The organism is Xanthomonas phaseoli pv. dieffenbachiae (assembly GCF_008639345.1).
GTDB lineage: Bacteria > Pseudomonadota > Gammaproteobacteria > Xanthomonadales > Xanthomonadaceae > Xanthomonas > Xanthomonas phaseoli.
Genome location: NZ_CP041380.1, coordinates 4,425,072 through 4,481,859 on the forward strand (window position 1 = coordinate 4,425,072; position 56,788 = coordinate 4,481,859).

Annotated in this window: 55 protein-coding genes, 1 tRNA gene and 1 pseudogene (2 of these 57 only partly in view); 19 read left to right on the forward strand and 38 right to left on the reverse strand. The window is 65.1% G+C overall.

Annotated features, from left to right (window positions below; all coding sequences use genetic code 11):
• A pseudogene (locus FLG15_RS19720) lies at positions 1–78 on the reverse strand (RNA polymerase sigma factor) (it extends 440 nt beyond the left edge of the window).
• Positions 79–237: 159 nt separating this feature from the next.
• Between FLG15_RS19720 and FLG15_RS19725 the strand changes: the two are divergent.
• Both FLG15_RS19725 and FLG15_RS19730 read left to right on the forward strand, forming a co-directional pair.
• Positions 238–1,329 (forward strand): catalase family peroxidase, encoded by a 1,092-nt coding sequence (locus FLG15_RS19725; protein ID WP_150147152.1) that lies wholly within the window; start codon positions 238–240, stop codon positions 1,327–1,329.
• Complete coding sequence (locus FLG15_RS19730) at positions 1,326–1,865, forward strand: cytochrome b (RefSeq protein WP_057679061.1); 540 nt, start codon at positions 1,326–1,328, stop codon at positions 1,863–1,865. The genes FLG15_RS19725 and FLG15_RS19730 overlap by 4 nt, the downstream gene beginning before the upstream one ends.
• A 457-nt stretch (positions 1,866–2,322) precedes the next feature.
• Here the strand turns inward: FLG15_RS19730 and FLG15_RS19735 are convergent, their stop codons facing one another.
• From FLG15_RS19735 to FLG15_RS19745, 3 genes are all read right to left on the reverse strand, one after another.
• Positions 2,323–3,111, reverse strand: a complete 789-nt coding sequence (locus FLG15_RS19735) for a ThuA domain-containing protein (protein ID WP_150147155.1) — start codon at positions 3,109–3,111, stop codon at positions 2,323–2,325.
• 354 nt (positions 3,112–3,465) lie between these two features.
• A complete protein-coding gene (locus FLG15_RS19740) occupies positions 3,466–4,068 on the reverse strand; it encodes a response regulator transcription factor (RefSeq protein WP_003486570.1) in 603 nt (200 codons plus the stop codon).
• Between the two features lie 85 nt (positions 4,069–4,153).
• Positions 4,154–5,332, reverse strand: a complete 1,179-nt coding sequence (locus tag FLG15_RS19745; RefSeq protein ID WP_150147157.1) for a sensor histidine kinase — start codon at positions 5,330–5,332, stop codon at positions 4,154–4,156.
• A gap of 448 nt (positions 5,333–5,780) precedes the next feature.
• Between FLG15_RS19745 and FLG15_RS19750 the strand changes: the two genes are divergently transcribed.
• The 5 genes from FLG15_RS19750 to FLG15_RS19770 all read left to right on the forward strand — a co-directional run bounded on the left by FLG15_RS19750 (position 5,781) and on the right by FLG15_RS19770 (position 11,887).
• Positions 5,781–7,025 carry an efflux RND transporter periplasmic adaptor subunit gene (locus FLG15_RS19750; RefSeq protein ID WP_209228147.1) on the forward strand — a complete coding sequence of 415 codons (1,245 nt, stop codon included), beginning with the start codon at positions 5,781–5,783 and terminating at the stop codon, positions 7,023–7,025.
• Between the two features lie 369 nt (positions 7,026–7,394).
• Positions 7,395–8,084, forward strand: a complete 690-nt coding sequence (locus tag FLG15_RS19755) for an ABC transporter ATP-binding protein (protein WP_005914341.1) — start codon at positions 7,395–7,397, stop codon at positions 8,082–8,084.
• Positions 8,085–8,096: 12 nt separating this feature from the next.
• Positions 8,097–9,257 (forward strand): ABC transporter permease, encoded by a 1,161-nt coding sequence (locus FLG15_RS19760; protein ID WP_150147160.1) that lies wholly within the window; start codon positions 8,097–8,099, stop codon positions 9,255–9,257.
• Between the two features lie 13 nt (positions 9,258–9,270).
• Entirely contained in the window at positions 9,271–10,590 is a 1,320-nt protein-coding gene (locus tag FLG15_RS19765) for an ABC transporter permease (protein WP_057679679.1), read from the forward strand.
• 181 nt (positions 10,591–10,771) lie between these two features.
• Positions 10,772–11,887, forward strand: a complete 1,116-nt coding sequence (locus FLG15_RS19770; RefSeq protein WP_057679680.1) for an alpha/beta hydrolase family protein — start codon at positions 10,772–10,774, stop codon at positions 11,885–11,887.
• 78 nt (positions 11,888–11,965) lie between these two features.
• On the opposite strand, the gene rarD is transcribed toward FLG15_RS19770, so the two are convergent.
• Both rarD and yedA read right to left on the reverse strand, forming a co-directional pair.
• Positions 11,966–12,874, reverse strand: a complete 909-nt coding sequence (rarD, locus tag FLG15_RS19775) for an EamA family transporter RarD (protein ID WP_057679681.1) — start codon at positions 12,872–12,874, stop codon at positions 11,966–11,968.
• Positions 12,871–13,818 (reverse strand): drug/metabolite exporter YedA, encoded by a 948-nt coding sequence (gene yedA / locus FLG15_RS19780; RefSeq protein WP_209228148.1) that lies wholly within the window; start codon positions 13,816–13,818, stop codon positions 12,871–12,873. The genes rarD and yedA overlap by 4 nt, the downstream gene beginning before the upstream one ends.
• Positions 13,819–13,849: 31 nt before the next feature.
• Here yedA and FLG15_RS19785 point away from each other — a divergent pair, with 31 nt between their 5' ends.
• Positions 13,850–14,323, forward strand: a complete 474-nt coding sequence (locus FLG15_RS19785) for a Rap1a/Tai family immunity protein (protein WP_057679690.1) — start codon at positions 13,850–13,852, stop codon at positions 14,321–14,323.
• Positions 14,324–14,660: 337 nt separating this feature from the next.
• Here the strand turns inward: FLG15_RS19785 and FLG15_RS19790 are convergent, their stop codons facing one another.
• The gene (locus tag FLG15_RS19790; protein WP_425521634.1) at positions 14,661–16,313 is read right to left on the reverse strand and encodes a M28 family metallopeptidase; all 1,653 of its coding nucleotides are present in this window, start codon (positions 16,311–16,313) and stop codon (positions 14,661–14,663) included.
• A 50-nt stretch (positions 16,314–16,363) separates the two neighbouring features.
• On the opposite strand from FLG15_RS19790, the gene FLG15_RS19795 reads away from it, so the two are divergent.
• Together FLG15_RS19795 and FLG15_RS19800 are read left to right on the forward strand one after the other, a co-directional pair.
• Positions 16,364–16,567 (forward strand): hypothetical protein, encoded by a 204-nt coding sequence (locus tag FLG15_RS19795; protein ID WP_057687008.1) that lies wholly within the window; start codon positions 16,364–16,366, stop codon positions 16,565–16,567.
• Positions 16,568–16,587: 20 nt separating this feature from the next.
• Complete coding sequence (locus FLG15_RS19800) at positions 16,588–16,878, forward strand: hypothetical protein (RefSeq protein ID WP_057687007.1); 291 nt, start codon at positions 16,588–16,590, stop codon at positions 16,876–16,878.
• 67 nt (positions 16,879–16,945) lie between these two features.
• Here FLG15_RS19800 and FLG15_RS19805 read toward each other — a convergent pair whose 3' ends face one another.
• The 6 genes from FLG15_RS19805 to rocF all read right to left on the reverse strand — a co-directional run bounded on the left by FLG15_RS19805 (position 16,946) and on the right by rocF (position 21,307).
• Positions 16,946–17,890 (reverse strand): MBL fold metallo-hydrolase, encoded by a 945-nt coding sequence (locus tag FLG15_RS19805; protein ID WP_081022854.1) that lies wholly within the window; start codon positions 17,888–17,890, stop codon positions 16,946–16,948.
• A gap of 128 nt (positions 17,891–18,018) precedes the next feature.
• Positions 18,019–19,308, reverse strand: coding sequence for a tryptophan--tRNA ligase (locus FLG15_RS19810; protein ID WP_057679685.1), 1,290 nt, complete (start codon positions 19,306–19,308; stop codon positions 18,019–18,021).
• 169 nt (positions 19,309–19,477) lie between these two features.
• The gene (locus FLG15_RS19815; protein WP_003486601.1) at positions 19,478–19,687 is read right to left on the reverse strand and encodes a CsbD family protein; all 210 of its coding nucleotides are present in this window, start codon (positions 19,685–19,687) and stop codon (positions 19,478–19,480) included.
• Positions 19,688–19,915: 228 nt separating this feature from the next.
• On the reverse strand, positions 19,916–20,050 hold the full coding sequence (locus FLG15_RS19820) for an entericidin A/B family lipoprotein (protein ID WP_005914328.1): 135 nt from the start codon (positions 20,048–20,050) through the stop codon (positions 19,916–19,918).
• A gap of 74 nt (positions 20,051–20,124) precedes the next feature.
• On the reverse strand, positions 20,125–20,277 hold the full coding sequence (locus FLG15_RS19825) for an entericidin A/B family lipoprotein (protein WP_003486606.1): 153 nt from the start codon (positions 20,275–20,277) through the stop codon (positions 20,125–20,127).
• Positions 20,278–20,383: 106 nt separating this feature from the next.
• Complete coding sequence (rocF, locus tag FLG15_RS19830) at positions 20,384–21,307, reverse strand: arginase (RefSeq protein WP_150147168.1); 924 nt, start codon at positions 21,305–21,307, stop codon at positions 20,384–20,386.
• Between the two features lie 320 nt (positions 21,308–21,627).
• On the opposite strand from rocF, the gene FLG15_RS19835 reads away from it, so the two are divergent.
• From FLG15_RS19835 to tmk, 5 genes are all read left to right on the forward strand, one after another.
• Positions 21,628–22,080, forward strand: coding sequence for a roadblock/LC7 domain-containing protein (locus tag FLG15_RS19835; RefSeq protein ID WP_057679687.1), 453 nt, complete (start codon positions 21,628–21,630; stop codon positions 22,078–22,080).
• Between the two features lie 63 nt (positions 22,081–22,143).
• A complete protein-coding gene (locus tag FLG15_RS19840; protein ID WP_003486613.1) occupies positions 22,144–22,503 on the forward strand; it encodes a roadblock/LC7 domain-containing protein in 360 nt (119 codons plus the stop codon).
• 96 nt (positions 22,504–22,599) lie between these two features.
• Positions 22,600–23,517, forward strand: a complete 918-nt coding sequence (locus FLG15_RS19845) for a hypothetical protein (protein ID WP_150147171.1) — start codon at positions 22,600–22,602, stop codon at positions 23,515–23,517.
• The gene (locus FLG15_RS19850; protein ID WP_017159094.1) at positions 23,514–24,056 is read left to right on the forward strand and encodes a GTP-binding protein; all 543 of its coding nucleotides are present in this window, start codon (positions 23,514–23,516) and stop codon (positions 24,054–24,056) included. Before FLG15_RS19845 ends, FLG15_RS19850 begins: the two co-directional genes overlap by 4 nt.
• A 467-nt stretch (positions 24,057–24,523) precedes the next feature.
• A complete protein-coding gene (tmk, locus tag FLG15_RS19860) occupies positions 24,524–25,207 on the forward strand; it encodes a dTMP kinase (RefSeq protein WP_057679689.1) in 684 nt (227 codons plus the stop codon).
• A gap of 307 nt (positions 25,208–25,514) precedes the next feature.
• Here the strand turns inward: tmk and FLG15_RS19865 are convergent.
• From FLG15_RS19865 to birA, 4 genes are all read right to left on the reverse strand, one after another.
• Positions 25,515–25,590, reverse strand: a tRNA-Thr gene (locus FLG15_RS19865).
• A gap of 32 nt (positions 25,591–25,622) precedes the next feature.
• A complete protein-coding gene (locus FLG15_RS19870; RefSeq protein ID WP_081022853.1) occupies positions 25,623–26,525 on the reverse strand; it encodes an SPOR domain-containing protein in 903 nt (300 codons plus the stop codon).
• A gap of 9 nt (positions 26,526–26,534) precedes the next feature.
• Positions 26,535–27,263, reverse strand: a complete 729-nt coding sequence (locus FLG15_RS19875; RefSeq protein ID WP_003486621.1) for a type III pantothenate kinase — start codon at positions 27,261–27,263, stop codon at positions 26,535–26,537.
• Positions 27,260–28,225, reverse strand: coding sequence for a bifunctional biotin--[acetyl-CoA-carboxylase] ligase/biotin operon repressor BirA (birA, locus tag FLG15_RS19880; protein ID WP_031327612.1), 966 nt, complete (start codon positions 28,223–28,225; stop codon positions 27,260–27,262). The genes FLG15_RS19875 and birA overlap by 4 nt, the downstream gene beginning before the upstream one ends.
• A 355-nt stretch (positions 28,226–28,580) precedes the next feature.
• Here birA and FLG15_RS19890 point away from each other — a divergent pair, with 355 nt between their 5' ends.
• Positions 28,581–28,895, forward strand: coding sequence for a hypothetical protein (locus tag FLG15_RS19890; RefSeq protein ID WP_008576447.1), 315 nt, complete (start codon positions 28,581–28,583; stop codon positions 28,893–28,895).
• Between the two features lie 8 nt (positions 28,896–28,903).
• Positions 28,904–29,659 carry a M90 family metallopeptidase gene (locus FLG15_RS19895; RefSeq protein WP_057679477.1) on the forward strand — a complete coding sequence of 252 codons (756 nt, stop codon included), beginning with the start codon at positions 28,904–28,906 and terminating at the stop codon, positions 29,657–29,659.
• 148 nt (positions 29,660–29,807) lie between these two features.
• Here FLG15_RS19895 and FLG15_RS19900 read toward each other — a convergent pair whose 3' ends face one another.
• The 18 genes from FLG15_RS19900 to aroE form a co-directional block, all read right to left on the reverse strand.
• Positions 29,808–30,992, reverse strand: a complete 1,185-nt coding sequence (locus FLG15_RS19900; protein WP_057679476.1) for a DUF1501 domain-containing protein — start codon at positions 30,990–30,992, stop codon at positions 29,808–29,810.
• Positions 30,993–31,106: 114 nt separating this feature from the next.
• Entirely contained in the window at positions 31,107–32,699 is a 1,593-nt protein-coding gene (locus FLG15_RS19905) for a DUF1800 domain-containing protein (protein ID WP_150147174.1), read from the reverse strand.
• 118 nt (positions 32,700–32,817) lie between these two features.
• Complete coding sequence (locus FLG15_RS19910) at positions 32,818–34,188, reverse strand: ATP-binding protein (protein WP_170922322.1); 1,371 nt, start codon at positions 34,186–34,188, stop codon at positions 32,818–32,820.
• 74 nt (positions 34,189–34,262) lie between these two features.
• The gene (locus FLG15_RS19915; RefSeq protein WP_002808458.1) at positions 34,263–34,946 is read right to left on the reverse strand and encodes a response regulator transcription factor; all 684 of its coding nucleotides are present in this window, start codon (positions 34,944–34,946) and stop codon (positions 34,263–34,265) included.
• A gap of 72 nt (positions 34,947–35,018) precedes the next feature.
• Entirely contained in the window at positions 35,019–35,381 is a 363-nt protein-coding gene (locus FLG15_RS19920; RefSeq protein WP_017154912.1) for a hypothetical protein, read from the reverse strand.
• A gap of 267 nt (positions 35,382–35,648) precedes the next feature.
• Positions 35,649–36,653, reverse strand: a complete 1,005-nt coding sequence (gene dusA / locus FLG15_RS19925) for a tRNA dihydrouridine(20/20a) synthase DusA (RefSeq protein WP_057687005.1) — start codon at positions 36,651–36,653, stop codon at positions 35,649–35,651.
• Positions 36,654–37,109: 456 nt separating this feature from the next.
• Positions 37,110–37,334 (reverse strand): hypothetical protein, encoded by a 225-nt coding sequence (locus FLG15_RS19930; RefSeq protein ID WP_057678903.1) that lies wholly within the window; start codon positions 37,332–37,334, stop codon positions 37,110–37,112.
• 576 nt (positions 37,335–37,910) lie between these two features.
• Positions 37,911–38,510 (reverse strand): ankyrin repeat domain-containing protein, encoded by a 600-nt coding sequence (locus FLG15_RS19940; RefSeq protein ID WP_150147177.1) that lies wholly within the window; start codon positions 38,508–38,510, stop codon positions 37,911–37,913.
• 59 nt (positions 38,511–38,569) lie between these two features.
• Positions 38,570–40,075, reverse strand: coding sequence for a catalase KatB (katB, locus tag FLG15_RS19945; RefSeq protein WP_170922321.1), 1,506 nt, complete (start codon positions 40,073–40,075; stop codon positions 38,570–38,572).
• A gap of 392 nt (positions 40,076–40,467) precedes the next feature.
• Positions 40,468–41,079, reverse strand: a complete 612-nt coding sequence (locus FLG15_RS19950; RefSeq protein ID WP_057678901.1) for a DUF6624 domain-containing protein — start codon at positions 41,077–41,079, stop codon at positions 40,468–40,470.
• Positions 41,076–42,209: an ATP-grasp domain-containing protein gene (locus FLG15_RS19955; RefSeq protein WP_057678900.1), complete on the reverse strand. Its 1,134-nt coding sequence runs from the start codon at positions 42,207–42,209 to the stop codon at positions 41,076–41,078. Before FLG15_RS19955 ends, FLG15_RS19950 begins: the two co-directional genes overlap by 4 nt.
• A gap of 20 nt (positions 42,210–42,229) precedes the next feature.
• Positions 42,230–42,397 (reverse strand): hypothetical protein, encoded by a 168-nt coding sequence (locus FLG15_RS23615; protein WP_017156254.1) that lies wholly within the window; start codon positions 42,395–42,397, stop codon positions 42,230–42,232.
• Positions 42,398–42,416: 19 nt separating this feature from the next.
• Positions 42,417–44,603 carry a peptidase domain-containing ABC transporter gene (locus tag FLG15_RS19960; protein ID WP_150147180.1) on the reverse strand — a complete coding sequence of 729 codons (2,187 nt, stop codon included), beginning with the start codon at positions 44,601–44,603 and terminating at the stop codon, positions 42,417–42,419.
• Positions 44,600–45,880 (reverse strand): beta-barrel domain-containing protein, encoded by a 1,281-nt coding sequence (locus FLG15_RS19965; RefSeq protein ID WP_268271669.1) that lies wholly within the window; start codon positions 45,878–45,880, stop codon positions 44,600–44,602. The genes FLG15_RS19960 and FLG15_RS19965 overlap by 4 nt, the downstream gene beginning before the upstream one ends.
• Positions 45,881–46,026: 146 nt before the next feature.
• Positions 46,027–48,159, reverse strand: coding sequence for an ATP-dependent DNA helicase DinG (dinG, locus tag FLG15_RS19970; RefSeq protein WP_057678898.1), 2,133 nt, complete (start codon positions 48,157–48,159; stop codon positions 46,027–46,029).
• Positions 48,160–48,453: 294 nt separating this feature from the next.
• Positions 48,454–48,690 carry a hypothetical protein gene (locus FLG15_RS19975; protein ID WP_017156258.1) on the reverse strand — a complete coding sequence of 79 codons (237 nt, stop codon included), beginning with the start codon at positions 48,688–48,690 and terminating at the stop codon, positions 48,454–48,456.
• Positions 48,687–49,061 carry a hypothetical protein gene (locus tag FLG15_RS19980; protein ID WP_057678897.1) on the reverse strand — a complete coding sequence of 125 codons (375 nt, stop codon included), beginning with the start codon at positions 49,059–49,061 and terminating at the stop codon, positions 48,687–48,689. Before FLG15_RS19980 ends, FLG15_RS19975 begins: the two co-directional genes overlap by 4 nt.
• The gene (gene aroE / locus FLG15_RS19985) at positions 49,051–49,902 is read right to left on the reverse strand and encodes a shikimate dehydrogenase (RefSeq protein ID WP_057678896.1); all 852 of its coding nucleotides are present in this window, start codon (positions 49,900–49,902) and stop codon (positions 49,051–49,053) included. Before aroE ends, FLG15_RS19980 begins: the two co-directional genes overlap by 11 nt.
• 64 nt (positions 49,903–49,966) lie before the next feature.
• Here aroE and FLG15_RS19990 point away from each other — a divergent pair, with 64 nt between their 5' ends.
• The gene (locus tag FLG15_RS19990; RefSeq protein WP_057678895.1) at positions 49,967–50,848 is read left to right on the forward strand and encodes a TolB family protein; all 882 of its coding nucleotides are present in this window, start codon (positions 49,967–49,969) and stop codon (positions 50,846–50,848) included.
• 648 nt (positions 50,849–51,496) lie between these two features.
• Here FLG15_RS19990 and FLG15_RS20000 read toward each other — a convergent pair.
• Positions 51,497–54,031, reverse strand: coding sequence for a PepSY domain-containing protein (locus FLG15_RS20000; RefSeq protein WP_057678894.1), 2,535 nt, complete (start codon positions 54,029–54,031; stop codon positions 51,497–51,499).
• A 231-nt stretch (positions 54,032–54,262) separates the two neighbouring features.
• On the opposite strand from FLG15_RS20000, the gene FLG15_RS20005 reads away from it, so the two are divergent.
• Positions 54,263–55,015, forward strand: a complete 753-nt coding sequence (locus FLG15_RS20005) for a DNA/RNA non-specific endonuclease (RefSeq protein ID WP_057678893.1) — start codon at positions 54,263–54,265, stop codon at positions 55,013–55,015.
• 373 nt (positions 55,016–55,388) lie between these two features.
• Here FLG15_RS20005 and hemB read toward each other — a convergent pair whose 3' ends face one another.
• Together hemB and FLG15_RS20015 are read right to left on the reverse strand one after the other, a co-directional pair.
• Positions 55,389–56,381, reverse strand: a complete 993-nt coding sequence (hemB, locus tag FLG15_RS20010) for a porphobilinogen synthase (protein ID WP_017156264.1) — start codon at positions 56,379–56,381, stop codon at positions 55,389–55,391.
• A 219-nt stretch (positions 56,382–56,600) separates the two neighbouring features.
• On the reverse strand, positions 56,601–56,788 hold the 3' portion of the coding sequence (locus FLG15_RS20015) for a hypothetical protein (protein ID WP_017156266.1). Its footprint extends 55 nt past the window's final position; only the last 188 of its 243 coding nucleotides appear in the window; the start codon falls outside the window, past its right edge; it ends in the stop codon at positions 56,601–56,603.

Consider the following 56,788-nt stretch of genomic DNA (forward strand, 5'->3'; position numbering starts at 1 on the left):
CTCGCCGCTCAGCGAGCGCGCAAAGCGGCGCAGTGCCGGCAGCACGGCGCGCAGTTGGTCATCGTCCAAAGCATCCATTGGCGGGCTTGGTGGTGGCATCACACGGTAGACGCACTGGAGCGTGGATTATTCCCGCGATCGGTGCGTGCCACCGTCGTCGGGGGGAAGGGAATAACGCGGCCCGCACGTCGTCTCACCCGTATCAACCACACACAGTATCGACCACCGGAGCCAGCCATGACGTTGCCACCTCCCTCGCCCCCGCGCGCGCGCAGCCCCGTGCTGCCGTTGTTGGGAATTGCCGCCATTGCCGGCGGCGTTGCGCTTGCGTTCGCCTGGACGGGCGGTTGGATCGGTGGCGACCGGCTCACTGCCGCGCGCATGACCGATACCATCGAATCCAGCGGGCCGCCGCATCCGGGCTTTCGCCGCGCGCATACCAAGGGTGTGTGCGTGAGCGGGCAGTTCCAGTCCAGCGGCAAGGCCACCTGGCTGTCGTCGGCACGCATCTTCAGCCAGCCCAGCACGCCGGTACTGGGGCGCATGTCGATCGGCGGCGGCGACCCCCACGGACCCGACGGGCAGGCGCGCGTACGCAGCATGGCGCTGCTGTTGCGCAGCGACGATGGGCAGGAATGGCGCACGGCGATGAACAGCTTCCCGTTCTTCGTGGTCGCCACCCCGGCCGGTTTCCAGGCCTTGAATGTGGCCTCCAAGCCCGACCCGGCCACCGGCAAGCCGGATCCGGAAAAACTGGCGGCGTTCGGCAAGCAGTACCCGGAAGCGGCCAAGTTCCAGCAGTGGGCCAAGACCGCGCCGTGGTCGGACAGCTGGGCCAACACGCAGTACAACGGCGTCAATGCGTTCCGCGCGATTGCCGCCGACGGACGCGAACGCTACATCCGCTGGTCGATGCGCCCGCATACGCCATTCAAGGAATTGAGCGCCGAGCAACGCAAGCAGGCAGATGGCGATTTTCTCGCCACCGACCTGGACGCGCGGCTGGCGCACGGGCCGTTGCGTTGGGACATGGTGCTGACCATCGCCGAGCCCGACGATGCGGTGGACGACCCGTCGCAGCCATGGCCGGAACGCCGCAAGCAGATCGTGGCCGGCACGCTTTCGATCGAGCATGCGCAGCCGCAGGCCACCGGCCCCTGTCGCGATCTCAATTACGACCCGCTGATCTTGCCCAAGGGCCTTGCTGCATCGAATGACCCGATTCTGGCAGCGCGCTCGTCGGTGTATTCGCAATCGTTCAATCGCCGCGAGCGCGAGATCGCCAATGGCCAGGGCAGCGCCGCCACCGGCCAGGGAGCACGCCAATGAGCCCTACCCACTTCAATCTGCCAGCGCGCGTACTGCATTGGCTGATGGCCGCGATGATCCTGACCATGCTGTTCGTCGGTGTCGGCATGGTGGCCTCGGTGACGCAGCGGCCATGGTTGATCGATCTGCATCGCCCGCTGGGCATCGCGATTCTGATCCTGGCCGTGCTGCGCCTGATCAACCGCCTGCGCCATCGGCCGCCGGCATTGCCTGCGGATTTGCCTGCGTGGCAGAAGGCTGCGGCGATTGCCTCGCATTGGCTGCTGTATGCATTGATGCTGGGCATGCCACTGATCGGCTGGGCGATGTTGTCGGCCGGCGGCTACCCGATCGTGCTGTGGCCAGGCGCGAACCTGCCGGCGATCGCACCACACGACCCTGCGCTGTATGCCTGGCTGCGCAGCGCGCATGGCTGGCTGGCGTATCTGTTGTTCGCCACCGTGTTGGGGCATCTAAGCGCGGCGTTGTATCACGCCTGGGTGCGCCGCGATGGGGTGTTTTCCAGCATGGCGCGTGGCGAGCGCTCTGCGCGGTGATGGATGGGTGTTGGCTCCCTTCTCCCGCCGGGAGAGAGGCTTTGATTTGCCTTCTCCCCTCGGGAGAATGTGCCCCGCAGGGGCGGATGAGGGTGCGGGCAAAGCAGCGGGTTAACTGCCGTCTGGAGTGGCGTTGCCCGTACCCTCACCCCAACCCCGCTCCCGCCGGATGCGGGGCTTTGATTTGCCTTCTCCCCTCGGGGAGAAGGTGCCCCGCAGGGGCGGATGAGGGTGCAGGCAAAGCAGCGGGTTAACTGCCGTCTGGAGTGGCGTTGCCTCATAACCTCACCCCAACCACTCGCCCGACGGGAGCGGGGCTGTGACTTGCCTTCTCCCCCCGGGAGAAGGTGCCCCGCAGGGGCGGATGAGGGTGCGGGCAAAGCAGCGGGTTAACTGCCGTCTGGAGTGGCGTTGCCGCATACCCTCACCCGAACCCCTCTCACGCGGGGAGAGGGGGCTAGTGCCGGCGTTGTGTTTTGGCCGCTGGCGCAGATGATTCGATGCCCTTGCCGGTAGCCGCCCAATAGATCCCACCGTACAAATGCTCCAGATAGCGTGGGTCGTTATAGGCTTCGGCCTGGTGGCCCAGCGCAGTGGCGAACACGCGGCCACCTTCGAAGTGGTGATACCACGCCACCGGGTGCTGTTGGCCCATGCCCTTGGCGACCTGTCCTGGCCAGATCAGCGTGGGGTCGTAACTGCGTTCGTCGACGGTGAGCAGCGTGACCAGATCGTCGCTGTAGGGCGGATCGTATTCGTACCATTCGTCGCTCCACACCCAACGCTTGGGCAGGCCGGCCGTGGCCGGGAAATTGGCCTCGGCCACATCCACCATCGCCGTTTGCAGGTACGGATGGGTGCGGAACGAGCGGCCGATCATGTGGTCGTACCACTCCCACTCACCGCGCTTGATCGCAAAGGCCTTGTGCACGGCGACCACGCCGCCGCCGTTGCGCACATATTTTTGGAAGTTGGCCCGCTGGGCGGGATCCAGATCGGTGGCTGGCGTATTGAGCAACACAATGGCCGCGTAGTGCGACAGATCGCCATCGAAGGCTTTGGCATTCCACGCCCACACCAGCTCGACATCATGCTTGCGCGCCATCGCTTCGAATTGCGGTTTGGCCACGGGGATATAGTCGTGGTGATACTGGTTGGGAATGGCAGCCACCAAGATCTTGAATTGCTCGGCCGACGCATTGAATGCGCAGATCAGCAGCAAGCCCAACAGCCATATCGATTTCATGCAGTTACTCGTGGTGGTGACGATCATCCGGAAGTGTACCTGTGCGATGAAGGCATGCCTTCGCATGCATTTGGAATAGCTGTTGATCGCCCTACAACCGATGGCCCAGGCAAGCAGACGCGTATCGAAACGATCGCAAAGCAAGCACGCATGCGTGCAACGTCGCAGCACGCTTGCTTACACGATGCCGCACACGTGTGCACGCGATGCATGGCTGCAGTGCGGCGACCAACCGCTCGCATGAGCTCTGCCGATTCAACGCTCTGGCAACGCCCGCTTTGCGATCAGCAGCACTGTGCCGATGGCGCACGCTAAACACGCCTGGCGATCACGCACCGCGGCGTCCGCCAGCAGTTACAACCAGCCTTTCTGCCGCGCCAACCGATACGCTTCGATCCGATTGGCCACACCCAACTTGCCGATGCATTCGGACAGGTAATTGCGCACCGTGCCGTGCGAGAGCTGCAACTGCTGCGCGATCTCGCTGGCGGAGCGGCCTTCGCCGGCCAGTCGCAGCACCGTCCGTTCGCGTTCGCTCAAAGGGTCTGCTTCCACCCACGCATCGATGGCCAGCTGCGGGTCGATCACCCGCCCGCCGCGGTGCACCTGGCGCAACGCATCGACCAGTTGTTCGGCGGGCGCATCCTTGAGCAGATACCCGGCCACGCCGGCATCCAGGGCACGGCGCAAAAATCCCGGTCGCGCGAACGTGGTGACGATCATGACGCGTACCGGCAACGCCTGGCGCTGGATCCGCTGCGCCAGTTCCAGCCCGGTCAGGCCAGGCATTTCGATATCGGTGACCAGCACGTCCGGCTGCAGGCGCTGCAGTTCGCGCCACGCGCTTTCGCCATCGCCGGCGCTGCCGACCACCGCAATATCGTCCTCCAGCCCGAGCAAGGCCACCAGCGCGCCACGCAGCAAGGCTTGGTCTTCCGCCAACAACACCCGGATCATCGGTCGCGCTCGCATGCATGCAACGGTTGCGCACGATAGCAGCGCTGCCACATGCCGTGCACTTGGCAGCGCAACCAAAGGCGCGTCAAAGCGGCTGCGGCATCACCGGCGGCGACGTTGCGGGGACAACTGCAGGTCGCGGCAGCGGCAGACTGGCGCGCAATCGCATGCCGCGCGGCATGGCCTGCACATCCAGCGCGCCACCCAGGGCGTGCAGGCGTGCGCGCATGCCGTCCAGGCCGTTGCCAGGCACGATCACGCCGCCGCGGCCGTCGTCGGTGATTTCCAGCATCGCCTGCTCGCCGTGCGTGCGCAGCTGCACATGCACACGTTTTGCCTGGGCGTGGCGCTGCACATTGGTGGCCGCCTCGCGCACGACCAGGGCCAGCGCGGTTTCATGCTCGGGCGGCAAGGCCAGCGGCTCCAGGTGTTGCTCCAGCGCAATGCCGTCCAGGTCCAGCAGCACGCGCGCAGATGCCAGTTCGGCCACCAGGCCGGCAGCACGGATACCGGTGACCGCACGTCGTACCTGCGCCAATGCCTCGCGCGAGACCTGCGCCACCGCGTCGATCTCGTTGCGTGCGGCCTGCGGGTCGCGCTCGATCAGGCGCGCAGCCAGATCGGATTTGAGCGCCACCAACGACAGGGTGTGGCCAAGCAGATCGTGCAGGTCGCGGCCGATGCGCTCGCGTTCGGCAGTGGCTGCCAAACGGCGAACTTCGTCCTGCGACAAGCGCAGCAACGCGTCCTTGCGTTCGTTGATGCTGTACACCGCGCCCACGGCGGCCATGCCGAGCACCGTCACCGGCATCCACACCAGCGCCTGCAGGCTCAAGCCAAGCCAGTGCGCCCAGCTCAGGTACAGCGCATTCATCAGCAGCAACATCGCAAAGTGCCGCCACAACGCGTGCCGCGTGGAGGGGCGCAAGGTCAGGCAGGCGAACACGAAATAGCTGAGCCCTGCCGCGTACACCGGCAGCAAGGCGGCGCTCAGCGCCGCCATCGCCCAGGCATAGCGGTACAAGGTGCCGCGCGGCGCCAGCAACATGCGTGCGTACAGCAGCACAAACACCGGATACGACGCCAGCGTGCACAACAGCCAGGTCCTGTCGTAGCCACGCGCAGAAAACGCCGGCACCACGAACACCCAGGCCGACCAGAACAGGTGCACGCTATCCATCCATGGCGATTGGCCCTGCGCCAGACGCGCGGCCACCTGCGAACTGGCGGCGGGACGAAGCCATGCGGGTAACCGGAGGCGCATCAGACAAGGTCCGTGTGGGTGAGCGGATTCTGCCACTGCCGGGCCCGCCTGCGTGCGGCTGCGTGCAGGACGAGATGGGTGAGCGGCCTCATGCATGTTCCTGGTGATGGCTGCGCTGCGATCGCCTACCGAGGTTGCGATTGGCCTGCGCAGACGTAAGCCAGAGACGTGCAGTGTGCAAATGCAGGGAAAGCATGCCGGTCGCGGATTGCCGAGGAGCTTCCAGTATTGCCGCCCGCAGCGCTGGCGCACGAGTTGCCGGTGTCATGGTGTGCGGATGACAGCTGTCACTGGTGAGCGCGCCGCGCTGACTGCATGCTGCGCACCATCTGGCGGTGGCATCGGCGCATCGACCGTTCGTCGCCGCACCGCAGTTGGTGACTTCCGGCAGCTTGCGGCATCGCCTGCAGACCGTCACATTTCGCGCAGCCTTCCGTCCTGGTCATCGATGAACACTTCCGCCGATCTGCTCAAGCAACTCCGCATCGACCGCCAGCGCCCTGCCACGCCGCCGCCCGCCCGCCGTACCGGCTGGATCCTCGCTGCAGTGATCGTCGTCATCGTGCTGGCCGCCGCCGCGTGGTGGTTCACGCGCCGGCCGGTGGTGAAGGTGCAGACCGCGCCGGTGGTGGCGATCAGCGCCGGTAGCAGCAGCGCATCGGTGCTGGACGCCTCCGGCTATGTGGTGGCACGACGCATGGCCACGGTGTCGGCGCAAGTCACCGGCAAGGTGCGCGAGGTGATGATCGAAGAAGGCATGCGCGTCGAACAAGGCCAGGTGATGGCCGCCCTCGACCCGCTCGATGCCGATGCGCAGCGCGCCCTGTCGGCCTCGCAGTTGTCGGCCGCACGCAGCCAGGTCGACAACACGCAGGCGCAACTGGCGGTGGCCAACGCCGATGCCACGCGCCTGCAATCGTTGGTGGGTGCGCAGCTGGTGTCGCGCTCGCAATACGACCAGGCCGTTGCGCAGCGCGATGCCTTACGTGCGCAGTTGCAGAACGCCCAGCGCAACGTGCAGGTCGCCTCCGACCAACTGGCCATCGCCGGCATCCGCTCGGACTTCAACGTGGTGCGCGCGCCGTTTGCCGGCGTGGTGACGGCCAAGGCCGCGCAGCCGGGCGAAATCGTCTCCCCGTTGTCGGCCGGCGGCGGGTTCACCCGCACCGGCATCGGCACCATCGTGGACATGGAATCGCTGGAAATCGAGGTGGAAGTGGGCGAGTCCTACATCGGCCGCGTGCAACCCAAGATGCCGGTGGAAGCGGTGCTCAATGCCTATCCGGAATGGAAGATTCCAGGCGAGGTCATCGCCATCATCCCCACCGCCGACCGCGGCAAGGCCACGGTGAAAGTGCGCGTGGCGCTCAAGGTCAAGGACCCGCGCATCGTACCGGAAATGGGTGTCCGGGTCAGCTTTCTGGAGCAGGCCAAACCGCAACAGGCAACCCAGCCGCAGGGCGTGCGCGTCCCGGCCGCCGCACTGGTGGAGCGCGATACGCGCACGGTTGCGTTCGTGGTCGGCGAACAGAACATCGTCAGCGCGCGTGCCGTCACGACCGGGATGGTGATGGGCGAGGACAGGCAGGTGCTCTCCGGCCTGGCCGCAGGCGACAGCGTGGTACTGAATCCGCCGCAAGCCTTGAAGGATGGCGACAAGGTGACCGACGCAGAACCGGACGCTGCCGAGTAACGCACTACGACAAACCGCGCAGGCAGCAACCACTCAGAAGCACGCAAAGCGCGTTGATGGAAACGGCAGCGGTGCAGGCGCCTGCGCCGCGCAGCGACAACGCTGCTGAATCCAGTAATGCGGTATCGGCCGCGTGCCCGCGCATCTGCGCTGGCGCAGGTCTTCACCATTTTCAGCCAGCGTTGTCGCACGCACGTTTCAGACACCGCAACGTGCGTGGCACATGTGTCGCAACAGCACTCGGTGCCTTGCCTGCACTTGCCGCATCGCTTCATCGCATTTCAGCTCACCGTGTTACTGCAGCCGCCTCACATTCGCCATCGCTCTGCGCAGCGCTTCCTTTCTTCCATCGCACCGCCAGGAGTTGCCATGTCCGCTCTCGTCAGTTTGCGCAACATCACCAAGACCTACCAACGCGGCCCCGAGCAGGTGCAGGTGCTGCACGGCATCGATCTGGAGATCGCCAGCGGCGATTTCGTTGCACTGATGGGGCCGTCTGGCTCCGGCAAGACCACCTTGCTCAACCTGATCGGCGGGCTGGACAACCCCAGCGGTGGCGAGATCGAAATTGAAGGCGAACGTATCGACCGCATGAGCGGTGGGCAGCTGGCGACCTGGCGCAGTCACCACGTCGGTTTCGTGTTCCAGTTCTACAACCTGATGCCGATGCTCACCGCGCAGAAGAACGTGGAGCTCCCGTTGCTGCTCACCTCGCTCAATGCCGCCCAACGCAAGCGCAATGCCGAGATCGCATTGACCCTGGTCGGCCTGCAGGAGCGCCGCAACCACAAGCCCAGCGAACTGTCCGGTGGCCAGCAGCAACGCGTGGCGATTGCGCGCGCAATCGTGTCTGATCCCACCTTCCTGATCTGCGACGAGCCGACCGGCGACCTGGACCGCCACAACGCCGAAGAAATCCTGCGCCTGCTGCAGGAGCTCAATCGCGAACACGGCAAGACCATCGTGATGGTTACCCACGACCCCAAGGCCGCCGAATACGCCACCCACACCATCCATCTGGACAAGGGCGAGCTGGCCGACGCGCCGCTTGCACTGTAAGGGAGCGCTGCCATGAAGTATCTCTCGCTGGTTTGGGCGCAGTTGTTCCGCAGCAAGACCCGCACCTTGCTGACCCTGCTCTCGGTGGTCGCGGCGTTTTTATTGTTCGGCATGCTCGATTCGGTGCGCGTGGCCTTCACCTCCGGCGGTAGCGTCAGCGGCGTGGACCGGCTGGTGGTGGCATCGCGCTTGTCGATCACCCAGTCGTTGCCGATCACTCTGGAAAACCAGATCCGCAGCGTGCCGGGCGTACGCGATGTGACTTCGGCAATGTGGTTCGGCGGCATCTACCGCGACCCGAAGAATTTCTTCCCGAATTTTTCGGTGGCGCCCAATTTCTTCGATGTGTACAGCGAATATCAATTGCCCAAGGATCAGCTCAAGGCGTTCCAGACCACGCGCGCCGGCGCGATCGTTGGCGAAAGCCTGGCCAAGGAAAACGGCTGGAAGATCGGCGACACCATTCCGCTGCAGGCCACCATCTTTCCGCGCGGCGGCAGCAATGACTGGCCGCTGCAACTGGTCGGCATCTTCCGCATGAAAGACCGCACCGTGGCGGCCAACCAGGAACGCCAGTTGATGATGAACTGGAAGTACTTCGACGAGTCCAACGACTACATCAAAAGCAGGGTGAGTTGGTACACGGTGACGCTGCGCAATGCCGACCAGGCATCGCGCGTGGCACAGGCCATCGATGCGTTGTCGGCCAACTCCGACCATGAAACCAAGTCGCAGACCGAATCGGCATTTCAGCAGGCCTTCGTCAAACAGTTCGCCGATATCGGCCTGATCGTCACCTCGATCATGGCCGCGGTGTTTTTCACCTTGCTGCTGCTGACCGGCAACACCATGGCCCAGGCCGTGCGCGAGCGGATTCCGGAGCTGGCCACGCTCAAGACGCTGGGCTTTCAGGACCGCACCGTGCTGAGCCTGGTGATGGTGGAGTCGATGTTGCTGATCGGCCTGGGCGGTTTGATCGGCATGGGATTGGCCGCGCTGGTGATCCCGGCCGTTGCAGCACGCAGCGGTGGGCTGATGCCGACCCAGAGCGTGCCGCTGCAGACCTGGCTGGTCGCCTTCGGGCTGATGGCCGGCATCGGCATCGTGGTGGGTGTGCTGCCGGCGTTACGCGCGCAGCGCTTGAAGATCGTCGATGCACTCGCCGGCCGCTGACAGGAGCACGCACATGCAACGCAAATGGAAAGATCGTGGGGTCAACGCGCTGTCGGTCGTGCTGCTGGCGATCGGGCTGGCTGCCTGGATCGCACTGCCGTGGATGGTGCTGCTGCCGATCGGTGGATTGCTGGCGGTGTGGCTGGTGGCCACACGCAGCGGCAGGCTCTCGCTGGCTGCCGCACGCATCGGTATCGCCACGCTGCCGCAGCGCTGGGGGTCCAGCTCGGTGATCGTGGTCGGCATTGCCGGCGTGGTCGGCGTGCTGGTGGCGATGCTGGCAATGGGCCAGGGCTTCCAGGCCACGCTCAACAGCACCGGCGACGACACCACCGCCATTGTCCTGCGCGGCGGTTCGCAGGCCGAAACCAACTCGGTGATCACCCGCGACCTGGTGCCGCTGATCGGCAGCCTGCCCGGCATCGCCGCCGATGCCAATGGCCGCCCGATGCTGTCGCCGGAATTATCGCAGGTAGTGAACATCGCCTCCCGCTCCGACGGCACCGACGTCAACGCACAACTGCGCGGCGTTGGCGAACAGGCCTGGGCCGTGCATGACAAGGTCAAGATCGTGCAGGGCCGCCGCTTCAACACCGGCCTGCGCGAAATGGTGGTGGGCAAGGGCGCGTTGAACCAGTTCCGCGGACTGGAGCTGGGCAAGACCCTCACGCTTGGCAGCCAGCAGTGGACGGTGGTGGGCGTGTTCGCCTCCGGCGATGCGCACGATTCGGAGCTCTGGACCGATGCGCAGACCCTGGCCACCACCTACAACCGCAGCGCCTATCAATCGATCAGCGTGCGCACCAACGGCAAGGCAGGCTTCAGCGCGTTCAAGACCGCCATGGCCGCCGATCCGCGGCTCAAGCTGGATGTGGAAACCACCCGCGCCTATTACGGCAAGCAGGGCGGCGGGCTGAACAAGCTGATCAGCATCCTGGGCACGGTGATCGGGGCGATCATGGCAGTGGGCGCGGTATTCGGCGCGCTCAACACCATGTACGCAGCGGTGGCCACGCGCGCGCGCGAGATCGCCACCATGCGTGCGATCGGCTTCCGCGGCACGCCGGTGATCATGGCGCTGATGCTGGAAACCATGCTCCTGGCATTGCTGGGCGGGCTGCTGGGCGGAGTGATCGCCTGGGCGGTGTTCAACGGTTACACCGTCTCCACGCTGGGCAGCAACTTCAGCCAGGTGGTGTTCCAGTTCAAGGTCTCGCCGCAGCTGCTCTGGAGCGGGCTGAAATGGGCGCTGGGCATCGGCCTGGTGGGCGGGCTGTTTCCGGCGCTGCGTGCGGCGCGCCTGCCGATTACCACGGCGTTGCGTGAGGTGTAGGCTGTTCGCCCGCAGGGAGTCGGGAGTCGGGAGTGGGGATTGGTGACAGCCGGAGCACAGCGCGTGGCGGCTGCGGCTGAACACATTGCAGGCTGTCATGGTTTTGTCACTGCAGTGCGGTAGATGCGCGGGTCGGGCAGGCCGTAGCCTGCTCGGCCGTTTGCTGCATCGATCGATCGCCATGACGCGCCTGCTTGTGCTGGTCTGTGCCTGCCTGTGGCTGGCCGGCTGCTCCTCTTCTTCGACCTCGCTCAGCGAGCGCCTGGTTGCGCCCGGTGGCACCTCGCCGCTACTGGACGAAGAACGCATTGCCGCCACCATCGCCACGGTGCCCAACCGCAGCGGGCATGTGGTGACGCGCGATGGCGTGCCGATCTTCTGGCGCGCGATCGACCCCGGCCAGTACGCCATGCACTATCGCTACCTGGGGCAGCGCACCGACCCGGCGCATGCGCTGGATGTGGATTTCAGTTTCAAGCTACCGACTGCCAAACCGCCAGCGCCGCGCGGCACCGTAGTGCTGCTGCACGGCTGGATGATGGATGGCGACTCGCTGCTGCCCTGGTCGCTGCAGCTTGCGCAAGCCGGCTACCGCGTGGTCACCATCGACCTTCGCAATCATGGTCATTCCGGCGGCGGCCTCTCCGGCTACGGCACACGCGAGTCCGACGACGTCATCGATGTGCTCGACTCACTGCAACCACGCGGCGAAATCCGCGGGCCGCTGTATCTGTTCGGTATTTCCTACGGTGCGGCCACCGCGCTGTTTACTGCCGACAAACTCGGCTCGCGCGTAACCGGCGTGGTGGCAATGGAATCCTTCGCCAATGCCGGGCGCGGCATTCGCGACATGGTGCCGCACCTGCTCGCCAGCCAACCGCACGGCTGGCGTGGGCGGGCAGTGGCGGCGTATGCGCGCTGGCGCTATGCCGACCAGAATATCGACGCGGTGATTGCGGCGGCCGACACCCAGCTCAAGCTGGACCTGGACCGTGTCGATGTCGCGCACGCCCTGGCCGACACGCGCAGCTGCGTGCTGCTGTTGCATGGCGATGCCGATCAGCACATTCCGGTGGCGCATGGCCGCGCACTGGCCCTGGCCAGCGCGCGTGCGCATTACCTCGAACTGCCTGGCGAAAACCATTTGAGCCTGCCACTGCGGCTGGACGTGCTCGGCGGACCGATCGACCAATGGCTGGCACAGGTGCAACAAGACCCCAGCCATTGCCCTGCACCGCAGGCGCTGCCCGCGTCCACGCTGGCAGTGGCCAGCCCGTTCGCGCCGCCGCGCAGTTGAGCGCGACCATCGCGCACGCTGACGCGACGCAATCGCACTGATGAAGGCCACACGCACGACGTGCGGTGACGTGCTGACTCAGCGCGTCACCACCGGCTGCCGCGAACGCACCACGCTGTCGCCGACAAACAGCAGCAAACCCACCCAGATCGCCGCAAAACCAATCGCGCGCCCCTGGTCGAATGGCTCGTGGAAAAGCCACACACCCAGCAGCAGCTGCAGGCTCGGCGCGATGTATTGCAGGATGCCCACCAGCGACAACGGAATGCGCCGCACCCCGTAGGCGAAACCGATCAACGGCAGCGCCGTCACCACGCCGCCGAAGATCAGCATCGCATCGGTGCGCAGGCTCCAGCCGCTCAGGAAGGCGCCACCATGGCCCTGCTCGCCCCACGCCGCCAGCAGCAGCGCCGGCACGAACAGGTACACGCTTTCCACGCCCAGCCCGGCCACCGGATCCACCGCCACCAATTTGCGCAGCAACCCGTAAATACCGAAGGACACCGCCAGCCCCAACGCAATCCACGGCGGCGCGCCGGCATCGATGGTCAGCCACAGCACGCCCGCTGCCGCGCAGGTCACCGCCACCCACTGGAAGCGGCGCAGGCGCTCTTTCAACACCAGCACGCCCAGCAAGACGCTCAGCAGCGGGTTGATGAAGTACCCAAGGCTGGCCTCGATCACATGCCCGGCGTTGATCGCCCAGATGTACAGGCCCCAGTTGAACGCGATCGCCACGCTGCTGCCGGCCAGCATGCGCAGCGCGCCGGGCTGCGCGGCAATTCCGCGCCACCAGCGCAGGTCCGAGCTCGCCAGCAGCCACGCCACCACCAGCACCGTGCTCCACACGATGCGGTGGGCGATGATCTGCAGCGACGGCACCGCCTTGAGCAGATGCCAGTACACCGGCACCAGCCCCCACAGCACGAAGGTGGAAGCGGTGATCAACAACCCGCGGCGCGCTTCCTGCGGCGACACCGCGCTCATCGCCGCGCCTTGGCGAAGGTGACCACCAGCACGCCGGCCAGGATCACCGCCATCGCACCGATGTCGTGCGCGCTGAAGCGCTCGTGGCCGAGCCAGGCGCCCAGGCTGACCGCAATCACCGGGTTGACGTAGGCGTAGCTGCCGGCGAGCGCAGGGCGCACGTGATGCAGCAACCACACGTAGGCGGTGAACGCCACGATCGAGCCGAACACGCACAGGTAGGCCACCGCCAGCAGCCCTTGCGGACTCGGCCACACCTGCGGGCGCTCGCCGATCAGCAGGCCGGTACTGACCAGCAGCACGCCGCCGCACAGCATCTGCCCGGCGGCGGTCATGAACGGCGAAGGCAGATCGCGGCCACGCGACCACACCGACCCGAATGCCCAGCCGATCGGTGCGATCAGCAGCAACACCAGGCCGCCCGGCGTCGCGGTCAGGCTGCTGCCGGCGTTGAGCCACACCACGCCCAGAAAGCCGATCACGATGCCCAGCCATTCGCCGCCGCTGGCATGCTGGCCGCGCAACGCGCCAAACAAGGCCATCCACAACGGCACCGAGGCCACTGCAGTGGCGGCCAGCCCGGACGACACGCTGCGCTCGGCCAGCACCACCATGCCGTTGCCCAGCAGCAGCAACGCCGCCCCCATCAGCGCCACGTTCTTCCACTGTGCACGCGTTGGCGCCGCCACACCGCGCCAGCGCAGCACGCTGTAGAGCACGCTACCGGCGATGATGATGAAACGTGCGCCGGACACCATCGTCAGCGGCTGCGCGCCACCTTCCAGCGCAAATCGGATCGCCAGATAGGTCGAGCCCCACACCACGTAGACCAGCAACAAGGCGAGAACGACTAACCCGCTGCGCGCAGGCGCGGCAGCATCGTGAGAGGAAGACATCGGAACAGTGCCAGGCAGTGCAGCGGAAGCTTCAATTCTAGAGCACATGGCAAAGCACACGCCGCACCCCGGCCGCGCTATGGTGCACGTCGCACCGCATCCGAGCGTGCATATGCATCGCCTTCTTCGCTGGCTGGCCCTGGTCACCCTATGCGCAACGTCCGCCACGGCATCGGCACGCGCTCCCGAGCCGTGGGAACTCAGCGGCCGCAAGCTGATCGACGCCGGACTGGACGGATCGCTTGCGCCAGAAATCACCGCGCCGGAGCAACGCGAGTTCAAGGTGCTTGTCTCGGCCAGCCGCGCCGGCGCGTATCTGCTCGGCGTCGCCAGCGCCAGCTATCGCACCGGCTGGTGCATGCCGGCGGGCAGCACCGGCACGCCCGATCTGCAGGCGGTCATCGCCGATATCGGCGCGCTGCCCGATACACGCCAGGACCAAGCCGCACCCGACTTGATCGTCCAGGCGCTGGCAAAGCGCTATCCATGCAGCGGCAGCGACAAGAGCACGCGTACCGGCAGCGGCAACTCACCCAATACCGCCAAGCCGTAGGGCACGCCTATACGCAGTCGTTCAATGCGCTGGCGTTGATCACAACGCCAGCATGTGCACTGCGCGAGGACCAACGTCCCGAGCAGCCGTCTGGCAAGCGTGGACGGCGCGCGGGATGCGCACACGCACGAGCAAGGGCATGCCACCGAGCATTGGTTGCGTTCGCTTGGCGTAGCGCTCAGTCATCCGATGCGCATGGGCAGCGTGCAGCATCCCAAGTGTACGAGCGCACATGCCGCATCGAATCCGGCTGCGCCCGTCTGGCGATCAGCGCAGGCGTCCTGATCGCTGCTCTTGGCCTCGATCGAGGGCACGGCACCCTCTCGCTCCTGCGCGCTTACTTGCGCGCCGCATCGCTCTTGGCACGGATCGCCTTGAATTCCGAGCCATCCTGCCAGCTCGGCCACTGCCGGCCATTGGCCAGCGCCACGCCCACGTCGTAGACCAGCGTGGTATCGGCGGCATGGCCGCTGGCATCCCATTGCGGGGTCCAGCGATCGCACGGCTGGTGGTAGCACTCGGCGAAATACTTATCGCGCAGTGCCTTGCCTGCTTTGACGCCGCCGTCGAGCATGTCCAGGCCGGGGCCGGCGGTGATCGCCGGCACACCCATGCGCGCGAACGCAAAATGATCGGCGCGGTAGAAGAAGCCTGCTTCCAGATTCGGGTCCGGCGAGTAGCTGCGACCGCGCGCCTTGGCGGCGGTTTCCAGGTCGCCTTCCAGCGACACCCGCCCACGTCCCCACGAGGCGATGTCGCGGGTCGGGCCATCGGGGCTGAACATTTCCATGTTGAGCACGGCCACGGTCTTGTCCAACGGCGCCAGCGGATGCGCGGCGTAGTAGTTGGCGCCGAGCAGGCCCTTTTCCTCGGCAGTCAACGCGATGAAATACAACGTGCGCTGCGGCTTGGGGCCGGCTGCGAATACGCGCGCCAACTCCAGTACGCTGGCCACGCCGGTGGCGTTGTCCACCGCGCCACGCCGAACCGTATCGCCACCGGCATCGGCCTTGCCGATCCCGAACGCATCCCAGTGCGCGGAAAAGATCACCGTCTCGTCCGGATGCGCACTGCCGGTAAGTTTGGCCACCACGTTATGCGTCACCACGCGCTCGCGCTTGAGCTTGAAATCCACCGACAACGCCGCATCGCCCAGCGCCACAGGCGCGAAGTCGCGCTGCTGCGCACGCAGCTTGGCCTGTTCGAAATCCAGGCCGGCCTGCTTGAACAACGACACCGCCAGTGCACGCTGCATCCAGCCACGCACCGGCACATGCTGCGCGCGGGCGTCGGCATCGCTGCGCTCGATGTCGAACAACGGCGACATGCCCGAGCTCTGCACGGTGGCCCAGCCATACGCCGCCGGTGCCGTCTCGTGCACGATCAACACACCGGCCGCGCCGCGCCGTGCGGCCTCTTCGTACTTGTAGGTCCATCGGCCGTAATACGTCACGGCCTTGCCGTCGAACGCGCCCGGCTGCGGCGATTCGAAATCGGCATCGTTGATCAGCACCACCGCGATCTTTCCGCGCAGGTCCACGCCCTTGTAATCGTCCCACTGGCGCTCTGGCGCACTGATGCCGTAACCGACGAACACCAGTGGCGCGTTCTTCAACGCGACCGCCTGCTGCGGGCGCAGGCTTTGCAGGGTCACATCGTTGCCATTGACCAACGCCTGGGTCTTGCCGCCGACACGTAGACTCGCGCGCACCGAGCCATCCACCTGCGCGCGCACCAGCGGCACGGCCTGGGTCCAGCTGCCCTGCTCGCCGCCTGGCTCCAGGCCGGCCGCCTTGAACTGCTCGACCAGGTAATCGACCGTGCGCTGCTCGCCGGCGCTGGCCGGCGCGCGCCCCTCGAAATCGTCCGACGCCAGCAAGCGCACGTGACGCGACAATGCCTCGGCATCGATGCCGCCACCCGGCAGATCATTGGCGGCCTGCGCCACACCTCCCACAAACAGGCAGGCAGACAACAGCAGGATGCGCATCGGATTCACGGAGAGGCCTTGCAACGGTAGATGACACATAGTTTACAAGCGTGCAGCCAATCCAGGAGCGCTCTGACGGGAGAATGCAGTCGATCGCAGGGATTGCGTGCGTGGCGAAGAAGGGCCAACAACAACACTGCGCAGCCGCCAGGCAGGTGCGGACGCCGGTCGGAATCGGCATGCGCAACGCGTACGCCGCGGCTCTGAGCGCGTTGTCCACATCCACCCGCCGCCTGCTCGCTACCCGTAGTTAGCCAACTCAAGAGCAAATCACCTGTGGCTTGGCTGCAGAACCCTTGCCCGTCCACCATGCAAACACGCCGCAAGTACTTACTTGGACGTGCTCCTGCACGAACGCTGCGCAGAAGGTCCCACGACGGTGAGCGGACAGGGACACGTTGAGATGGTCGCTGCGCACAATGTTCACTTAGACAAGCAGCAAATTGTCTGGTGCGGTGTCCTCGCCGCTTGCGGGACCGTTGGCGGCATGAATGCCGCCATCGAGCCTACAAGGATGTACTGCGGCGTGTCCCGCAAGCGGCGAGGGCACCGCGCACTCGACTGATCGGCTTTTAAACAACGTGACAATTCGCCACAGCGTTCGAGCGGCGGCATCAGCCGCTCCAGGAGCGCTAACCCGTACGCGCCGCACGATCCAGCCAACAGCCCAGCCCTTGCGCGTTGAGCTCGATATCTGTTGCCAGCAGCCGCTCCACGGCGGCATCGTCCAACCGACACTCATGTTGGCGCGCGCGTTCCAAATACAATTGGGTCAACGCCGCCACCATGCAGCGATGCCGGTCCGGACGCTGCGTGCAACCCAGCGCAATGTCGGTCATCGCATGAATCTGCTCGCCCAGCGCCCGCGCCAACGGTCCTGGCGAGGTGACACGGCCGTAATGGGTCAGATACATCGCCTCTGGTGCGGCCTCCATCAGGCGCGCGATCGACTGCAGCATGGCCTCGGGTTCGAACTGCACCGGTGAAGACGTCGGCAGGATGAAGGCGCCACGCGCACTGTCCAACTGGCGATACGACAGGCCGAAGGTGTCGCCGGTGAACCAGCTGCGGCTGCGCGCATCCCACACACACAGATGATGGCGCGCATGCCCCGGCGTCTCGAGGGTGCGCAGCGCGCGCTCACCCAGCATCACGGTATGACCCTCGCCCGCCGCCACCACGCGCTCGGCCGGCACCGGCTCGATAACGCCGTAATTGCGCGCCATCTCCGCCTCGCCATACACCGCGGTGGCGCCGGCAATCAGCCGCGCAGGGTCGATCAGGTGCGGCGCACCGCGCGGATGCACCAGCACCTGCGCATTGGGCAAATGCCGCAACAAGGCCCCTGCACCGCCAGCATGATCCAGATGCACATGGGTCAGGATCAACCACTCCACCTGCGCTGGCGACAACCCGGCCGCCTGCACCGCGGCCAGCACCTGCGGTACCGATAGCGAGGTACCGCAATCGATCAAGGCAGCGTGCTGCGCTTGGATCACCAGATACGCCGCGTCGAATTGCACGCCACCAAAGCCGGTATCGATGGTGTGGATGTTGAATTCGGCTGTCGCTGTCATTGGCACCCCGCCGCGGCTGTCGAAACTGCAGTGTAGGCCCAAGCCTGGCGTCGCTGTCGTGCATGTTGCCACAGGCACGAGCTTACCCAGCCGCGACGCCCCACTCTCCGCCTGCTGCACCGCGCAGTTCACGCCTCGCGCAAGGCATCCATCGCGGCAAGAATCACGCCCGCATCCACTTGCGCATGCACGCCCGGCAGCTGCAAATCGCTGGCCTGGGTAGCCTGCTTCAGCCGTGCGATCACCTGTCCGGCATCGCGTGGCGAAGCGAAGCCCTCGCTCTGCAGCAGCAATGCACCCGCGCCATCGTTCAACTTGAAATAGAACTGCCCATCGCTTTCGCGATATTGCTTGAACACCGGCAGCGCGATCTTTTCGCTGGCCTGCACCGCCGCGGTGGCGGCCTGGCTGGACAGATCGCGCAAGCCCACCGCATCGCGCAACTCGGCCAGCAGCGGGGTGGCATAGCGCGCGCGCAGACGTGCACCACCGGCGCGCAGAATCGCTTCGATCTTGGCTGGCTCTGCCATCAACGCCTCGTAGCGTGTACGCAGCGGCGCAATCTCTTGATCGATCCGCTCGAACAGCTGCTGCTTGGCATCGCCCCAGCCGATGCCATCGGCAAACGCCTGCGCAAAAGCCGCAGATTCCTGCGGCGTGGCAAATGCCTGGTACAGCTGAAACAACGCCGACCCCTGCGTGTCTTTCGCTTCGCCGGGCGCACGCGAATCGGTAAGGATGGAATACACCAGCTTGCGCAATTCCTCGCGCGGTGCGAACAGTGGAATGGTGTTGCTATAGCTCTTGCTCATCTTGCGGCCGTCCAGGCCCGGCAAGGTGGACACCTGCTCGTCGATCACCACTTCGGGCAAGGTAAAAAAGTCGCGCCCGTAGACATGATTGAACCGCTGCGCGAAATCGCGTGCCATTTCGATGTGCTGGATCTGGTCGCGCCCCACCGGCACCTTGTGCGCATTGAAGATCAGGATATCGGCCGCCATCAGCACCGGATACATGAACAAGCCTGCGGTGACACCGGCATCCTCGTCCTCGCCATCGGCGCGGTTCTTGTCCACTGCCGCCTTGTAGGCATGCGCGCGATTGAGGATGCCCTTGCCGGCCACGCAGGTCAGCAACCACATCAACTCGGTGGTTTCGGGCACATCGGACTGCCGGTAGAACCACACCTTGTCCGGGTCCAGGCCGCAGGCCAGCCAGGTGGCGGCGATTTCCAGCGTCGAACGCTGCGTACGCGCCGGGTCCTGGGCCTTGATCAGGCTATGCAGATCGGCCAGGAAATAAAAGCTCTCCGCATCGGCGCCGGCACTGGCCTGGATGGCCGGGCGGATTGCACCGACGTAATTGCCCAGATGCGGGGTGCCGGAGGTGGTGATGCCGGTAAGGACACGGGTGGTCATCGACGTCATGCCAGGGTGGGGTAGCCCCCAAGTTTAGCGGTTCCGCACTTTTGCCACCGCCGCACCGGCACCGGGGGTTGGCTCGACGCCCGAACGCAGGACGGGCCGCACCGGGCGGCCTGTCGTCTGCACGCTGCTCGCCTCAACCGGCGGCAGGTCGGCGCACCCTTCAGGTGTCGTCGCGCAACGACTTTTCGAATGCGCGCACTTCAGTCTGGGCGCGGTCGCGATCCCAGCCATAGCGCTCCTGAAGCTTGCCCTGCAGATATTCGGCATTGCCTTCGGCAACCTTGAAATCGTCGTCGGTAAGATCGCCCCACTTGGCCTGGGCCTTGCCCTTCAACTGGGTCCACTTGCCGGAAATGATGTCACTGTTCATGCGATGACTCCGCTGATGCGGTCGCGATTGACCGTGGCACCAGCGTGCCCACGCGTGCGTTGGTCCTGGATCAAAAGGTGTCAAACCGCCGATCACCGCACTGAACCGCTGCCCACTGCCATCGCGGGCCTCGCAGCGCGCTGCAGCGCTGGCGGCAGGCGTGCCTTCCACGTAGAGCGCGCACAAAAAACGGGCCTTGCGGCCCGTTTGTCTGCACGCGGCGAAAGATTACTTACGCGCTGCGTCTTCCACCTTCTCGCCAGCGCCCTGCACGTCCTTGCCGGCACCTGCGACGGTGTTGCAACCCGCCAGCATTCCCACCGACAACATCGACAGCACCAGCAGCACAATTGCACGCTTCATAACATACTCCTCATGGGTAAAGCGGCGCGTTGCCGCAGATCGATCAATTCAACAAGACCACGCGATGTGGCGGATCAGCACTTACCGTCGCTGCACTTTTCGGCCGTTTTCTCGACCTTGTTGCCCGCACCCTGCATGTCCTTGCCGGCGCCGGCCACGGTGTTGCAGCCCGTCATCACGCCGGCCGAAAACAGGCCCAGCACCATCAGTGTCAGCAGTCGCTTCATCGCTTGTCCTCGTTCTATCACGGTGCCAGCGCACCTGGCTTGGCGCCAAATCTGACTGCGCGGCCGTGGATTTGATGTGAACGCGGCGCGGTGCGCTCGGTACGGATCAATCGCGCATCAGCGTCGACTTGCCAAACAGGCTTTCGACCAGATCCACCGCCAGTTCGGCGGTCGCATTGCGGTTGTCCAGCACCGGGTTGAGCTCGACGATATCCAGCGACCCCATGCGCCCGGTGTCGGCAATCATTTCCATCACCAATTGCGCCTCGCGGTAGTTGGGGCCACCGGGCACGGTGGTGCCCACGCCCGGCGCGATGCTGGGGTCGAGGAAATCCACATCGAAACTTACGTGCAGGTGCGTATCGGCGCTTATGCCCTGCAATGCCGCTTCCATGGTGCGCTTCATACCGGCTTCGTCGATGTAGCGCATGTCGTACACATCGATGCGGTGCTGCTTGATCAGCCGCTTCTCCTCCGGGTCCACCGAGCGGATGCCGATCTGCCGCACCTGCTCGGGCAACAACGCCGGCGCACTGCCACCCAGGTGCGTCAGCGCCTCGGGGCCCAGCCCGCACAGGCAGGCCACCGGCATGCCGTGCACGTTGCCCGAAGGGGTCACCTCGCTGGTGTTGAAATCCGAATGCGCATCCAGCCACAGCACCCGCAACGGCCTGCCCTGCTCGCGGCAGTACTTGGCCACCGCCGTGATCGAGCCGATGCCCAGGCAATGGTCGCCACCGAGCATGACCGGCATGCGCTCGGCACGCAGTTCGGCATAGCTGGCGTCCATCAGCGCCTGGTTCCACGCCACCACTTCGTCCAGATGCCGGTAGCCGGCCTGCGGCGCCTGCCAGGGATTGCGCGGGCCATCCAGATTGCCCAGATCGCGCACCTCCACGCCGCGGCCGACCAGCGCCTCCTGCAGGCCGGCGATGCGTAGCGCCTCCGGCCCCATGCGCGCACCTCGGTGGCCCGCACCGATGTCGGTGGGGACGCCAATCAAGGAAACCGGCACGTACTGCGTTGCCATACATTGCTCCAGTAGCGATAAAGCCGTGCAGTCTAGTTGCCCGCCCGCACAGTGACGCGCGGCAGCGCAGCACGCATGTCGCCCGTACTGAACATTGCGCGCAAACGCGAGGTTTAGATCTGCCTCGTCGCGCCGCTAACGTGACGTACCAAGGCACGTTGTGGCGCACCGGACTTTGCCGATTCTGCCTGTCTGACCGCCCAGTTAAGCACCACGGGCGAGCGTGGCAGCCTGCTCGGATCCGGGTGGTATGGTGCGCCGCCCGGCGCGCCACACCATGCACGTACGCGCCCGGGCCATCACGCAACAGGGGGATTTTCATGCCGCACAACGCCGTCAACCAGGTCGTCAAGGCTGCCGTAGGCGAAGTCCCGCGGGCGCTGCATTTCTACGATCTGCCGCGCATCGGTCACGAGTTTGCGCAGACCATCGAACGTGAGCCGGGCATCCGTCTGCTGATGCTTTCCACTGCCGACGGGCGTGCCATCACCGAACGTTCCAGCCTGGATGTGGACAGTCGCCGGCTTGCCGCGATGGCCAATTCGTTCCTGACCCTGGGCGAGACCCTGGCGCGCGAATCCAGCCTGAAAGAGGCCGATTACGCCACCATCAGCACGCGCGCCGGGCAGCTGGTGCTGATCCGCATCCGCGCCGACAAGCCACTGACGCTTACCGCGGTGGGCAGTAGCGACATCAATGCCGCTGCGCTGTTGTTCAACGCGCGCGATTGCGCCGGCCGCCTCGCCACCGTGTTGACGCCGCCGCAAGGCTGAACACTTGGCACTGTTCGTGCATGCCGCAAGGCACCCATTCCTCATCGTTCGTAAGGACCACACGTGTCAAAACTCAATCTGGAACACCTGCATTCGCTGGCCGGCTTCGTCGGCGCGGCGCTGGTCGATAGCGACAGCGGCATGGCGCTGGGCATGACCGGCGGTGCCGAGCTCAACCTGGAACTGGCGGCGGCCGGCAACACCGAAGTGGTGCGCGCCAAGCGCCGTATCGCCGAACAGCTCGGCCTGAACGACACCATCGAAGACATCCTGATCACGCTTGCACGCCAGTACCACCTGCTGCGCCCGCTGGAAAGCAACAGCACGCTGTTCCTGTATGTCGTGCTGGACCGTGCCAAGGCCAACCTGGCCATGGCCCGTCACGAGCTCAAGGCGTTCGAGAAAACCCTCGATTTCGGTTGATGCCCACGGCGCATTGCCAGCGCATCGCCTGATCCAGCCTGCCGGTGCAGACCGGCAGGCATCTCGCAATCCAATGCGCCGTTACGGCGCCAGCTCATGACCACACCCATCAACGCCATGCGGGTCGCCACGGCCGGCCTGGACCTGCTGCACACCACACGCCTGAAACTGGCGTGCTCGCTGCTGCTCGCCGACCGCATCGACGTGCAGTTGGGCCCGTGGCCGCAGCACGCAGCCGATGTGGTGGTCCTGGGCCTGGACAGCGCCGATGGCTTGGCTGCCTGGCAGGCATTGCAGGGGCAACCGGTGCGTGTGCTGGTGGTGTCGCGCACGCCCATGGCCGGCGCGTGGATCAAGCACGGCGCCACCGTGCGCGAACTCAACGAACACGTGCGCTTGCTGCTGTCCTCGCCGCGCGCCACCCCGGTCGCGGAGCCGGCCTTGCTGCTGCGGCACTGCCGCGGCGAATTCGGCGCCGGCGCAGTGACGCTGCAGCATGCGCAGTTGCACGTGCGTGTGGACCCGCGCAATGGGTGCGTGCAGTTGCCCGCTGGCGTGGCGCTGGCAGAGGTGATCGCCGCGCTGGACCGCTCGGGCTGGCACGTCGTGCCCGACCCTGCCGCAACCGCGCTGCCCCAGCGCATTTCCTTCGAAGCGCTGTATTTCGCCCTGCCCGAGCATCTGCGCCAGGCGCTGCCGGCGGTGGAACCCAGCCATGCGCTGCAATTGCGCCAGTGGCCGGAGTTGACTGCAGAAACCAGCTCGCCAGCCCAGTTGCTGGCCATCGCCCACCTGCATGCGCGCCCCTGGCGCCCGCAGGCGCTGGCCAATGCTTGCAAGCTGCCGCTGCAGACGGTGGAATGCCTGTTCGCCGCTGCACTCGCCAGCGGCCTTGCCCAGACTGCGGAGATTCCCGTGCCTGCAACGCAGCACCGCCCAGATGGCGGCAACACGCGGTTCTTTTCCTGGGTCGCCCGTCGGTTCGGCCTTTCCCTTTTCCAGGCGCAGTCATGAGTCTTCCAGCCAACAAGCTGGTGTTCGTCGGCGGCATGGGCGCCGGCAAGACCACCGCGGTGCGCTCCATCTCCGATGTGGAGCCGGTGAGCACCGAAATGCCGCTCAGCCAGGATGCCTACGGCGACAAGACCTACACCACCGTCGCGCTGGACTACAGCTCGATCGAGCTGGAAGACGGCGAGCTGCTGCATGTCTACGGTGTGCCAGGCCAGAAATACCTGGATTTCATGTGGCCGCTGGTGTGCGACGGTGCGCTGGGTGTCATCGTGCTGACCAACGCACGCGACCCGCAGATGCTCACAGCCACGCTGGAGTTGTTGCGCGAGTTTGCGCAGATCGCACCCGAGGCCAGCCTGGCGGTGGGCATCACCATGACCGATGAAGTCGAGGATTTCCTGGTGCCGCCCTTTCGCGACGCCTTGGTGGCCGAAGGCTTCCGCGTGCCGGTCATGCGCGTGGATGCGCGCTCGGCGACCCAGATCACCTTCCTGGTGAAGTCGCTGCTGTCCTATCGCTACACCTCGGCGAACAGCTGATCCAAAGCATGCTTGGCGCGGGTACTGGGTACGGCACGCAAGACAAGGAATCTGGTCACGACGGTGCCTGAGCGGGCGTCACGCGGGGGATGCCGCCTCTAGGGTAGCGGCGACGCGTCCGTTTTCCTTGAAGCCAAAACACGACTCAGTCGCGAGACGCGTGTGCAGTGTGTCTGACTTGTTCAGTATGGCCCGCGGGAAGAAGCCAGGATATCGGGACATTTCCGACATCGCGCAGGACATACCGCCGATAAGTCATCGGCAATAGAGGCGCCGCGCGCGTCGGATCCTTCGACCCCATCGACGCCGTGCCCCTCAAGCACGACACGGCAGCGCCCGCACTGCAGCGTCGCGCCTGCAATGCACTGTGCGGCCGAGTTTCGCCAGCGCGGGTCGCGATGGCTGCATGCTCTTCACCGCCGTGCTGCCGGTTAGGGTCCATCGCCACGATCAGATAAAGTAGCGCGATGACAATCGAACTGAAGCCCGGCGGCTTGCTGATCGCCATCGAAGGCATCGACGGCGCGGGCAAGACCACGCTCGCCCGCCGCCTGGCCACTACCCTTGAAGCGGCCGGCGCGCGCGTCGTGCTGAGCAAGGAGCCCACCAACGGCCCGTGGGGCACCCAATTGCGCCAGTCCGCCGCCACCGGCCGCCTGAGTGCAGAGCAAGAAGCCGAGCTGCTCATCCGCGACCGCCACGAACACGTGGACACCTTGATCGCGCCCGCGCTGGCACGCGGCGACATCGTCATCCTGGACCGCTACTTTCCCTCGATGGTGGCCTACCAGGGCGCGGCCGGTCTGCCGCTGGACGAACTCCTGGAGCGCAACGCCTTCGCGCCGCGCCCCGACGTCCTGCTGCTGCTCGACCTGCCCCCGCCCACCGGCCTGGCCCGTATCCGCGCCCGCGGCGATGCGCCCAACCACTTCGAAACCCAGGACAACCTGGAACGCTGCCGCGCGATCTTTGCCGCGCTGGACTTGCCCGGCAAACACGTGATGGAGGCCAGTGCCGATGCCGACAGCGTGCTGCGCCAGGCCCACGCCATCATCGTGGCCGCATTGGCCGACCGATTGAGCGGCGATGCAGCGAAGGCCGACACCGGCAAGGCCGCACTGGAACTGCTCTCGGCCGGTCGCCCGGCCTGATTGCTGCACCTCGCATCGCGCGATCAACATCGCGCGATGCACCTGACATGGTGCACGCCACTTGCAGCGGCGACCAAACGGTGCGGGCAGCCTTCAGCTGAGCGTGGATAGCGCGCTCAAACACCGGAGCGCGACGCACCCTCCGGCTTACAAAACGCTGGGTGCGATAAAGGTTCGTCGGGACAGATGGCGGCAGGCAACGCGCCATGGTGCCTGGTAACCAGTTGATGCAAAGATTCCACACCGCATCGCGTGCCCGAATCGCCGCAACGTCAACTGTAATTGCCACGTCTGCGTGGATCGAAAATGGTGCCGACACCCGGATTCGAACTGGGGACCTACCGCTTACAAGGCGGTTGCTCTACCAACTGAGCTATGCCGGCGAAGGCAGGCGCGTTGCGCGCCGGTGCGCATTCTAGCGCAGCGCGGCGCAATCTAGCGAACGCTGACGCGTGGCACCGGCAGCCCCTTGCAGGACGCTGGGGGCCGTACTGGTGCGGACATCGATCCACCAGCGCGACTGCCCATTGCCGCTGGGCACCAGTTGCGCCGGGAATCCTGCGCCGACCAGGCTGGCCTGGCGCCGCTCGGCGCGCTCGCGGCTCTGGTACTGGCCCAGCGCCACGGTGTTGTCCTCGCCCTGCGCGATCACGTAGTAATCGCCCATCCCGGCCGCGGCAATGCGCTTGACCAGGGCCTGTGCCGCCGCGCGATCGCCCACGTTGGGCAACATCACCCGAAACGTGCTGATGCCGGCGTCCTTGTCCTCGCGCACGCTGGCGCGACTGGCCTGCCCACGCACGCGTGCCAGCGCCGCATCGGCATCGGCACGTGCAGCGAATGGCCCAAGGCTGGCGCAGCGCTCTGCGGCAGGCGGGGATGGCGCGGGTGATGGTTGTGCCGCCGTCGTGGCGACGCCATTGGCCGGTTTCGCAGCGGCGTTCGCCGCTGCCGACGTCTCAGCTGCACCGCGCGGCGCTTGCGCTGCGGCAGTGGTGGCCGCTGGCGGCGCTGCAGACGTTGACGCCGAAGGACCGGCAACTGCCGGCGTGGGTACAGATGCAGGCCCAGATGCTGGCGATGGCGATGGCGCCGGTGCAGTCGACGCACGCCCTGCCGCAGCCGTCGATTCGGTAGGCGCTGCAGCCGGCCGCACGGGCCCGCCAGCACCGGTTACCGTCGGCAGTAATTCCAGCCGCGCCACACCGGTCGGCTGCAGCGGCGCCGGCGGTGGTGCCGGCGGCGGCTGCAAGGCCCACCACAACGCCACCCCGGCATTGAGGACGATCAAGACGACGATGAGCGCACGAACGTACATGCCTGGATTCTACGGTGACGACGCGGCGGTCGCCCACGTCGCCAGACCGTCCAGCACCAGGGCCGCGCGGAACGTGGCATCGGGCAACAGCGGCAGCAACGGCGGCGCGCCACCGCCATGCACCAGCAGCCGCACCGGCACGCCCAGGCTGCGTTGGGCGTGCTGCAGGCTGCGCTCGATCAGCGCCACCGCCGCGCCATCGCAGCCGGAGGTCAAGGCATCGTCGGTGTCGATGGCCAGCTCGACGTAATCGCCGCCGCTGGCCGGCAGTTGCACCGCGCGCGCATGCAGCGCTTCGCGCATGGTAGTCGGCGAGGCGGCGATGCGGCCGCCGTGATGCAGGCCATCGGCGCCGAGCACGTCGATGGTCAATGCGGTGCCCACGCCGGCCACCAGCACCGGCGCGTCGCCGCGCGCGCCCAGCAACGCCAGAAAGCGATCCACGCCGAAGCGGCTCGGGTCGGCGTAAGCAATACGGATGCCGGCGCATTCGGCGGTGGTCCGCACGATGCGCACCTGCGTAAAGCGCTCCTGCAGGCAGGCGATCATGCGTTGCGTCAATGCCGGTGCGGCCACGCTGGCGACATAGGCAATACGCCCGGACGGCAGCGCCGCCAGCGCCGCCGCGTCCATCGCTTCGGCGCCATGCGCCCATGCCTGCACCTGGCCGGCACGGTTGCCATGCAGCGGCGCGTACTTGAAGCGCGAATTTCCCAGGTCGAACAACCACTCGCTCATGCAGGTCTCACGCTTACTTCTCCGGAGTGGAACAGACGCACCGTCTCGCCCAGTTGCACCCGCAACGCACCATCGGCCGCCAGGCCGAGCGCGACGCCACGATGGCAGGTGCCGGCCTCTTCGACCTGCACCGCACGCCCGCTCAAGACATCCAGGCCTGCATAACGCCCCAGAAACGGCGCCAAGCCCTGCGCCTCGAACAGGTCCAGTGCCGGCAGCAACCCGGACAGCACCGCTGCCGTCACCTGGTCGCGCGACACCGGCCTGCCCGCCAGGGTATCCAGGTCGATCCATGGCTGGTCGATGCCGGCCGCTGCCGTCGCCGGCATGTGCACGTTCAAGCCCAGCCCGATCACTGCACGCGCGTTGCCGGCCATCTCGCCGCCGCCTTCGATCAGCAGGCCGCCCAGCTTGCGCTGCCGCGCCAGCAGATCGTTGGGCCACTTCAGCCCGACATCGGCGAACCCGCAACCACGCAAGGCTTCGGCCACTGCAACACCCACGGCCAAACTCAGGCCGGCGAGTTGGCCCAGCCCGCCATTGAAACGGCGCGAGGCCGACAGATAGATGTGCGCGCCCAGCGGCGAGGTCCATTGACGCCCGCGCCGGCCGCGGCCGCCGGTCTGACGCTCGGCCAGCAGCACCGCCACGCCCTGGTCGGGCGCCGGCTGCGCCAGCAAGGTGGTGTTGGTGGATTCCAGCGTCCAGGCCACATCCAGTGCCGCCAACCCAGCGGCCGCGTCGGGTGCCATGCCGGCGCGGATACGCGCCGCATCCAGCAGATCCAATGGCGCGGCCAGGCGATAGCCGTCACCGGCACGTCCTTCGATGTCGACACCGGCCGCGCGCAGATTCTGGATGCGCTTCCACACCGCCGCGCGGGTCAGCCCGGCATCGCGCGCCAACGCATCGCCGGACAGCCGGCCACCGGCGAGTTTGGCCAGCAACGCACGGTCATCCACGGCTGCGGCGGGCGATGCGGCGTGAGGTGGCGACGGCGCGGGCTGCAGCACCTGGAGGCAATACCTGCGCAGCGCAGCCGGTCTGTCGCCGGGACAAGGCGCGCGAGGCAGCATCGACGGGCCAGACCATGCGTACCGTCGGCGCGGTGACCGACCGCACCGAGCCTGCGCCCTGCCGCTGACCAGCGCGCGCGCGCGACCAATCTCCCGCAGCGCCTACGCTGCGCCGCCGGCCGCCGACGCCTTTCATCTCACAGTGCATTGCGCGCAAAGTCCCCGAATCCATCCGCCAAAGTATGCGCCAAGCCCTCCCGGGCGCCCAGCGCGGCTTGCGTGAGGGAGTGAAAAGCGCGTTATGATCGGCGACTCACGCCGCTTGCCCTGGATGTGGACGATGCGCCGAATCACGGTTTGCCTGCTCCTGTTGTTGGCTCCGCTTGCCGCCCTGGCATCGGACCAGCTGATCGACGGCGATCATGACAGCTGCATCAGCACCAATTCGGCCGCACGCGGCAGGACACCGGCGCCCGAAGCGGCACCGGCACGCAACAGCCCTCACAAGGCCACGCCGTCCACCGGCGGCGGCGGCGGCAGCGATGGCGATTCGTTATTCCCGCGCATGCGCACGATGCCGCGCTGGCACAGTTTCCTGCCGGGCATGTTCCGCTGATCCAGTGGTTGACGCGCTGGCTGCGCCGGCCGCCTCCCGACATTGCTGAGGCGCTGTGGCAGCGGCTGTGCGGCAGTTGCGCCTGGGTCGCCGCGCTCGATCCACCCCGCCAGCAACGTCTGCGCGCGTTGACCGCGCAGTTCCTGCAGCAAAAGACCATTTCGCCTGTCGACGGGCTGCTGCTGCAACCGAACGATCACCTCGTGCTGGCCGCGACCTGCTGCCTGCCGCTGCTGGAAATCGGCGCCACCGGTTGGCGCGGCTGGTCGCAGCTGATCGTGTACCCGGACGCGTTCCGCGTGCAGCGCACCCACCTGGATGCGGCCGGGGTGATGCATGCCTGGGACGACACCCTGATCGGCGAAGCCTGGGAGCAAGGCCCGCTGATCGTCAGCTGGGCCGACGTGCAAGCCGACCTGGACGACCCGCAGGCGGGCTTCAACGTGATCGTGCATGAGATGGCGCACAAGCTCGATGCACTGGATGGCGCGCTCGACGGCACGCCGCCCCTGCCACGCGATGCGCAACGCGCCTGGGCACGCGATTTCCAGCATGCCTACGATATGTTTTGCGAACGCGTCGATGCGGGCGAAGACACCCAGATCGATCCGTATGCCGCCGAAGCCCCGGAGGAATTCTTCGCGGTGGTCAGCGAATATCACTTCTCCGCACCGCACGTGCTTTTGCGCACGATGCCGCAGGTCGCTTTGCATCTGGAACGGTTCTACGGACGCTCGCCGTTTGCAGATTCCGCGCAACGGTAATGTGCCGCGTCGCGGGGCGGCGTACGGTATCGCCGTTGGCAGAGGCAACCTGCAGCCGTCATTTGAAGCAGATGCCGCATCATCGATGCAAACCGGCGTTCGATACCACGCACATGACCTGGCCTGTGCGATCGCTCGCCATCCAGACTCACACCAATCCAAGGTCGCGTGGCGTGGCACCCGGGAACACCCGCTCCAACTGCGCCGGCGACAGCCCCCACAAACGGCCGAGCATCCCGCCGAACAGGCTGCGGTAGTTGTTGAGCACCGGGTAATCGCGGTTCTGCAGCAGCTTCGCCTGTTCGACCGCCACCTGCTCGCCCGCGATGCGGCCGCCGCGCACGCCACCGCCCAGCACCCAGTAGGTCGTGCCATGGCCATGATCGGTGCCCTTGCTGCCATTCTCGCGGAAGGTGCGGCCGAATTCGGAGATGACCACCACCACGGTGTCGTTCCAGGCCGGGCCCAACGCATCGGCATAGGCCGCCAGCCCTTCGCCGAGATTGCGCAGGTTGTTGGCCAGGCCACCTTCCACACTGCCCTGATTGGCATGCGTGTCCCAGCCACCGACATCGACGAACCCCAGGCGATAGCGCTCGCGCATCAAAGTGGCCATGCGCCGGGTTTCATCGGCGAATGTACGTGCACTGGCGGCGCCACGGCCGGCCTGCTCCATCTCTTCGCGCAACTGCGCGGTGACCTGCTGACGCAGCGCCAAGCCCTCGCGCGCAGCGGCCGCCAGCGGCGTGCTGTCGTACATCTGCGACAGGATCTGTGCCTGCCGCGCATCCAGCCCGCCTTTGCCGATACTGCGCAACGACACGTTGGGTAGATCGCCGCCGCCCTGGAACGTCAGCGGCAACGAATCGGTGAACGCGATGGCCGGCACGCCACTGAGCACCTCCGACAGGCGCGCCATGAACCCGGAACGGTAATCGCGATGCTTGCCGGCCTGGCCGGATTCGATATCGTCCTGGGTTTCGAAGTGGCTGCGCGACAGATCGTCGGTGCCAGCGAACGGCACGAACGCCACCTGCTTGCGTTCCCACAGTGGCAGCAGCGTCTCGCGCACCACCGGGTTGAGACCCCACTGCGCATTCAGCGCCAGCGCACTGTTTGAATTGCCGGCATCTGGCCGCGCAATCGCCAGGCTCGGCCGCGACTGGTAATAAAAATCGCTGCCATGCGGCACCAGCAGATTATTGCTGTCGTAGCCGCCACGCAGAAACACCACCAGCATGCGTGCGCTATCGCGTGGCGCAGCGAACAGACGACCGGCCCACGGCATGCTTGCAGCGGCTGCAGAGGCAAGCAGAAATCGACGTCGTTGCATGGTGTCCTCCCGTGGCGTTGACCGCCTGGTACTGGTTAGATCGTTGGATCGGTTTGTGCATCTGCGCGCATTGAATCGTCGGCGTTGCAGCAGATCTGAATCGGTGTGACTGCGTCAGCGGTAGTTGAAGTCAGGCGACGACAACAAGAATCCATTCCATTCGGCGGGCGAGCGCGCTTGCGTCAGTGCCTGCTGGGTCGCGGCAGACAGCGAGGGCGCCAGCCAGCGGTACGAGGGGCGCGTGTCGATTTGCGTCACTGCCGGAATCGGCGTGTCGGTGTCGCCGTCCAGGCGAAACAACTGCTTCGGTCCACCGCCGATCGAACGTGCCACCTCGAACCTGCGTGCCAGCTGCCCGGAACTGGTCCAGGCCTGCGACTGCAGCGACCAGCCATCGGGCGTGATGCGACCGAACAGCGGTTCACCCAGCTGCTGCACCCAGCTGGCCATTGGCGCGGCATTGATCACCGGTTGACCCTCGTACGCCACCCGCATCGCCGACACCACAAACCGGTTCGGGTCCTTGAACTTGCGCGGTTGCGCCTGCGCAAACTCCGGCGAGGCCAGCATGGTCTGCATGACCTTGGCGATATCGCCATCGCTGTGCTGGAAGGTATTGGCCATGCGCGTCACCAGTGCCGCAGGCGGCGCGTCGCTGACGAAGTACTCGGCCAAACGCTGCGAAATGAAATGCGCGCAAGCCGGCTGCCGCACCAACAGCTGCACGGCGTGTTCGATCTCATCCAGCCCACCGCCGGCAATGCGCTGGCCAAGCAGCATCTTGTCGCCGGGCTGATGACGCGCCGGATTGAATTCGAACAGGCCCTTGCGCACGACCTGCGCCTGCCCTGGCGCTGAAGGCGGCAACGGCGGTGCACCATTGGCCTTGATCGGCACCAGGCCCGCGCCGGTGAGGATCAGCGCCAGTTGCTGCACATCCTGCTGGCTGTAGCCGCCGTGCACGCCCAGCGTGTGCAGTTCCATCAACTCGCGTGCGTAGTTTTCGTTGACCTTGCCCTTGGCATTCTTGGCATTGTCCAGGTATTCCAGCATTGCCGGGCTTTCCAGCGTGGCCATCACCAGGTCGGCAAACTTGCCGGTGGCATTGGGGCGGATGGCGTTTTCCATGTAGTCGGCCGCCATCCACTTCACCCGGGCCTTGTCGGCATACACGCTGAAATGATTGAGCCAGAACCACACCAGTTGCTCGCGCAGCTGATCCGGCGCGTACACCGCGCGCAACAGTTGCGCCTGCCGCGCCTGCACCAGCATCTGGCCACCGCGCGCCTGCCACTGCTTGCGCAAGGCAACCTTCTCATCGCCATCGGGCATGGCCTGCAGGCGGACCTTGTCGGCTTCGTACTGGGTCAGCAAATCCACCAGCGGGGTGTGCAATGCATCGAAGCGCTGCAGCTGCGCGCGCACCGATGCGGGCAACGCAGCGTCGTCGCTAGGCTGCAACAGCAACGCACCAAGGCGCTTGGGGCCCAGCCGTGTCAGCTGCGCCGCGCTGCCGGCATCAACCCCATAGGTGGCCCGCTGCAGCCAGCGCATCTGGGATGGAGTCAGTGGCGCTTGTGCAGCCGTGCAAGTGAGTGCGCACAGGCTGCCGACCAACAGCGGCAGCAGCAGACGCCATCCTCGCGTGCGCCGCACGTGCGTAACACGCGGATGCACGCCTAAGGCCTGGCCAACTTGCTCGATCATGCAGCCCCTCCATCGCAACGGCTTGCCCGTCCAGTATGGGTAAGCCAACGCGTGAGGCGTTAAACGGTTGTCGGAACGCCAGCGCACATTGGCCACGGGTTCATCGGACCTGCGGCGGTCACAATCCCGGCGGCAGGGTCACATCGAAGCGGGCGCCGCCCAGTTCCTGCGAGCGCACCACCTGCAGCTCGCCGCGATAGCCCTTGATCAGGTCCTGCACGATGGACATGCCGATGCCATGCCCTTGCACACGCTCGTCGCCACGCACACCGCGCTGCAGAATCTTGGCCACGTCTTCCGGCGCGATGCCGGGGCCGTCGTCTTCCACCGACAGAATCAGGCCGGCACGACGGCTACCGGTGGTGGGCCCCGGTTTTGCGGTCAGCAGCACGCGGCTACGCGCCCACTTGAAGCCGTTTTCCAACAGGTTGCCGAGCAGTTCCTGCAGATCGCCCGGCTCGCCGTGAAAGCACGCTTCGGGGGAAATATCGAATTCGCACAACACGCCCTTGACCGAATACACCTTCTCAAGGCCACGCACGATTTCTTCGGCGGTCGGTTCGATCGGCAGCGGTGCCGCAAACAATTTGTGCCCGCTGGAAGCCGCACGCGCCAGCTGGTACGACACCAGGTCGTTCATGCGGCGCAACTGCACATCCATTTCTTCGTGCAAATCGCGCTCGGACGCGCCGCTATCCAGTTGGGTGCGCAGGACGGCAATGGGCGTCTTGAGGCTATGCGCAAGATCGGCCAGCGTGTTGCGCTGACGCTCCAGGTTGTCGCGTTCACTTTCGATGAAGGCATTGATGCTGTCGGTCAGCGGCTCCAGTTCGCGCGGATGCTGCTCGCTCATGCGCTGGATCTCGCCGCGCTGCACCTTGGTCAACTCGTTGATGACCCGCCGCAGCGGACGCAGGCTCCATTGCAGAATGAAGGCCTGCAGCACCAGCAACACCACGCCGGCACTGCCAAGGTAGAACCACACCGCGCCACGGAACACGCGCAGCTGCGCGCCCATCGAGCGCGCGTCCTCCATCACGTAGATGGTGTACGGAATCTCGCCGCCGTGTTCGCGTTCGACATAGCTCACGCCTAAGCCGTAGCGATACAGCTGGCCCAGGCTGCCGTCGATCTGGGTCATTTCCAGCGGGCCGATGAACTCTTCCTGGCGCGGCTCCAGCATGCGGCCGTGCGGAATGTTCGGGCCTTCGGCCGACATCGAGGTCCAGCTTTCGTCCGGACGGACCACTTCTACATAAAGCCCGCCGCCAGGCACGTCGAAACGCGGGTCGGGCGGTTGACCGCCGATGTACAGCGACCCATCGCGGACGAAATCGATATTGGCCGCATACGCGGAGGCGTAATTCTTCAGCCGCTCGCGCAGGTTCTTCTCTGCGGTGTCGGCAAACGCCACATCCAGCGCGTAACCGGCCAGCGCCAGGAAGGCCACCAGGCTGAGGCTGGCGGCCAGCAGCTGGCGGGCCTGCAATGAGCGCGGCCGCCAGCGTCTATACCACTTGGAGCGGCCCGGCACTTGGTCTTCCTGCTCGTTGACGCGCTGACTCAGCCTTCGGTACGCGGAATGGCGAAGCGATAACCGCGGCCACGCACGGTCTCGATCGGCTTGAGTTCACCATCGGGGTCGAGCTTCTTGCGCAGGCGACCGATGAACACTTCCAGCACGTTCGAATCGCGGTCGAAGTCCTGCTGGTAGATGTGCTCGGTGAGGTCGGCCTTGGAGACCAGTTCGCCAGCATGCATCATCAGGTACTCGAGCACCTTGTACTCGTAGCTGGTCAGATCGACGTTGGCGCCGTTGACGCTCACCGTCTGTGCTGCGAGATCCAACGCGACCGGGCCGCATTCCAGCGTGGGCTTGCTCCAGCCGGCAGCACGCCGCAGCAGCGCGTTGACGCGCGCCAGCAACTCTTCGACGTGGAACGGCTTGACCAGATAGTCGTCGGCACCCTGCTTGAGGCCCTCGACCTTGTCCTGCCAGCTCGAGCGCGCAGTCAGGATCAGCACCGGGAACTTCTTGCCTTCATCGCGCAGGGCCTTGATGAGCTCCATCCCCGACATCTTGGGCAAACCAAGATCGATGATGCCGACATCGAATGGCACCTCACGGCCCATGTACAGGCCTTCTTCGCCGTCCTGTGCAGCGTCGACCGCAAAGCCTTCGCGCTTCAGACGCGCCGCAAGGGTTTCGCGCAGCGGAGCTTCGTCTTCGACCAAAAGGATACGCATGCACTCTCCCTAGTTACGTTGTCGGCCAGTGGCCGGGGGAATTTATAAGACTGAACGCACAACTATCTACGTTCAGTGGTTATCGTCGCGTGGTGGCGCGTCGGGCGGCGAGTTACGCGCAGGCGCGGCCTGCGTCTGCTCCGGCTCATACACGGTGTGCACGCGCCCGTCCTTCATGTACTTGACCCGATTGAGATTGCCGCCATCGAACGGCACGCGCTCGGCGCCCAAGATTTGTCCACCGGTAGACCGCTGCACATGCCGAATGGTGTCCGACAGCGTGCGGCTGTTGCCGCGTGCCGAAGGCGGCATCGCCTCGCGTCCGCTCTGCACCATCGGATAGCCCTGGCCCCAGGCCGACGGCGCGGCCATGGCAACCCAGAGGGCAACCAGAGCGACTTGGCGAGCGCGGCAGGGCAGTTGGGTCACAAACAAATCCTAGCGGGTTGTTCAGAAACATTCAAAATTCGTGAAATCGACCACGTATAGCTGAAGGTCGAGCGTCGAAATAGAGGCAAATTCTTGATTTTTCGGGGTGAATCCGATCTGAACTTTTTAGCTTCACGTTAACGGCATTCAGTGAAATGAATAGCGATCAGGCCAGCACCGCACGATCACTGCGCGGCAGCGCAGACGCGCCTGATGCAGCCGCCGCCTGAAATACCCGGCAGCCCGTTCAGGAATGCAAGCGGTGGGCCAAAGTCAGGCAACGACTCGCCAGGGCCGCGCATCGGTGCGCTCCAGGGCCTGCTCGACCAGATCCCAGCCCGCACCCGGGCGATGTGCGCCCTCGCTCAGGACCTGCCGGAACGCCCTGCCTCCAGGCTGGCCATGGAACAGGCCCAGCACGTGCCGGGTCATGTGCTTCAAGGCCAGGCCCTGTGCAAGCTGTGATTCCACATACGGCTGATAGGCGCGCAGCAAGGACTCGTGTGGTTGTTCGGGCCGCTGGTTCAAGGCTGCATCCAGACAATGCAGGACGTACGGGTCGTGATAGGCGGCGCGGCCGAGCATGACGCCGTCGGTGTGCTGTAGATGCGCCATGGCCGCGTCCACGGCCACAATGCCGCCGTTGAGCACCACCGGCAGGCCGGGCCGCTCCCGCTTGAGCCGGTAGGCCCAGTCGTACCGCAGCGGTGGCACCTCACGGTTTTCCTTCGGCGACAAGCCCTTGAGCCAGGCATTGCGGGCGTGCACCACCACCATGGCCGCGCCGGCCGCGGCCACCTGGTCGACAAAGCGGGCAAACACCGCGTAGTCGTCATCGTCGTCCACGCCCAGGCGGCACTTGACCGTAATCGGCAAGTGGCTGGCCGCGCACATGGCCGCGACGCACTCGGCCACCAGCGCCGGCTCGCGCATCAGGCAGGCGCCGAAACGCCCGGCCTGCACACGGTCGGACGGGCAACCGCAATTGAGATTGATCTCATCAAAACCCCATTCCTGCGCGATCGCCGCCGCCTGTGCGAGCAAGGCCGGATCGCTGCCGCCCAATTGCAGCGCCAGCGGATGCTCCACCGCATCGAAGCCGATCAGGCGCGCGCGATCACCGTGGATCACCGCATTGGCGTGCACCATTTCGGTGTACAGGCGCGCGGACGGCGCCAACAGACGGTGGAACACCCGACAGTGGCGGTCCGTCCAGTCCATCATCGGAGCGACGGACAGGCGCAGGGAAGCGGCGTAACGATCGGAGGAAGCAGTCATCGACGAGTTAGCCGCAGCGAGCGACCATGGGAATGCGAAGCAGGATCAACAGCTTACACGGGCCCCGATGAATCTGCGGCAGTGCGGCACGGGATATGGGGGCGCCTACGTCTCACGCCTAGCTGCAGGATCGCTTGTCCGCGTGCAGGATGATCTAGCCAGACCGCTTTGTCGAATCCAAACCTTAGGCACCAGTGCAGATGCCGCTGGTGGCGCGCGTTGGCGGCCAGGATCAAAGCGATGCTCGACCGTCGGAAGGGGTAAACATCTCGCATGAGCATTGGAGTGGTTTTCCCTCGCTCGCCGAGGACCGGCGGCAGCGGGAGGCATCACGGCAAGTTGCGCGGTGCCTGTCTGCGTTCGCTCTGCAGAGCGAACGCGTTGCATCGTCAATGACGAGCGGAGTTTTCTCGGTCCAGTGCCGCAACCACTGCCGCGTGCGGACGGCAGCGAAGCTTACGGGTTACGGACACCGACACGCTCTTCGGCGCTCAGCGGCTTGCCCAGCGCATGGTAGGAGGCAACCAGCGTGATCAGGGCAGTACCCATGACCGTGTAGAAGCTCCACGACTTGGCCAGCACATGCACCTGGCCAAACATCAGCGCGACGACGGCAGTGGCCGTGCACAGCACCATGGCCAGCAGCGACATCAGGAAAGGGATGGAGGGATCGAGCTTCATGGTCCGGGGGTTCCAAGGTGCGATGCGATAGCTGCAGCATCGGCGTTCCCGGCGCTTTCTTGAACTGTTTTCTGCGGTTTTTTCCAGGCGATTCAAAGCAAGTCAGCAAGCACTCAGTTTTCTGTCAAAGCCTTGGCGCACAAGGGTTTGCGCGTCAGAAAAATCCTGACGCAATGGCGAAATGATCACCACCACTGTCAGAGATCCAGCGCGGCTGTGGCGGAAAACCGACGGCGCTGCAAGGCGCGGTTTGGGGGTAGCAGGCAGCGGTTCGAGTGCTGCGATGGAGGCGGCGCCCCTGATCGAAGCCGTCCACATGGCAGGTGCAGCAAGCGCCGATGGCTGCGCAACAACTAGGTGGGGCGCGGCATGCACCCATAGGCGTGGCATCTTTCGCCAGAGCCGCGGCGCGTTGCGATAAGAGCGCGCATGGCTACCTGCCTGCCGCACGGCAGCCGTTGGCTCCGAGCAGCTACCTGCTGCCTCTAGCGGGCAATGCGCAAGCACGGACGCGCAGCGCGGCCGAGGCGGCACGCTGTGAGGGGCAGGCTCGGCAGGCGCGCGGGACTGGCGCGCTCAGCGCGCCGGCGCGGTAGCGAATTCGCCACGTTGCAGCTTGGTCACATCGTTGCCCTGCCCGTCCTTGAGGCTGAGGTCCGCGCCCTTGGCGGCGAGGTCCTTGAGCACATCGGTGCGTTGGAACAGGGCTGCATACATCGCAGCGGTCTGGCCGGCGTTGTTGCGCTGGTCCGGCGCACAATCGGCCTGCATCAGGCGCTTGGCGATGCCCAGCTCGCCCTTGAAGATGGCACCCATCAGTGCGGTGTTACCGCGCTTGTCCTGCGCGCAAGGGTCGGCGCCGGCGCTCAGCAATTGCTCCACCGCCGGCCGCTGGCCGTGGTAAGCAGCCAAGATCAATGCGGTGTAGCCCTTTTCGTCGCGGGTATTGAGGTCGTAATGCGAGCGAATGAACTCGGCCAGCATGTCCTGGCGGCCCTCGCGCGCGGCATCGAAGAAATACTCGCGCAGCTGCAGCTTGATCTGCTCAGGCGTGGCAGTGGCCGTTGCGCTGGCAGCGGATGCAGGTGCAGGTGCAGGTGCAGGTGCAGGTGCAGGTGATGCAGCGTTTGCAATCGCAGACGCGCTGCCAAGCATCAGAAACAACAGGGTGCGCATAGCGATCTCCCGAAACGAAGACGACATCGCGGCGCAGGCCGCGATGTCGTCGAGGCGGATCAATCCTGCAGGCTGGAGGCCAGCTGCTTGACTCGTGCCAGGTCGCCCTTGGCCACGCGGGTGACGCCGGTACCGTACTCGGGGTCGGCCTTGTACAGGAACGACAGCATCAGGTGCTTGCTTTCGGTATCGGTGGTGGCCAGCGACTCACCGAAGCTCTGCACCAGATCGGCGCGGTCCTTCTTGCTGTAGGAGCGATACAGCTCGCCGGCCTGCTTGAAGTTCTGCTCGCGGGTGATCTTGGCCTGCTGGGTGGTGCCCGACAGCGGCAGCTCGCTGTAACGCGCAGCGGTGTCCTGCGGACGCGGCTCCAGGCGGCTCGGCTCGTAGTTCACGCCACTGGTGGTCTGACCGATGTTGCCCTGGCCGTCCTGGTTACCGTTGTTGACGGCCACACGTGGGCGGTTGACCGGCAGGCTCAGGCCATTGGCACCGATGCGATACAGCTGGGTGTCGGCATAGGAGAAGATGCGGCCCTGCAACAGGCGATCTTCCGAAGGTTCGATACCCGGCACCAGATTGGCCGGCGCCATCGCCACCTGCTCGGTTTCCTGGAAGAAGTTATCGACGTTCTTGTTCAACACCATCTGGCCGACCTTCTGCTCCGGCACGTCCGGCCAGATCTTGGTGGCATCGAGCGGGTCGAAGTCGAACTTGGCCAGGTCTTCGGGCTTGAGCACCTGCACGTACAGGTCCCACTTCGGGTAGTCGCCCTTCTTGATTGCGCCGACCAGGTCGTTGGTCAGGTGGCTGTAGTCCTTGGCCTGCACCGCGGCGACCTGCTTGGGATCGAGGTTCTTGATGCCCTGCAGCGTCTTCCAGTGGAACTTGACGTAGTGCACCTCACCTTGCGCGTTGACCAGCTTGTAGGCGTGCACGCCGTTGCCGTCCATGAAGCGATAGCCGGCCGGGGTGCCCTCGTTGGAGTACAGCAGGGTCAGCGTGCGCGTGGCCTCTGGTACGTGCGAGAAGAAATCGAAGCGACGCGAATCGTCATCCAGGTTGGTGCGCGGGTCCGGCTTGAACGCGTGCACCATGTCGGGAAACTTGATCGCATCGCGAATGAAGAACGTGGGGAAGTTGTTGCCGACCAGATCCCAATTGCCTTCGCTGGTGTAGAACTTGGTGGCGAAACCATGCGGGTCGCGCAGCGTCTCCGGCGAATGGTTGCCGTGGACCACGGAGGAAAAGCGCACGAACACCGGGGTTTTTTCGCCGGCGCTGAACACCTTGGCCTTGGTCAGGCTGGAGAGATCGGCAGTGGCGGTGAACTCGCCTTTGACGCCGGTGCCGCGCGCATGCACCACGCGCTCGGGAATGCGCTCGCGATCGAAACGCTGCAGCTTCTGGATCAGTTGCACGTCCTGCAGCAGCGTCGGGCCGGTGGCGCCGGCTGTCTGCGAATTCTGGTTGTCGCCGACCTTGGCGCCATTGTCGCGGGTCAGAACGGATTGGGCGAAGACCGGCGGAGCGATCAACGTCGGGGCTAGCAGGGCTAGCACCATGAGGTGTCCAGGGCGCATGGCGTCAGCTCGTTTGAGGAGGCTGAATCATCGCCAGCAGGCCGAAGCGTGAGAAGTCGTTAGTTATGATCGCTTCGATAGGGGAATCTGATGATGACGGCGTTGCGTGATATGCATCGCGTTAGAAGTCGGCAGCGAGTCTTAAATCACGCAGCAGCCTTCCACCTTCGGTAGGCAGCAGGAGCTCAACTCACTCACGTGGATGTGCTGGCAGGGACGCAGTTGCTGCAGTGCACAGGTCATTGGATCCCCGCTATGCGTGGTCACGACAACAGAGATGCGTACCATCACCCATTAGCACGACTACAGGCATGTAGCTGCTCGATGCGGCCGCCCTGCACGAACACCTGAGCCGCTGCTGCGTTATAGCCGGATCAATGCCCCCGCACGCTGTCCTCTTCCTCGGGCAGCCCGGCCTCTGCCCGGCGCTTTTTCAACTCGGCAGGATTTTCCAACTCGAACAAGCTGCCGTCGGCCCTGCGCTGCGTTCCGTAGCGCTGCGGTTTGCCCGACATGATGAGATTACGATCGATGAACAACGCAAGGTCCGCAGTGCTGTAGGCGCCACGTTGCGCGGCCGCCTGCATTTTTTGCAGAAAGTCATCGCGAAAGGCCCGGTCGGTCGAATGCTGCGCGATCAAAAAGCCTGCATGCGCACCCTCTTCACCCACGGAGGGAATGTCGGGAAAGCCAAATTGATCGATCAGGCGGGACAGCGCGGCCTGGTTTTCCCGTTGCGACGCAACCAGGCGCATGGCCATCTCTTTTGCTGCGCCCTGATTGGCCTGCAACTGCTGCGCGGTGACTGCACCACGAATTTCTGCACGGATCTTCTGGTCGGCATCGGCCAGTGCCAGCAACTGCTGACGGTAGGACGCATTCATGGATTGTTGCCTCGCCGGTTGCTCCTCTGCGTCTTCCGCAAACGCCTGCACGGGCATCGCCCATTGCCCCCATAACAGCATCCCAAGCAGCACCATTTTCATACGTACGCCAGTCCCGATTCTGGGGAACATCCGCCCCCTGCGCTGTCTTCACTCACCGCGGGCACCTTGCGCGGGCGTGGAAATTCCAGAGACCTATCGACGCGACCGTAAACCAGGAACGAGCAAAATTTGCTCGCAATATCCATTCCCGGTGCCTTTTCGTCCAGATAGAGAAACTGCCCCCCAGGGTTGAGCTCAAGAAATACCGGCTCGCCGCCGCCGACAGGCACGACGAAATCTGCGCAGAAAAAATCGACGCCCAGCACGGATCTCAGTGCATCAAGCTTGGCCTGAAGCCCGGGAAACAGCGGCACCCAGTCGTAACGCAGCGTTGTCTTGTGCCGGACCGCCCGATAGTCGATCTCCCCCTCCAGGGAGTGCCGCATCCGCAGACAGGCGTATTCGCCCCCCATGCAGACAACTCGCAAATCGGCTTGATGGTCGACGACTTGCTGGTAGGTTGTGGGACATGCGCGCAGATCGGCATCCGTCAATGGTTCGTTCTGCGAAATGCGTGTCGCATAGGAGACGCTATAGTTGGCGCCGTCGGCCCATGCGCCCACATTGAATGGCTTGACGACCACGCCATTCGCATGACGCTGACGAAATGCTTGAATGTCGCCAGGGCACTGGCTGATCAAGGTCTCAGGCACCACCAGACCACTGGCGATGGCCGCAGCGAGCTGTAACGGCTTCTGGTCTGCTGCAAGCGCCGCGAGCGGCGCATTGACCCAGCGCTGCACGCCATGTCCGGCGCCAAGCAGTGCAACAGCTCCCAGATCGAACAGCAGCCCCTCTGTCTTGATGAACTTGGTGTCCTGATCGTGGACATGTGCAGGCGCGGTCTTGTTGAACATCAAACGGCGGCTCCATGCCGCGTCGTAAGCAACCGAGGCGCCCTCCCGGACGACACTGGCGCCGCTTTGCCCATAGAGCAGGGAGCCCTCGAGACCACACGGCCACTGGCTCGTATCCAACAGGCTGGCCGTATGCCCCGATGCCGCAATCATCGCCGCAATCGTAGATGCATGCGTATCGCGATGAGGAGCGACGATCAACACCTTCCTAGGATCTTTTTGCATAGGCGCAATCTGTTCCGTAGTGCAGTCGAAGCATGGCGACATCTTCATGCCGCCATGCCGGGGGACACTTAGCCGACGATCACGATGGTCTCAGTGTCGACGGCCTCGACAATGATGATGATCAACGTATCGCCAGCACCACCGCAGGACACAGCACTGACTTCTTCCTGAGTCATTTCACGTGCGAAGCGCTGGGCGACGGGACGCGAATTTTCCATGAGTTCAAAGTTTTCCATTCCTTACTCCTTGGCTGCTTCAGGGTAGTTCGCCGGCGAGATTGCCGACGCGCTTCTCGATGCCGTGATGGGCATCAAGTCTCTCGGCAGCATGACGGCTGCCCGGCTTGTCACCCGACTCGGCAACAAGCGATATCCTGCGATCGGCAGATGCGATCGTTTCCTGGCGATGCGCGATGATGATCCTTGTCATTTTCATCGCTTTGATATGGGCGTTGACCACTTGGTCCCTCGTGGAATCCAGATGGCTGGTTGCTTCATCCAGCACCAGAATCTTCGGTTGGCGATACAACGCACGTGCCAGGATGACGCGCTGCCGTTGCCCGCCCGACAGGATCGAGCCCATGTCGCCGACCAGCGATTCATATCCCATGGGCATCCGTGCAATATCGTCGTGGATCGCGGCCAGCTGCGCAGCGCTGGCGATCCGCTCGATACTCGAGTCAGGATCGAAGAAGGCGATGTTGTCGGCTAACGAGCCCGCAAAGAGCTGATCGTCCTGCATGACTGCCGAGACCATTGCCCGGTAATTCTCCAGCCCATATTTGCGGATATCCACACCGCCGACCTCAATGCTGCCCTCCGTTGGCTCGATCAGGCCCAGCAGCAATTTGGCGAATGTCGATTTACCGCATCCGCTCGGACCCACGATCGCGACCGACTCACCTGCTTCGATGCGCAGGTCGAGATTACGGATGACCCAGGGGTCGTCGTCCGAGTAACGAAAGCTCAGCCCTTTCACGTGAATTTCCGGAACCGGCTCTGGACCGCTATAGCTTGAAATTTCGTCGAGCTCGGGCGCCGTAGTGGCGATATCGGCAATCCGCTCGGCGTGCAGGCGCAACATCTTGAGCTCGATGAATTTGTCGACCAGGCTCGCAGCCCTGCTGGTAAACAAATCCGCAAACGCCAGGAAGGCGACCAACATGCCTGCAGACAGCGTCCCGCTCAGCGCCAGATAGCCACCGATGGCGATCAGGAACACCCTCTGCGTTCCAAACAGGCCCTGATTGAGCGCATTGAACGCCAGGCCGAAGCGTTGGGACTGCATTTCCAGCCGCACGCTTTGCGCAGTGGCGCCGAACAATCGTCCTTGACGCAGCCCCTGCTTGTTGGCCAGCTTGATCGCTTGAATTCCGCGTACCGACTCCATCAGCTCGCTTTGCTGACGTGCGGCATACGTCAGCTGATCGCGGCTGACCACGAACTGGAGTCGATAGAACGCCAGGCGCAAACCCAGATACAAGGCAAAGGCAGCCAGCACCAGGCCGGTGAGTGCGGGGCTGTAGGCCAGCAGGACTGCCACTGCCAGGCATCCGGTCAGGCCGTTGAGCATTGCCTCGACGAAGCTGCCGGTCAACGTGGTCTGGATGGACTTCAACGAGGAAAAGCGCGACAGCACATCGCCCATATGCCGCTTTTCGAAATACTCCAGCGGAAGCCGCAGCAAATGACCGAACAAGTTGGTGATCCATTGCGTGTTCAACGATGCGCCAAGCCAGCTGACCACCCAGCTGCGTGCAAGCGTCAGAACCGTCTGGAAGAGCACGGTCAACAGGAAGGCGATGGTCAGGATCTTGAGCAGCGGCATATCGGCCGAGACCAGCACATGGTCGATGACCCACTGCATCTGGAAGGGCAACAGCAGCGCCAACGCTTCGATTGCCAAGGCTAGCCCGAAGATCTGCACTAACCCACGCTTGAGTCCGAAAATGCGTCCGGTGAGCGAGCGCAAGGACAACGCTGGCGTTTCAACCGAAGGCTCGAAGCTCGTGCCTGGCTGCAGCTCCAACAACACGCCGGTGAAATGCTTGCCGAGCTCGGACATCGGCAATCGGAGCGTCCCTCGCGCAGGATCGTGAAGCAGTGCCACGCCACGTACCACTCGCTCTAGCACCACGAAATGCGACATATCCCAATGCAGGATACAGGGTTGCCTGAGCTCCTTCAGATACTCAGGTTCCGCACGCATCGCACGGACATCCAGCCCCATGGCGCGCCCGATCTGGACCAATCGCTCAAGGCGCACGCCCCTGAGGGAGATGTTGAAGCGCCGCCTGACCTGTGCAAGGTCGATTTTGTCGCCGTAATAGCGGGCAATCATGACCAGGCAGGCAAGACCGCACTCTGCCGCCTCGGTCTGCATGATCGGAACGATGTGCGCGCGGTTCGACAGCAACTGGTGAACGGAGGTGGTGTCGATCATCCGCGCTGCCCAGCCGAATCATCGGAAAGGCGCGACGTCATTTCGTAGACCGGCTCAAACATCCATTCGATCAACCGACGCTTCTCAAGCAGGATATCTGCATCCAGCGCCATGCCTGGACGAAGTGACTCCTGTCTTCCATTGGCCAGGATGTGCTGACTTTCCAACTCGACCACTACGCGATAACGAGCTTCATCAATCTGCTGTCCCAGCAGCGATGACACTTCTTTGGAGCTGATCGCGCTGCGCGAGACGTCGACCACACGCCCTGCATGGCGGCCGAACTTCTGATACGGGAAAGCCTGGTAGCGCAACAGCACTCTATCGCCGCGCGTGACGAATCCAACTGCCCTGGAGGGTACCCACAGCTCGGCCCGCAACTTGATGTCCTTGGGCAACAAGGTGATCAAGGGCTGTTGCGCACCCACCGGTTGCCCTGCGTGCACGAGCAGGTTGGTAACGATTCCATCGGTTGGCGCACGCAACACCACCGAACGGCGCGCCTCGGTTTCCGAGAGCGATTGCGCGACGTCTGCAATCTGCCTGGCGATCTCGTTACGCTTTGCTTCCAACGTCGCAGGGGTTTGTTCAAGCTGCGACTGGAGTTGAGAGTGCTCCACACGCAGGTCCAGCGCACGTTTCTGCAACTCCTTGAGTTGCGCCTGGTTCTGGATGGCGATGTCTTGCTGCTGCAGCAACTGGACCTTGGTCAATATCCCCTTTTCTGCAGCACTCACCCACTGTTCGTAGAGTCCCAGCGCACTGTCTGCGCGCTGGCGTTGCAAGCGAATTTGCTCGGCAGTGTTATCCATCTGCGCTTGGAGCAGCGCGACACGGCGCCCCAGATCGCGCTGTTGGGCAGCGTAGAGCTGATTCTGGGCCTGCAGATCCGCATTTAGGCGCCCGCGCTTGATCTCCAGTTGCGAAATCACCGACGCCTGGGTGTCACCCAGTGATGTGCTGTCCTGCTCTCCGGAAATTTCCACGATCGGCTCGCCTGCCCGCACCCTCGCCCCCTCTGCGACGAATGCGTTGGAGACGATGCCAGCACTGAGCGGTGTCAGGGTCAGCAGACCACGGTCCGGGACGAGTGCGCCGTTGACTGCTTCGTGCCGTGTGAAACTTCCAAGGCACAACAGCCCGACTACCGCAGCAATAAGAGCGAGCGCAATGGCGAACAACGGCCAACCGAACGTGGGCGCCTGAAGACGTACCGGTACAAGCCACGCATCGCGGCGAGCACGTAACACTTCTTCCCTGAAGAACCCGCCTGGCATGTGCACTCCCTGCTTCGCTGAGACCTGCGCCCACTTCCTTCAGGCTCAGTTAATCAGCAAAACCGATGCGGTAAAGCGCACTGCGTCGCATAACGCTATGCCGTTATGACGACCGATATATGGCACAGGTCCGTGGCGAGTCCGAACTAGCCGATCACCCGCTTGAACGGCGGCAACGCGTCGATGATGCGTTTGCCGTAGCGACGGGTGAGCAGGCGCGAGTCGAGGATGATCACGCGGCCGTGGTCGCTGGAGCTGCGGATCAGGCGGCCGGCGAATTGGGTGAGCGTGCGTAGCGCGTGCGGGATGGCGATCAGGTTGAAGGCATTGTGCCCGCGGCTTTCCAGCCATTCGCTCAAGGTGGAGGTTTGCGGATCGGTGGGCACGGCGAACGGCACCTGGGTGATGACCACGGTGGTGCAGGCTTCGCCCGGCAGATCCAATCCTTCGCCGAAAGAATTCAGACCGAACAGCACCGAGCCTTCGCCGGCGGCGATGCGGCGCAGATGTTCGGTGATCAGTTGCGACTTGTTGCCCTCGCCTTGCACCAGCACGCGGTTGCGCTGCGCCAGCGGCATCAGGTCGGCCACCTTTTCCATCTTCCAGCGCGAAGTGAACAACACGATGCTGCCCTTGGCGTTCCAGTCCAGTTCGCGCACCAGATATTTGGCTACTTCCTTGGGATGACCTTCGCGGTCGTCGGGCGTGACCGGGAAATTGGGCACGATCAATTCGGCCTGATTGGGCAGGTCGAACGGCGAGGCCAGCGATGCCATTTCGGCGTGATCGGGCAAGCCGTTGTCGATGGCGAAGGATTGGAAATCGCCGCCACCGGTGAGCGTGGCCGAGGTCATCACGACCGAGTCCACCTCGTTCCAGATCATCGTGCGCAGCACCTGCGCGGCCGACACCGGCGAGCAATGGCAGACCAGATCACCGTCGCGCGAGAGGGTGATCCAGCGCGCCATCGGCGGCTGACCTTCCTTGTCTTCGCGGCGCCAGCCGCTCCACAGATTGTGCTGCTGCTCGGCCATTTCCAGCGCCAGGCCGAGGCTGCGCTGCAGACGTTCGCGCGCGGAATCGTCCTGTTTTCCCTTGGCAATGGCGCTGTGTGCGGCATGCACCCAGTTGAACAACGCGCGGGTTTCTTCACCGAGTTCTTCGATGGCCGGGCCCCATTGCGGCGGCAACTTGCCGTTGGCCGCGCGCCACAACGGATCGCGCTCGCCCGGCTCCGGCTTCCAGACGCGTTCGACTTCTGCGTGGAAAGCCTTGAGCAGTTTGGACACCCGCGCCGCCACCTCGATGGCTTCGTTGGGCAGCAAGTTGCCCAGCTTGTCCTTGTCTACTGCGCGATAAGCGGCCGCAATCAAAATCTGCATACGTCCGGTGCGCCGGGCCATGTCGTCCAGCGGCAGATTGGCCGCGCCCTGGTCGATCGCCACGCCGGCGATGTGATGGCCTTCGTCGAGCACCAGCAGCATGTCCGCTGGCGGGGCGATCAGCGGCTGGCCGTTTTCGGCATCGCCCAGCGAGAGCGACGACAGCAACAAGGCGTGGTTGGTGACCACGATCTGCGCCTCACGCACATCGGTGCGCGCCTTGAGTACCGGACATTGCGCCGCGTAGCTGCAGCGGCGCCCTGCACAGCCGGAGGCCGGGGTGGTGATGCGCATGCGCAGCGGCACGGAGATCTGTTCTGGCGCATCGTCCAGATCGCCATTCCAGGTGCGAGCGGCGTAGGCCTTGGCGAGGCGCTTGGCCAGATCCGCATCGACCGGGCTGAGCGGGCGGTCGTACAACGCCTGCTCGTCTTCGAACATGGCGTTCTGGCTGGTATCGCCTTCCAGCTCGGCGGCATTGCGGGTGCACAGGTAGCGCGTGCGGCCCTTGGCCAGGGCCACGGTGGCGTCAAGACCGGTGGCCTTGAGGAAGGCCGGGATGTCGCGTTCCACCAGCTGCGATTGCAGCGCAACGGTGCCGGTGCTGATGACCAATTTTTTCTTGGTGGCCAACGCGATCGGCACGCCGGCGGTGAGATAGCCCAGGCTCTTGCCCACGCCGGTGGGCGCCTCGGCGATGCCGATGCCGCCGGAGGTGGCCAGGGCACGCGAGACCAGGCCGATCATCTGGCTCTGCGCGCGCCGCGTGGCAAAGCCCGGCGTATTGGCCTGCAGCTTGGCATAGGCGTCGCGGATGCTGGCCTTGATCGGGTCGGTCAGGCTGCGCTGGGTGGGAACGGGCGCCGACGGCGCGGTCGGTGGGGCAACTTCACTCATCGCGCTATTTTCGCATGGACCGGCGCAGTGACTGCGACCGGCGCGCCGCACGGCTGAACGGGTTGCCTGCTTGTAGCGCGACCGGCCCATCCTCGTCGGCAAGCCGGCACCGGGCGGCAGTCCCACGCCGGTGCGACTGCCGCGCGGCCGAGGGCATGGCTCGATTGTCCGATCGTGGCCTGCCAGCACCGGCCGCCTGCAGGCACTCGCCGCCTGTATCACCCGAAAGGCGGCGCAGTGAATGCCGCTGCAAGACCCGCCGCTGTCTTTAAAGCGTCGGCACGATCAATGCGCTTAGTTCCGCTGCCGGCGCGCCGGCCACGCATAGCGCGCCCATACCAGGCCGATGGCCGTCATTGCGATGCCCATCAACAGCATGCCGGCACCCACGCCATTCGGCCCGAAGCGTTCGTACAACAGGCCACCACGATTGACCGCGGCCAGCGCCTGCGGATGCAGCAGCGTCCACACGCCCTGCCCGGCGCAGACCAGTCCAACGATCACCAGCAAGATGGCTTTGATCGGGATCATGGGCGCGGACCCGTGCCAGCGGGCGAACGCTGCAGGCTGGCCGCCAGCGTCCACACCAGCACGCCGATGCCCACGGCCTGCACGGCCATCAGCACGAAGTGGGCGATGCCGACCACCCTGCTGATCTGACGCACGTTGCCTTGCTGCAGCAACAGCATCGGAATCGCCTGGACGCCGACCTCGGCGAACAGGCAGCCCAGCAGCAGCCAGAGCGCGGCCAACCCGGCGCGCCGGCGCGGGCCATGCGGTGCGCGCCACACCAGGACCAGCCCGAGCAGCAGCGCAATCAGCATCGGCACGCGCGACAGCAGGCTGGTGACCAGGGTCAGCAGGATCGCGGTGGCATCGGCGCTGCCCACCTCAGTCAGCACTGACCAGCACGGCCTCGCGCGCGCGCAGCGCGGCGTAGACCGGGTCGGTGTCCGGGCGTACGCCGTGCCACAGCGCGAAGCTCTCGGCGGCCTGTTCCACCAGCATGCCCAGCCCGTCAATGGCGTACCGGCAGTGCGCCGCGCGCGCCCAGGCCAGAAATGCAATGGCGGTGTCGCCGTAATTCAGATCGACCGCAGCAGTGAGGCTGTTGACCAGGCCCAGTGGCAATGCGAACGCGCCGGCATCGCGGTCCCGACCGGCGGCCGTGGCATTGACGATCAGTTCGAAGTCGCCGAGCTCACGCAGGTCTTCGATGTAACGCGACATCACCCGCGCCGGTTCGCCCAGCGAATCGCACAGGGCATCGGCGCGCTCGGGCGAGCGGTTCACCACCACCATTGCGGTGATGCCCGCCTCCAGCAGCGCCGGCGCCACACCGCGTGCAGCACCACCGGCGCCCAGCAGCAGCACGCGGCGGCCACGCAGATCCAGGCCATGGCGTTCGGTGAGATCGCGCACCAAGCCGGCGCCGTCGGTGTTGTCGCCCTGCCACTGGCCGTCGTTGCGCACCAACGTGTTCACCGCCCCGGCCAACCGCGCGCGATCGCTCAGGCTGCTGGCCAGCGCATAGGCGGCTTCCTTCAACGGCAGGGTGACGTTCGCACCTTTGCCGCCTTCATCGGCGAAGCGTTGCAGCGCGGCGCTGAAGTCTTCCAGCGGCGCGTCGATGGCGGTGTAGTCCAGCGCAATGCCGGTCTGCTTCCCGAACTCGGCGTGGATGGCCGGCGACAGCGAATGGGCGACGGGGTGACCGAACACGGCATAACGGGATACGGGCATGAAACGCTCTCTGGTTGACTAGACTGTGCGCGACTTGGAGCCGCTCTTGAGGCAGGAACACCGCATGCACTATCGATGGACGCTGCTCACGCTGGCGGCAAGTTTACTCTGCGTCCCGTCTGCTTCGGGGCTTGCCGAATTCGGCATCGAGGGCATGGGCGTGGTCTCCACGCCGGCCAACGAGGCGCGCGCCACGCTCAGCCCGGACGGGCAACGCATCGTCTGGGCCAGCGACCGGGCCGGTGGTGCCGGCGGCTGGGATCTGTGGCAGGCGCAGCTGCGCGGCGGGCGTTGGCAGGACGCGCAGCCGCTGCCGATCAATACCGCGCAGGACGAGACCACCCCATTGTTCAGTGCCGACGGCCACTGGCTGCTGTTCGCCTCCACCCGGCCCAGCGGCGCGGGCGGCAGCGACCTGTACCGTGCCCCGGTGGATGCGCAAGGCGTCGTGGGCCGAGTGCAATCGCTGGGCGCGGCGATCAACAGCGCCGGCAACGAGCGCGCACCGACGCTGTCGCTGGACGGCACACGCCTGCTGTTCGCCAGCGACGGTCATGGCGGTGCTGGCGGCATGGATCTATTCGTCGCGCACTGGGACGGGCAGGCGTTTACCGCGCCGGTGGCCCTGGTCGACATCAATAGCGCCGCCGACGAGCTGGACGCCGCCTGGCTCGGCGACGGACGCGCGTTGGTGTGGGCTCGGGGGAAGACCACGGGCCCCAGCCAGTTGCTGCTGGCCATCTGCAAGGACGGCCATTTTGCCCAGGGCTCGCCGCTGCCGCTGTCGTTCAACGGGCCGCAGGAGCGCACCTTCGGCGCGGTCGTGGACACGGCCAAGCCGGGCGAACTGCTGGTGACCGGCAGTGCGCGCGCACCGCGTGCAGGGCAGTTGGACATCTACCGGATGAAGGCACCGGCAGCCGATGGCGATGCGCGTTGCCGTTGAAGTAGGTGGAGCGACCGCGTCGACCCAGAGCGGTTGGACGCACGTAGGGCACGCCGGTGTATTGCAGGGTGGATATCTGGGCTTTGTTGCAAAGCCACTTATCCGAGGTCTGGATGCAGCGCACTTGATCGGCAACCGGGCTGGGTGGGCAAGCAACAATCGCGCCGGTCGGTGTGCATTGCGCGATGCATTAGACCAATCACGCGTCGGCTCGTTCGATCCCTTGCCGCAGCGACTAGCTACCGTCATGACCAAGCCACTCACGGCGACAACCCAATCGAAACTGCAGCGATCTGCTCGTGGAGTGAGCTGCTTGAGTAAGACGCCAGCCAACTCTCCAGCGCGGTGCCCTCGCCGCTTGCGGGACCGGTGGCGGCATGGACGCCCCCATCGAGCCCCCACGGACAGGTTCACGACCTGTCCCGTGAGCGGTGAGGACACCGCGCGCTCGACCGACCAGGCGTTTGATTGCATCGAAGAGGATGCCGATAACCGAGCGCTGTGTCGCCACCATGCGGACGTGGCACGCACTGGGACTCGAAAGGTGTCAGCCGTGCCATCGGGTTCTGCGCTCTCTGCAACCGCCTAGCGTGCATTCACTGCGTTGCTAGCCGATGTAAGGCCGGACTGCAGCGGTCATGACCGCACTCAGTACACATCGCGCCGATAACGGCCCGCCGCGGTCAGCGATTCCAGTCGCGAGTCGCCGAGCACGTCTCGCAACGTGGCATCGACTTCGCGCGCCATGCTGTCCAGACTGCCGCAGACGTAAATCACCGCGCCACGGTCGATCCAGTGCCGCAGCGTGTCGCCAGTGTCGCGCAAGTGATGTTGCACGTAGCGTTTTTGCGGTTGATCGCGCGAGAACACCCACTCCAGCTGCTGTAGATGCCCACTGGCCTGCCAGGCCTGCAGCTCGTCGGCGAACAGGCGGTCGTGCGCCGCATGCCGTTCGCCGAACAACAACCAGTGCCCATGCACGCCGGCCAACTCGGCCTCGCGTAGCAGCGCGCGCAGGCCCGCAATGCCGGTGCCGTTGCCGATCAAGACCATCGGCATCGTTTCGAGCCGATGGAACCCGGGATTGGTGCGCAACCGTGCGCGCACCGGCGTGCCGATCGCCGCATGGCAGATCAACCAACCCGAACCCAGACCGGGACGACCATCGGCACGTGCCGTCAGCCGCACCACCACCATCGCAGTGCCGTCGGCCGGGACGCTGGCGAGCGAATAATCGCGTGTGGGCAGCCAGCCGCATGCGTCCAGCCAGGTCTGCGGATCGGGGCGATGGGCAAGTGGCGTTGCGGGCGGCTCGGGCAGTACGCGCTCGGCAGCAGCCTGCTGCAATGGCAGCAGCTGCGCATCCACGTGCACCAGCGCGTCCGGCGCCAGGCCCCATGCCGCCAGACAGGCGTGCACCTGTGCGTGGGCATGCGCGGGCTGCACTTCGAGGATGTCGCCGGCCTGCCATTGCGCATCGGCAGGCGGCTGCAGATCGACGCGCCAGATCGGCGCCCCCTCGCTGCCCGGATTCAGATGCATGCGCGAGGACAGGGTCCATTCGGTCAGTTTGGGACGTGCCAGCGGCGCCACGCGCATGGGTGCACCGGCGATCTGGCCCAGCTGCGCATGCCATTGCGCCAGTGCCTGCGGATCGGCCTTGTCCAGTTCCACCGCAGGAAACAGCGCGCGTGCACCCTGCGCATCCAGCCACTGTTCGACGCGCCGCGAGAATCCGCAGAACTGCGCGTATTGGCGGTCTCCCAGCGCCAGCACCGCGTAGGTCAGCTGCGGCAATTCCAGGCGTTGCCGCAGCAGCCCGCGCTCGAAACCGCGTGCCGCATCCGGTGGCTCGCCATCGCCAAACGTGCTGATCACAAACAACGCATGCCCGGTGCGTTGCAGCGCCTGCGCCTCCAGCTGCGCCAGCGAGCGCACCTGCACCGGCAAGCCGGCGGCCTGCAGATGCCCGGCGGCCTGCCACGCCAGGCGCTCGGCAAAACCGCTCTGGCTGGCAAACGCAATCAACCACGGGGCCGCTTGCGAGGCCGGTGCTGCGCCTTGCAACACCTTGCGCGCAGCGCGCAGTTCGCGTTTTTTGCGGCGCCGATCCAGATACAGCATCCAGCCGGTAACGAAGAAGACCGACATGGCCAGGCTGGCCAGCATCACCACGATGCGCCCGGGCAACCCGAAGAAACTGCCCGAATGCAGCGGGAACATGCTCACCGCCAATTGCTGCCCGCGCGGCAGCAGCGTGTAGTCCTGACGCTGCAGCAGTGCTCCGCTGTCCGGCGCGATATCCAGGCTGTTGTAGGCGCGGTCGTGAGCGGGATTGTCGGGCAAGAACCGCACATTTAACGGCTGCCCGGCGCGCGTGGGAATGCGCAGATCCAGGGCGGCGCTGCGCGTGGCGGGAATGCCATCGAGCGTGCGCTGCACGCGCGCAAGATCGACGGTGGCCGGGCGGCTAGCGCCGTTGTCGCCACGTATCGCAGGCGCAGCGCCAAGCAAGGCCATCATGCCATCGCGATACCAGGGGTAGGACCAGGTCAGCCCGGTCAGCGCGACCAGCAAATACACCAGCAAGCACCAGGTGCCGAACACCGCGTGCAGGCTCCACAAAAAACTGCGTCCCTGCCGTCGCCATTCCACCACCCACCAGGTGCGCGGGCTCCACCACCGTCGCGGCCAGCGCAGATACAGCCCCGATGCGCAGAAGAACAGCAAGACGAAGGCGCTCGCACCGGTGACCGCCTGCCCGCGCTTGCCGGCCGTCAGGTTGCGGTGCAGGTCTTCGATGAAGGCAAACGCAGCGCTCAGCCGCGGCGGCGCGACCCGCTCACCCGTATAGGGATCGAAGTACACCCGGCCCGCGCCCTTGCCGGCGAGGCGCGCGGCAGACGGGCGCGCACCCGTAGGATCGATCAACAGGCGCGTCACCGTCTGTTTGTGCCCTGCACTGGCTGGCGCCAGATCGAGCCGTTGCAACAGCACATCCACCGGCAAGGGCCGCTCGCCCGCCGCATGCCGCTGCGCCAGCTGCGCAATGGCCGGGTTGGCCAGACGCACGATCTCGTTTTCGAACGACATCGCCGCGCCGGTCAACCCCATCACCGACAGCACCAGCCCGGCAGTGATGCCGAGCAGCCAATGCAGCTGGAACAGGAGCGTCTTGATCAAGACCTGGACACGAAACAGGACGGCCGGCCATTGTAGATGAGAATGAGTCTCGCATCCGATCTGCATCGATGCTCATGGCGTTGCGCGGCGTCTTGCCCGCCGCGCGCCCGCAAGCGCCTTGTCTTGCCTGCGGCGTCCTGCCGCGCCGTCATCTGCCGCACATGAGGCGGTCATCGTTTGGACATCGCCTGTTGCCACCTTCCCCACTCCCCTTGGCAAGCGAGCTCTGCAATGTCCTCCCTCCTGCGTGGTTGCGTGGCCCTGGCCCTGTTGTGCACGACCTCCGTGGCGGTGGCCGCCACCAGTTGTCCCAGCCTGTACGCGAACGGCACCCCGCCCAGCGTGGGCAGCAGCACGACCCGCACCACCGAGGTGTGCCACACCGAATACGTGCTGCTGGCCTCGGGCGTGACCAAGGACCCGGTGTATTCGGCCGAGCACCTCACCGACCAACAGGTTGCCGGCGCCGAGGCGATCGGTCGGGTCGGCTCCTTCCACGACGAAACCGGTATTCCGGCCGCCGATCGCTCGAAGAGTTCCGACTACACCAACACCGGCTACGACCGCGGGCACATGACGCCGGCCGGCGATGCATCGACCGAAAGTTCGGAAAAAGAAACCTTTTCCATGGCCAACGTCGTCCCGCAGGACCACAAGCTCAACACCGGCGAGTGGGCGCACATCGAAGAACAGGTGCGTCAGTTGGCCAAGCAACACGGCGAGTTGTACGTGGTGACCGGCCCTGCGTTCGACAGCGGCACTGCAGCGACGATCGGCACCGACAAGGTCGCCGTCCCGGCGTATGTGTGGAAGGCCATCTACGAACCGGGCGTGGGCGCGGGCGCGTATCTGTGCGTCAACGACAGCAGCATCAACTGCGATGTGGTGTCGATCGACGACCTGGTCATGATGACCAACGTCGACCCGTTCCCCTCGCTCAGCGCCAGCGTGAAGTCGCAGGCGATCGCGTTGGTGCTGCCCTGAGACGAGAGACGGGATTCGGGATTTGCACCACTATCAGTTGCTGGCTCGGCGCTGGGCCGTCGCCAGGCGCGTTCCGCGGCTGACCCGCAAATTTCAAGCGTAGCGCGCCGGTCCTGTTGCGGCGTACGCAAGCCATAGCATCAGAAGGTTTGAATGCTCTTGCATGGGAGCGACGTGCCGTATTGCATCCGATGCAGGCGGCACGTCGACATCCCCGATCCAGCGGGCGCTGGTGCCTCTCTCAGGCTAACGACCGGCCATGGAACCGGACCGCCCGCTCCGGATCCTGCTGTGCGCAGGCGACTGCTTGGCCGAAGCGAGCGCTCCTATCCATGCACAACTGAAATGGCGCGCCGTCCCAGCGTGCTCGCGCTCAGCGCGTTTCGCGCAACCAGCGTGCCACTTGCGGGGCGAAATACGTCAACACGCCATCGGCACCGGCACGCTTGAAGGCCATCAACGCCTCGAGCACGCACTTGCGCTCATCCAGCCAGCCATTGGCCGCGGCCGCCTTGAGCATCGCGTACTCGCCGCTGACCTGATACGCAAAGGTCGGCACGCGGAATTGGTCCTTCACCCGGCGCACCACATCCAGATACGGCATGCCCGGCTTGACCATCACCATGTCCGCGCCTTCTTCCAGATCCAGCGCAATCTCGCGCAAGGCTTCATCGCCGTTGGCCGGGTCCATCTGGTAGGTGGTCTTGTCGGCCTTGCCCAGATTGCCGGCGCTGCCCACCGCATCGCGGAACGGGCCGTAGAACGCCGAAGCGTACTTGGCCGAGTACGCCATGATCCGCACGTTGAGATGATCGTCGGCATCGAGCGCGCGGCGGATCGCACCGATGCGGCCATCCATCATGTCCGAAGGCGAAATGATGTCTACGCCGGCCTGCGCATGCGACAACGATTGCTTGACCAGGGCCTGGACCGTGATCTCGTTGAGCACATAACCCTTGGCGTCGATGATGCCGTCCTGGCCGTGGGTGGTGTACGGGTCCAGCGCCACGTCGGTCATGACGCCCAGCTCCGGAAAGCGCGACTTCAACGCCCGCACCGCGCGCTGCGCCAGGCCGTCCGGGTTCCAGGCCTCGGCCGCGTCCAGGCTTTTGCCGGCCGGGTCGATCACCGGGAACAGGTCGATCACCGGGATGCCCAGTTCCAACGCGTTTTCCGCCTCGCGCAGCAACTCGTCCAGCGACAGGCGTTCCACGCCCGGCATCGAGGCAATCGGCGCGCGGCCAGGCAATTCGTGCACGAACACCGGCCAGATCAGGTCGTCGGTGGTCAGCGTGTTTTCGCGCATCAACCGACGCGAAAACGCATCGTGGCGCATGCGGCGGGGGCGATAGTGCGGGTGGGCCATGGCAAGGCTCCTAGAGACAGCGCATCAGTTTACGCCCGCCGTCACGCGCAGGACGCGCTGCGACGCAGTGTCGCAGCGCTGCAACGGCGCGGATTCTGCGTGCGTGCGCCGAAGGCAAACGCACGCAGCGCACCGAACGCTGCCGACACAGGCGCTGCTCGACTCGCGCACGCGACACGCGCACGCACGCATACGCATCGCCGCCTTGTCGAGAGCCTCTTAGATAATCCCGCCGCCCAGGGTCAGGCGCATCACCCCGACCACGATCACCAAGCCGTTGAGCACCAGGCCGGTCTTGGCACGGCCGCGGTTGCCTGCCGAGGTGAACAACAGCGCGATGGCGGCGATCAGCGCGCCCACCGCCGCGAACGGAATCAGGAACCAGTTGCCCCACCCCAGCAGCGGGA

Bases quoted from the DNA above. Each gene is read 5' to 3' on its own strand.
- FLG15_RS19725 (WP_150147152.1), top strand. From the start codon at position 238: ATGACGTTGCCACCTCCCTCGCCCCCGCGCGCGCGCAGCCCCGTGCTG.
- FLG15_RS19730 (WP_057679061.1), top strand. From the start codon at position 1,326: ATGAGCCCTACCCACTTCAATCTGCCAGCGCGCGTACTGCATTGGCTG.
- FLG15_RS19735 (WP_150147155.1), bottom strand. From the start codon at position 3,111: ATGAAATCGATATGGCTGTTGGGCTTGCTGCTGATCTGCGCATTCAAT.
- FLG15_RS19740 (WP_003486570.1), bottom strand. From the start codon at position 4,068: ATGATCCGGGTGTTGTTGGCGGAAGACCAAGCCTTGCTGCGTGGCGCG.
- FLG15_RS19745 (WP_150147157.1), bottom strand. From the start codon at position 5,332: ATGCGCCTCCGGTTACCCGCATGGCTTCGTCCCGCCGCCAGTTCGCAG.
- FLG15_RS19750 (WP_209228147.1), top strand. From the start codon at position 5,781: ATGAACACTTCCGCCGATCTGCTCAAGCAACTCCGCATCGACCGCCAG.
- FLG15_RS19755 (WP_005914341.1), top strand. From the start codon at position 7,395: ATGTCCGCTCTCGTCAGTTTGCGCAACATCACCAAGACCTACCAACGC.
- FLG15_RS19760 (WP_150147160.1), top strand. From the start codon at position 8,097: ATGAAGTATCTCTCGCTGGTTTGGGCGCAGTTGTTCCGCAGCAAGACC.
- FLG15_RS19765 (WP_057679679.1), top strand. From the start codon at position 9,271: ATGCAACGCAAATGGAAAGATCGTGGGGTCAACGCGCTGTCGGTCGTG.
- FLG15_RS19770 (WP_057679680.1), top strand. From the start codon at position 10,772: ATGACGCGCCTGCTTGTGCTGGTCTGTGCCTGCCTGTGGCTGGCCGGC.
- rarD (WP_057679681.1), bottom strand. From the start codon at position 12,874: ATGAGCGCGGTGTCGCCGCAGGAAGCGCGCCGCGGGTTGTTGATCACC.
- yedA (WP_209228148.1), bottom strand. From the start codon at position 13,818: ATGTGCTCTAGAATTGAAGCTTCCGCTGCACTGCCTGGCACTGTTCCG.
- FLG15_RS19785 (WP_057679690.1), top strand. From the start codon at position 13,850: ATGGTGCACGTCGCACCGCATCCGAGCGTGCATATGCATCGCCTTCTT.
- FLG15_RS19790 (WP_425521634.1), bottom strand. From the start codon at position 16,313: ATGCGCATCCTGCTGTTGTCTGCCTGCCTGTTTGTGGGAGGTGTGGCG.
- FLG15_RS19805 (WP_081022854.1), bottom strand. From the start codon at position 17,890: ATGACAGCGACAGCCGAATTCAACATCCACACCATCGATACCGGCTTT.
- FLG15_RS19810 (WP_057679685.1), bottom strand. From the start codon at position 19,308: ATGACCACCCGTGTCCTTACCGGCATCACCACCTCCGGCACCCCGCAT.
- FLG15_RS19815 (WP_003486601.1), bottom strand. From the start codon at position 19,687: ATGAACAGTGACATCATTTCCGGCAAGTGGACCCAGTTGAAGGGCAAG.
- FLG15_RS19820 (WP_005914328.1), bottom strand. From the start codon at position 20,050: ATGAAGCGTGCAATTGTGCTGCTGGTGCTGTCGATGTTGTCGGTGGGA.
- FLG15_RS19825 (WP_003486606.1), bottom strand. From the start codon at position 20,277: ATGAAGCGACTGCTGACACTGATGGTGCTGGGCCTGTTTTCGGCCGGC.
- rocF (WP_150147168.1), bottom strand. From the start codon at position 21,307: ATGGCAACGCAGTACGTGCCGGTTTCCTTGATTGGCGTCCCCACCGAC.
- FLG15_RS19835 (WP_057679687.1), top strand. From the start codon at position 21,628: ATGCCGCACAACGCCGTCAACCAGGTCGTCAAGGCTGCCGTAGGCGAA.
- FLG15_RS19845 (WP_150147171.1), top strand. From the start codon at position 22,600: ATGACCACACCCATCAACGCCATGCGGGTCGCCACGGCCGGCCTGGAC.
- FLG15_RS19850 (WP_017159094.1), top strand. From the start codon at position 23,514: ATGAGTCTTCCAGCCAACAAGCTGGTGTTCGTCGGCGGCATGGGCGCC.
- tmk (WP_057679689.1), top strand. From the start codon at position 24,524: ATGACAATCGAACTGAAGCCCGGCGGCTTGCTGATCGCCATCGAAGGC.
- FLG15_RS19870 (WP_081022853.1), bottom strand. From the start codon at position 26,525: ATGTACGTTCGTGCGCTCATCGTCGTCTTGATCGTCCTCAATGCCGGG.
- FLG15_RS19875 (WP_003486621.1), bottom strand. From the start codon at position 27,263: ATGAGCGAGTGGTTGTTCGACCTGGGAAATTCGCGCTTCAAGTACGCG.
- FLG15_RS19890 (WP_008576447.1), top strand. From the start codon at position 28,581: ATGATCGGCGACTCACGCCGCTTGCCCTGGATGTGGACGATGCGCCGA.
- FLG15_RS19900 (WP_057679476.1), bottom strand. From the start codon at position 30,992: ATGCAACGACGTCGATTTCTGCTTGCCTCTGCAGCCGCTGCAAGCATG.
- FLG15_RS19905 (WP_150147174.1), bottom strand. From the start codon at position 32,699: ATGATCGAGCAAGTTGGCCAGGCCTTAGGCGTGCATCCGCGTGTTACG.
- FLG15_RS19915 (WP_002808458.1), bottom strand. From the start codon at position 34,946: ATGCGTATCCTTTTGGTCGAAGACGAAGCTCCGCTGCGCGAAACCCTT.
- dusA (WP_057687005.1), bottom strand. From the start codon at position 36,653: ATGACTGCTTCCTCCGATCGTTACGCCGCTTCCCTGCGCCTGTCCGTC.
- FLG15_RS19930 (WP_057678903.1), bottom strand. From the start codon at position 37,334: ATGAAGCTCGATCCCTCCATCCCTTTCCTGATGTCGCTGCTGGCCATG.
- FLG15_RS19940 (WP_150147177.1), bottom strand. From the start codon at position 38,510: ATGCGCACCCTGTTGTTTCTGATGCTTGGCAGCGCGTCTGCGATTGCA.
- katB (WP_170922321.1), bottom strand. From the start codon at position 40,075: ATGGTGCTAGCCCTGCTAGCCCCGACGTTGATCGCTCCGCCGGTCTTC.
- FLG15_RS19950 (WP_057678901.1), bottom strand. From the start codon at position 41,079: ATGAAAATGGTGCTGCTTGGGATGCTGTTATGGGGGCAATGGGCGATG.
- FLG15_RS19955 (WP_057678900.1), bottom strand. From the start codon at position 42,209: ATGAAGATGTCGCCATGCTTCGACTGCACTACGGAACAGATTGCGCCT.
- FLG15_RS23615 (WP_017156254.1), bottom strand. From the start codon at position 42,397: ATGGAAAACTTTGAACTCATGGAAAATTCGCGTCCCGTCGCCCAGCGC.
- FLG15_RS19960 (WP_150147180.1), bottom strand. From the start codon at position 44,603: ATGATCGACACCACCTCCGTTCACCAGTTGCTGTCGAACCGCGCGCAC.
- FLG15_RS19965 (WP_268271669.1), bottom strand. From the start codon at position 45,880: ATGCCAGGCGGGTTCTTCAGGGAAGAAGTGTTACGTGCTCGCCGCGAT.
- dinG (WP_057678898.1), bottom strand. From the start codon at position 48,159: ATGAGTGAAGTTGCCCCACCGACCGCGCCGTCGGCGCCCGTTCCCACC.
- FLG15_RS19975 (WP_017156258.1), bottom strand. From the start codon at position 48,690: ATGATCCCGATCAAAGCCATCTTGCTGGTGATCGTTGGACTGGTCTGC.
- aroE (WP_057678896.1), bottom strand. From the start codon at position 49,902: ATGCCCGTATCCCGTTATGCCGTGTTCGGTCACCCCGTCGCCCATTCG.
- FLG15_RS19990 (WP_057678895.1), top strand. From the start codon at position 49,967: ATGCACTATCGATGGACGCTGCTCACGCTGGCGGCAAGTTTACTCTGC.
- FLG15_RS20005 (WP_057678893.1), top strand. From the start codon at position 54,263: ATGTCCTCCCTCCTGCGTGGTTGCGTGGCCCTGGCCCTGTTGTGCACG.
- hemB (WP_017156264.1), bottom strand. From the start codon at position 56,381: ATGGCCCACCCGCACTATCGCCCCCGCCGCATGCGCCACGATGCGTTT.